This window comes from Sphingomonas sp. NPDC092440, from assembly GCF_044754985.1.
Lineage (GTDB): Bacteria > Pseudomonadota > Alphaproteobacteria > Sphingomonadales > Sphingomonadaceae > Sphingomonas.
In genome coordinates, this window is the sequence record NZ_JBIVQA010000011.1 from 57,672 (window position 1) to 115,342 (window position 57,671).

Sequence of the window (57,671 nt, forward strand, 5' to 3'; positions counted from 1 at the left end):
GTGTAGCGCCCCTCGAGCCGGGGCGCCTTGATCCGGGCGATCGCGGGATCGGTGAAGACCAGCTGGACGCCGGTCTGCTGGGCGACCTGCATCAGCGCGCTGTCGAGGGTTCCGCCCGAGAAATGGATTTCGTGGCGCACGGCCTCGCGTGCCTGCGCGGCGGCGGGAACGGCGACGAAAGCGGCAACGGTAGCGAGAAGCAGTTGGCGTGTGTTCATGGTTATCGACCCCCCTGAATCGATGCCTGGACGCGGCAATCATGGTTTATGACGCTGGGGCTCCCCGCACGCGAACCAAAGTGGACCAAATTTTTTTCGGGTGTTGCGTCCTTGCAAGGTTCGCCTTTGCCGTAACCGCGCGTCATGGCAGGAGGAATATGCGCTGGTGCGCGACAGGGAGATGCGGGCTTGGCCGCCGGACGACCAGAAATGCAGGCGGCGGAGGCGGACGACAGCGCGTTCGACGCCTATCGTGCGGCGCTGCGCGCGTTCGTCGCGCGCCGGGTCGACGATGCGTCCGAAGTCGAGGACCTGGTGCAGGAAGCCTGTGCGCGGCTTGTCGCGAGCGCGCGCGAGCGGACCGTCGATGAGCCCCAGGCCTATCTCTTCCGCATCGCCGCCAATCTGATCGCCGATCGCCATCGCCGGGTGCTGCCGGTCGTGCCGCTCGGCCCCGAAATCCACCCGCCGGTGCGGCCCGCGCAGGAGGACCGGCGCCGCGTCGCCGATCTCCAGACCGCGCTCGAGGCCGCGCTGGAGGAGCTGTCGCCCCGGTGCCGGGAAGTGTTCGTGATGCGCCGCTTCGACGAGCGCGGCACCGGCGAGATCGCCCGCGAGCTCGGCATCTCCCCGCGCATGGTGCAGAAGCACCTCAATCACGCGGTCGCGCATCTCTACGACCGGCTCGCGCATCTGATGGAGCGCGGGGCATGAGCGAACGCAATCTCGGCAAGCGCGCGCCCGCGGTGTTCGAGGCTTTCCTGGACGGGCGGGACGGCGATCTCCATCCGGCGGACCGGGCCGAGGCGGCGGCCTTCTGGAACTGGCTGGGCGAGTTCGAGCGCCCGGGTGCGGCGCCGGTGCGGCAGCGCCCCGCCTGGCTGGGCCGGGCGGCGGCGGGGATCGCCGCGCTGGCGGTGGTCGGCGGCACCCTCTGGCTGTCGCAGCCCCGGCCGACGCGCGAGGCGGTGCAGAGCGTCGCGACGGGCCATGCCGAGCGCCGCCGGATCGCGTTCAGCGACGGATCGGTGGTGACCCTGGCGGCGGACAGCCGAGTCGACGTCGCCTATGCGCCGCGCGAGCGCCGGCTGCGGCTGGTGGCCGGCGAGGCGCTGTTCAAGGTCGCGCATGACAAGAGCCGGCCCTTCGTCGTCGAGACCCGGCACGGCGAGGTCGTGGCCGTCGGCACGATGTTCGACGTGAGCGTGGGCAAGCGCGAGGCCAAGGTAACCGTGGTCGAGGGAGTGGTGCGCGTCGCTCTGTCCGAGCCCGGGCGGCCGGGCACCGCGGAACCCATCGAGAAGCTGGCGCACAAGGGCGAGCGCCTGTCGTTCGGCATCGCCAAGGGCACGGGCGGCGACACGGGCTTCATCCGGCAGGCGGCGGATATCGATGCCGACAGCGCCGTCGCCTGGACGCGCGGGCGACTGGTTTTCCGGGGCGAGCCGCTGAGCGAGGTCATCGACGAAGTGAACCGCTATGCGAAGGACCGCCTGGTTCTGACCGATCCGCGTGCCGCGTCGGTACGCGTCTACGGCATGGTCAACCAAGGGGATACGGCTGCGATCCGCGACCTCATCGCCAATCCGGGCGCGGTCGCGGTGGAATCCCGCGAGCGCTGAGCGGCCGTCAGCGCTGGAGCTTGGTCGCCAGGATGACCGAGGAAGTGGTGCGCTCCACCCCTTCCATTGCTCCGATCGCGTCGAGCAGGTCGTTCAGGCGGTTGACGTGCGGGGCCTCGACCACGGCGATCAGGTCGTACTCGCCGGAGATCGCGTAGAGCCCCGCCACCGCGGGCATCATCATCAGCTGGTCGATGGTCGCCTGGGTGGCCTTGGGATAGAGCTTGACCATCACATGAGCGCGGATGAGGCTACGGTCATAGTCCTCGCCCAGGCGCACCGTGTATCCGACGATCGTGCCCTGCCGCTCGAGCCGCTCGATGCTGCTGTAGATCGCGGTGCGGGAAACCCCCAGCACCGCGGCCAGTTCGGAGACGTTGCGCCGGGCGTCCTCGCGCAGCAGCGCGAGGATCTGGGGATCGATCTCTTCGGAGCGCAGCGTCATTTCGGCCCCGGCGCCCCGATCAGCCTGCCGCCGGCAACGCGCGCGACGCCGCCAAAGGCAGGGCGGGTGACGCGGAGCGTGCCCAGGTCGATCCCGCCATCGGGCGCGATGCCGGTGATCCGCACGCCTTCCCAGTCCAGCGGCCTGCCCGGGCGCAGGCGCGCGACGCCGCGGGGCTGGACCAGCCAGGCATGGCCGCCCGGCGGGGCGTGGAGCTTCGCGCTGCCGTCCGCCTCGACGCAGAGTGCCGCGCCTTCGTCCACGCCGAGCCCGATCGCCCGCGGATCGCGCAGCCGCGCCTTGGCGACGAACGCCACGAGCCGACCGAGCCGGTCGCGCCTGGCGAAATGCGTGTCGGTGACGATATGGGCGAGGCGCGGCATGTGGAGGAAGCCGGTGACCAGCGTCACCGCCGGCCCGCCGGGATCGGCGAGCGCGGCGGGGCTGTCGATGCTGCCGCCGTCCATCGCGCCATAGGCGGTGCCGCCCAGGATCGCGAGCCCCGCGCTGGTGCCGCCGATCGGCCGCCCCTGGCGGACATGCGCGTCGAGCGCGCGGGCGACCGGCGTGTCCTTCCAGTAGCGGACGTAGTTGGCCTGGTCGCCGCCCGCGATGAAGATCCCGTCGGCACGGGCCAGGATGTCGAGCACGCGCGCGTCGGTCGCCGCCGCCCGGCTGTGGAAGACGATCGTCTGGACCGAGGCCACGCCGCCGACCTGGCTGTAGATTTCCTCCCCCGCCTGGCCCTCGCCCGAGGCGCGCAGCACGACGATATGGCCGTGCCCGGCCCGCTCGGCGAACCAGCGAAAGGCGCCATAATCCCAGTCCCCGCCGCCGACGAGCATCAGCGCCGGAGCGGTCGGGCCGCTCCGCGCGGCGGCAAGATTGCCGATCGCGTAATAGCTGTAGCTTTCACCCGGCCGGGCGGATGCCGCCGCCGGCGCGAGCAGGGCCAGCACGGCCAGGGCAAGGCGCACCAGGGCAAGGCGCAATAGTGTCTTCACGGCCATAGTCCTTTGCAATTCGTTCGTATGGCATAGCCAAACTGCATTTTTATTGTTTCATTTTGATCGCTCTCGTTATCAATATGTCACAAACGCATCAGGGGGTCGATATATGCGATACATGAAGTTCGTGGCGGTGGCGCTGGCGGGGACCAGCATGGTCGCGCTCCCGGTCGCGGCGCTGGCGCAGGCGGCGGGCGAGCAGACCGTGCCGGCGACGGGCCAGGAAGCGGGCGAGGGCGAGGGCCAGATCACGGTGCTCGGCTCGCGCATCCCGCGCATCCAGGGCGAGGGCCCGGCGCCGGTGACGACGATCACCGCCGAGGACATCCTGCGCAGCGGCTATCAGAGCGTGCCCGACGTGCTGCGCGCGATCACCCAGAATGGCGGCGAGACGCAGAGCCAGCAGAGCTTCTCGGGCGCGGACTTCACGCCCGGCGCGCAGCAGGTCGATCTGCGCGGGCTCGGCCCCAACCATACGCTGGTGCTGGTCAATGGCCGCCGCATCGCCGATTTTCCGCTGCCTTTCAAAGGCAACGGCAATTTCACCGACATCTCGAACATTCCGGTCGGGCTGATCGAGCGCGTCGAGATCCTCAGCGGCAGCGCCTCGGCGATCTATGGTTCCGACGCCATCTCGGGCGTGGTCAACTTCCAGCTGAAGTCCAAGCCCGACGGCACCCGCATCGACTATCGCTACGGGGCGACCGAGCATGGCGGGGGATCGTCGCAGCGGCTGAGCCTCACCACCGGCTGGGACACGGGCGGCTTTCACGGCGTGGTCGGCCTCGAGCTGCTCGACCAGCGGCCGCTATGGCAATATCAGCGCAAGCTGCAGGATTCGACCGCAGACGATCCCACCGGGGCGCCGCTGGCCCGTCGCACCTTCCTGCGCGCCGACGAATATCTCTATTACATCAACCCCGGCAAGGCGACGTGCGACCGGCTGTCGTCGCTCAACCGCGGCACCACTTATTATGCCGCGCGGCCGCGGCGCGACACCATTTCGGGCGACGGCTATTTCTGCGGCAGCAACGCGTCGGTCGCCTACGGCACGATGATCTCGAAGCGGCAATCGGCCAGCGGCTTCGGCACCATGGGCTATACGCTGAGCGATCGTGCCGAGCTGTTCCTCGATTTCCAGGCCAGCTATTCCCACCTCAAGCTGTTCCGCGACGTGCTGTCCTGGTCCTATGTCGCGCCGGACGGGAACGAGGAGGGCACCTTCTACAATCCCAATTACCTGGCGCCCGGCGATACCGACAGCGGCGACCAGCTCGACAACTGGACGCGCCAGTTCACGCCCGAGGAGATGGGCGGGTTCGATGTGGGCATGACCCGCAACCGCTCGTTCAGCTACAATGTCACGCCGGGCATCAAGGGCAGCTTCGGCGGCACGTGGAACTATGAGTTCAGCCTCAACCACGCCGAGTACAGCTCGCGCGTGTCGTTCCCCCAGGTGGTGATCTCCAAGGCCAACGCCTTCTTCCTCGGCCCGCAGGTCGGTGTCGATCCCAATTCGGGCTATGCCCAGTTCAACGCCAATCCGACGCGGCTCTACACGCCGCTGACGCCGGCCGAGTATCGCTCGATCACCGCCGATTCGATCTACCGGCCCAAATCCTGGGTCAACAACGTCGCAGCCACGGTGAACAATACCGAGCTGTTCCGCCTGCCCGGCGGCCCGGTCGGCTTCGCGGTCAGTGCCGAAGTGGGGAACCAGGGCTATGACCTGAAGCCCGATCCGCTCGCGCTCACTCAATATTATGTCGGGCTGGTCGATTCGGACGGGAAGGGGACGCGCCAGCATTGGGGCGCCGGCGGCGAGCTGCGCATCCCGGCCTTCTCGTTCCTCGAGCTCGATGCCGCGGCGCGCTACGACCATTACAGCTTCGCCGGCAACGGCTTCGGCAAGTTCACCTACAATCTCGGCGCGGTGGTGCGGCCGACCAAGTCGCTCATGATCCGCAGTGCTTATGGCACCGGCTTCCGCGCGCCCGATCTCAACTATGTCTTTCGCGGGCCGGGCAACACCCATCCCTCGGGCACCGACTATTATCTGTGCCGTACGCTGGAGCCGGGCGTCGGCATCCCCGATTGCAGCTATGCCGATCAGGGCATCGTCTCGCACCGCTCAGGCAACCGGCGGCTGCGGCCGGAGACTTCGACGTCGCTCAATGCCGGCATGGTGTGGCAGCCGTCGCGGCGCTTCGACGTGTCGGTCGATTATTTCCGGGTCGCGATGAAGAACCAGGTGCTCGACATGAACATCGACAGCGTCCTGCGCGACGAGGCCGATTGCCGCATCGGCCGGACCGCGGCGGGCAGCGCGATCGACGGCAATTCGCCGACCTGCCTCGATGCCAAGGCACGGGTGCAGCGCTATGTCGGCGGCGCGCTCGATGGCCAGCTCCAGGGCGTCTACATCAATCCGATCAACGTGGCGCAGGAGACCACGGACGGCATCGATTTCGCCGCGCACCTGCGCATCCCCACGGCCGGGATCGGCACCTTCGCGCTCGCGGCGAGCTACACCTATGTGCTCAACCACACGATCCGCCAATATCCGGGCGATCCGGTGATCGACAAGCTGACCTATGACAGCGGCTACGACATCCCGCGCGACAAGGGCACGGCGAGCCTCAGCTGGGACCTCGGCAAATTCTCGACCACGCTGACCGGGCAGCGCCTGGGCAGGCTGCCCAATTACGACGAGAAGGCCTTCATCAAGGCGAGCTACCTCTTCAACCTGTCGGCCCAGTACAACATCACCGAGCGTTTCCGCCTGTCGGGCACGATCAACAATCTGTTCGATCAGAACCCGATCAAGGATCGCACCTATGGCGCCTATCCCTATTACGACATCTCGTGGTTCGACGGGGTGGGGCGCAGCTTCTACATGCAGCTGACCTACAAGATGGGCGGGGCCAAGCTGTGATCCGCGGGGCCGGGACGACGCTGCTCGCCGCCGCGCTGCTGGCGGGCGCGCCCGCCGCCGCGCAGGGGCTGTCGAAGCCCGAAAAGGCGATCGAGCGCACGGTCGATGCCGAGTTCGAGCGATCGGTGGCGCTGCTCGCCCGGCTGGTCGACCAGAACAGCGGCACGCTGAACCTGCAAGGCGTGGCGAAGGTCGGCGAGATGATGCGCGCCGAGCTCGAGCCGCTCGGCTTCGCCGTCAGCTGGAAGCCGATGGACGCCGTCCAGCGCGCGGGCCATCTGATCGCGGTGCATCGCGGGCGGCCGGGCGGCAAGCGCATCCTGCTGATCGGCCATCTCGACACCGTGTTCGAGCCGGGCTCGCCCTTCCAGAAGTTCGTCCGCACCGGCGACAAGGCGGAGGGGCCGGGCGCGGGCGACGACAAGGGCGGGATGGTCGTGATCGTCGCGGCGCTGCGGGCAATGCAGGCGGCGGGCACGCTCAGGGACGCGAACATCGAGATCGTGCTCACCGGCGACGAGGAGGATGCCGGCAGCCCGCACAGCATCGCGCGGGCCGATCTGATCGCCGCGGGCAAGCGTGCCGATGTCGCGCTCGATTTCGAGGGGCTGGTGATCGACGGCGGCAAGGACATGGGCTCGATCGCGCGCCGCTCGGTCACCGACTGGCGGATCACCGCCACCGGCAGGACCGGCCATAGCTCGCTGATCTTCGGCCCCGATTTCGGCGACGGCGCGATCAACGAGCTGGCGCGCATCCTCGCGGCCTTCCGCAAGGAGCTGCCCGAGCCCAACCTCACCTTCAACGCCGGCCTGATCGCCGGCGGCGCCAGCGCCGCGATCGACGAGAGCGGCAACGCCCGGGCGGCGGGCAAGACCAACATCATCGCCGCCACCGCCGTCGCGACCGGCGATTTCCGTACGCTGAGCGTGGAGCAGACCGCGCGGGTCCGGGCGAGGATGGAGGCGATCGTGGCGGCGCATGCGCCGGGCACCGATGCCAGGATCGCATTCGGCGAAGGCTATCCGGCAATGGCGCCGACCACGGGCAACAAGGCGCTGCTGGCGGCGCTCAACGGCGTCAACCGCGATCTCGGCCTGGCCGAGATGGCCCCGCTCGATCCGCTCAAGCGCGGCGCCGGGGACATCTCGTTCGTCGCCCATGACGTCGACAGCCTGGCCGGCCTCGGCACCTACAGCACCGGCGATCATGCGCCGGGCGAGACCGTCGATCTCGCGAGCATCCGGCGCCAGGCCAAGCGCGCGGCCATCCTGATCACGCGCCTGGGCGCCGAGCGCTCGGCCAGGCAGTGATGCCTCGGCGCCAGGGCCGAGCCTCAATCGGCAAACCCCGTCATCCCCGCGCCGGCGGGGATGACGAAGGGAGTGGCGGGGAAGGCGCAGGAATAGTGAAATAAATCAAATGACTTGCTTGGGTTCCTATCCCGGGCCGGGGACTCAGGTGAATCCTCGACCCTAGAAGCGCTTGCGAAGGGTCAGGCGTATCGTGCGCCCCAGCGGATCGACTTCGTCGCGACTATAATTGGGCGGCACGGTGCCGTCGGGGCGCCTGACCTGGCGATAGCCCCTGAACAGATTGCGGATATCGACCGACAACCGCACATTCTTCATCCAGCCGGGCCGGTCGGGTTGCCGCCAGAGATGTTCCGGCTCGGCGAAGAACGACAGGTTGAAGATGGTCGCCGGCCTGATATCCAGGGCGCCCGCCCCGCCCGGCACGGCGCGGTTCCGCAAATGGGTCGGGCTGCTCCAGGTCCCGTTCAGGCTGGTGCCGATGCCCCGTTTCCCCGCCGTGAGCTGGAGCGACAGCGAATGGCGGGATTGGCTGCCCTGATCGCCGAGCTGATCGATCGCCGGAATGCCGGAGCGCGTCAGCACTTCGTTCCGGAGCCGCCAGCGATGATTGATCGATGCGCTGAACTGCAGCGGATCGCCCCGCAGCTTCGGCGATGGCGTGCCGGAGCCCGGCCGGCGCGGCGCTGGCAGGCGCAGGGCGATCCCGGATCTCAGGTCCGCATCGGTACTCCGCTCGAGATTGATGGGACGCGCATCGACTGCGATCAGCCGCCCCGCCGGGTCGCGCGTCACCCGTTCCGGAAATGCCGCTTCGATGGCGGGAGTCAATTCGGGAAAGGGGACGACGCCGCCCGTTGCGACCTGTTCCCGATAGCCCAGGTTCAGCGTCAGCCTCTGATCGCCAAAGGGGCGCAGCTGCATGGCCAGCGAGCGGCTTTCCTGGCTTCCGCGGCCGAGGCCGGGATTGCCGCCGGTGATCCAGATGGCGTCGACGGTTTCCTGCCGGGCATAATCGAAGACCCGATTGACGCTGGAGATGATCGCGCCGTCGAGCTGATCGAAGGAAGGCGCGGTTTCGCTATGTTCCAGCGACCCGCGGAACTGAAGAATGGGAACGGGGGACCAGGTAACGCCACCGCTGAACCGGTTCTGCCGCCCGCTGCCCGATTGCACCTGGCCGCCTGCGGACAGGTCGATCGAAAGGTCGCCGAGCGGCCCGTGCCCCTTTCGCGACAACGGCGCGCCGATCCCGATCGCCCCGCTCGCCAATGCGCGCGTCGCGGCGGATTGGGCAAGGTCTCCGCTTGCCGAGCCCGTAGTGACGGAGCGGCTGGCCGTGACCGCGACGTTCAGGGTCAACGGCCCGGCCGGCAGGTTCAGGATCGCCTTGCCGGCGGTGGCCCGGGCCTCCAGATTCTCTCCGCGCGTGCGGTTGCGGCTGGCCAGCAGGAGATCGTCGCTCAGCGGGCCGAGGGGATTGAACGCCGGATCGCCGGCATCGATCAGCGCTTGCACCCTCGCCGCATCGGCTCCGCGCTCGAGCAGGCTCTTGCTCGCGGTACGCGAATAGGCGGCGGAGAAGGTGGTTTCCCAGCCGCCGACCCTGCCCGACGCCGCCAGCGTCACGCCCAGCGCAGTCGCGCTGGTATCGCTGCGCAGGGCGCGCGCGCCCGCGAAGGGACGGGTCAGGAGGACGTCGCGGGAAAAGGGCGACCAGGGACTGGTGGCGGGAAGGACGGCGGCAAGCATCGGGAGCCCGCGCAGCCCCTCGGTGCTGTTGCTGTTGGCATTGACGCTCAGCGATAGGGAGAAGTCGCCGACCGGCCGGGTCATGCCCGCGGCGAAGGTCAGGGTGCGCCGCGACGGCTGCAGCGTCTCGAAGTCGTTGGGATCGACGGGATGCGTGGTGCCCGCGGTCGCGGCGAAATCCGTCAGGACAGGCGCTTGGGACAATGTCCCGGCCGGGAGCGCGGCGATGGTCACGGGCCGTCCCGCCAACAGGCTGAGCGCGGGGTCGATCTCCAGGCCGCCCGGGCCGGTGACGAAGCCGATGCCGTCGAACGCGCCCTCGCCGGGCGGGATGTTGCGGCCGCTCTTCAGCAGCGCGCCGTCGAGCGCGACGCGCGCCTGCGCGTTCCAGCGGACCGGGCCGTTGATCGCCACTCTTCCGGCGGACAGTTCGCCGGCATATTGCCCGCCGCGCGTCGCCGCCGAGAAGGCCGTATCGGCGGTGAGGCTGGCGAACTGCTTCTTCAACGCCAGGTTCACGACCCGCCGGCCCGGCGGATAGCCATATTGCGCGGAGGCTTCGGGCTTCAGGATCTCGAGGCGGTTCAGCGCCTCGGCGGGATAGGACAGGATCGAGCGGTCGCCCTCGGCCGGGCGCCCGTTGATGAGAATGACCGGCTGTTCTCCCGAGGGGTCGATGAAGGGCGCGAGGCGGTCGAGCAGCATGCCGATGCTGTCGGCGCCCTGGCTGGCGATCTCGTCCTCGTTGAACTCGGTTTCGGCGGCGACCCTGGCTTCGCCATAGCGCTTGGCGGTGACGACGATCTCGTTGCTCGCCTGGGCCGGGGCCTTGGTGGCGGGTGCGGAATCCTGTCCTTCCGCCGTCGTTCCGGTTGCCGCGCCGGTGTCCTGGGCCCGGGCCGCGGGGCAGGGCGACAGGGGCAGGGCGGCGGAAAGCAACAGCGCGAAGCGAGCCGCAGTCATCGGAGATCTGGCGCCCTTACCCAATGCCTACCCTTACCGCATGGCATTCCGCGTCTTTCAAGTGTCATCGCTTCGAAAGGCCATATCCCGGGGCTCTGCGCCGCCACGGCGGCGGGATTTTCGGAAAAGGAAGCGGGCGCACGATTCGTGCGCCCGCCAGTTGGCTCCTCGACGTCTGATGCGGAACGTCGAAGTTCCTTCGGGTTAGGAAGCGATACCCGCGACGGTGCAGTTCGGGCCCGCGGTCGCGGCCGGCAGGAAGGTGTCGACCAGGAATTCCTGAGCGACGTCGTCCCAGGTCGCCGTGATGTCGCCCGAGCAATCGCCCGCGGTGATCGTGTTGACGAACACGCCCAGCACCTTGAAATCGCCGTTGGCGGGGTTGAAGGTGTAGCTATAGGGGTTGCCCACGAAGCTCAGCAGCGAGCAGGCCGAGGGCGTCGGCGGCGACGGCGGGGTCAGCGAGACGGTGACCGTGCTCGTGCTGGCGTCCACGACCATGTTCAGGCGGCACTTGAACGCCAGGCCCTTCTCGACATCGACAATTCCCGAATAGGTCTTGCTGGGCGGCGGAGTAACCTGCGCCATGGCAGACGTAGAGATCATCTGCGCGCCAAAAGTGGCAAGCGCGAGGGCGACAAATTTTGCAATTGCCTTCATGATCCATCTCCTCTTTTTTGTGAACTTATGCGCATTTATTATTGCGCGAATCATACATACATTATGTATTCTTATGAATCAACATGAATCAATGTTACTTTTTATTTAAAAATCAGAATCTTTTGCTGATGTTGAACCCAATGAGACGCGGGTCCAGCGTGAAGACATTTGTCGTCAAGCCGGTGTCGTCCGAGTTTGTAAAGAAATCGGTGATCGGGGATTTATTGAGCAAGTTCTTCACGTAGAGTTGGAAGGTCAAATCCGACTCTGGTCGGGTAAGTGTCACGGCAATATTGACGTTATCCCAGGCGCGAAGCCGATCATATTCGGTGTTGTAAATGCGGGCATAGCTTTTTGCCTGGCGATAATAGTCGCCGCGGAACGTGAGTTCCCAATCGCCGCCGCCCAGGAAGAAAGTATATTGTGCTCCGATATTCGCGGTCCAACGCGGTGAATTCGGGAGCTCGTTGCCGGTCAGATCGGCCGCGAAGCCGCGCCCGCCATTGGGCGCGCCGCTGCCGCCCTGATTGATATTCAGGCCGACCGTGTTGGGATTGTACGGCGCGAATGCGTCATAGGTGAACCCCAGCACGCTGTAATAGGGAAACTTGCTGGCGACCGCCGGATTATAGGTGCCGACCCGGGTCGCGCCCGGGCAGAGCGAGGCGAGGGCGCCGGTGTTGCCGAGCGTCAGGGCCCGTTCCACGAAGACCGTGGGCGCGATGCAGTTCGACGGAACCTGAATCCACGGGCGCAGCACCATCCAGTCCGGATTGCCTTGCGTCCGGTTCATCACGTCGATCGATTCCGAACCCCGCTTCAGCCGCGTCTTGAGCAGGCCGAAATTGCCGTCGACGCGAAAGGCGCGCGACGGGCGCCAGGCCGCTTCGAATTCCAGGCCCATGCTCGTGGCGCCGAAATTCTCGTTATAGGCGATGCGATCGACGATCTGCGAGATCTGGTAGTTCTTGTAGTCGTAGAAGAAGCCGGTGGCATTGAAGGTCAGCCGGCGATTGTCGAAGCTGTTCTTCGTGCCGATCTCGAAGGCGTTGACGAACTCCGGCTTGAAGGTCTGCGGCAGGAACTGGTACTGCACGATCGCCGGGTTGAAATCGACGCGGGGCGGATTGGTGCCGCCGCCCTTGTAGCCGCGCGATGCCGACAGATAGACCAGCGTATCGTCGGTGAAGCTGAGGTCCGGCTTCCAGTCGAGCACGGCTCGGCCAGTGAACTCGCCCCATTTCTGGTGGATATCGGGCAGCGCCGGATAGCCGCTGTTCACGCGCCCGCCGGTGATGTCTCCGATCAGCGCCGGTCCGAACGGATTGTCGATGCCGCCGCCCAGCAGCAGCTGGCTGGGAATCTGGGTCGAGATCTTCTCGTCCCGCGTATATCGCAGGCCCATCGTCAGCTTCAGGCTGGGGGCGAACTTCCAATATAGTTCGCCAAAGCCCGCCCAGCTTTTGATCCGCACGCCGTTCTGGCTGAGGAAATAATTGTGGCCCTGGTTGTTCAGGCTGCCGATCGGATTGCGATCGACATAGGGGCATTCCCGTCCTTCATAGCCCAGCCCGCAGGGGAGCAGCGTGCGGGCGCGCGGGGTGCCGCCGATGCTGTACCACCAGTCGGCGATGAAGGTGAACATGTTGTTGAAGACGTAATAATCGTCCTTGGATTGGAAATTCAGGTAATTGACGCCGACATTGAAGTTCAGCGGTCCGCTGAAGCTCGATTGCAGGCGGAATTCCTGCGACCATTGGCTGTTGCGCGACTTGCTGATGTCGGCCGAGATCATCCGGTTCGAGCAGCCCAGCTGGGGGTCGCAATAGATGCCGCCGGGCGTGGGCAGGTTGGACGTGTCGATCGACCTCCCCAGCGTATCGAGGAGCACCTGGGAGGAATCGCTGAATATCGGGTTGCTGACGAACCGGTTATAGTCCTGGGACGAGTAGAACCGGTCGCGGGAATAGGCGGTCTGCGATATCAGCTGCAGCCCGTCCGACGGCTGGAACTCCAGGTTGAGCTGGATCACGTCATTCCTTGCGCGGAAGACCGGATCATAGCTTGTCGAGATCTCGCGCAGGTTGCGCGACTGAGTCACGCCGCCATAGGGATCGATGGGCAGCAGCGCGTTGACGATGGGGCCGCCGCGCCCGTCGGGGCGCGCGGGATTGCGCTGCTGGCCATAGCTGATCATGGCCGGCACCTCGAGATAGACGAGGCTGTACGCATTGGGCACGCCATAGGCGGCATCGTCGTAGATCGAGCCCGGCAGGCATCCCTGGCTGAGCTTGCCGCGCAATTGCGGGCTGGACACGGTGACGGCGCCGACCTTGGCCGGGCCCGGATCGCGGGTGCACAGCTGCTTGCCGGTGCGCGCGCGGTCGTCGTCCTCGTTGAAATGCTGCCAGATCAGGCTGGCGCGAAAATCGTCGCTCGGCTTCCACTGGACGATCGCGCGCGTCGACCACAGGTTGCGGCCGTTGACGTGGCGGTTGGTGAATGTGTTGTAGTCGAAGCCTTCCCGGCTGGTCCAGGCGCCGGCCACGCGGATGCCCAGCGTTTCGCCGAGCGGCATGTTGACCATGCCCGACGCCCGCATCGTGCCATAGTTCCCGCCTTCCAGCTTGAGCTCGGCGGCGGGATCATTGTCGGGCATCGCCGGGATCACATTGACCACGCCGGCGGTCGCGTTGCGGCCATAGAGCGTGCCCTGCGGCCCGCGCAGCACCTCGACGCGGGCGAGATCGAAGAATTCGGATTCGAACAGCCGGTTGCGCACCAGCGGCGTGTTGTTGAAGCTCACCGCGACGGCCGGGTCGCTCGAAGCCGAAACCGCCTTGGTCCCGATCCCGCGGATCGAGAAATTGTACATGCTGAAGTTGCTTTTCGAGAAGGTGACGTTCGGCACCGCGCGCAGCAGTTCGGAGCCGCCTTCGATCTTCTTGTCGTCCAGCGCCTGGGCGGAGAAGGCGGAGACCGCGATCGGCACGTTGCGGATCGATTCCTCGCGCTTCTGCGCGGTGACGATGATTTCCGCCGGGCCTTCGTCCTGGATCACGCCCGGCGCCTCGCTGGTGCCGGAGACCTGGGCGGGCCGGACGGGGGCGGGCGGGGTGCTGGTGGGCGTGACCGCGCCGGCGGCCGGCAGCACGACATAGGTCTTGGCGCCCGTCTGGCGCGCGACCAGCCCCGTGCCCTGGAGCAGCGCGCCGAGCGCCTGGTCGATCGTCATCTCGCCATGCACCGAGCCGGTGCGCTTCCCGCTGGTATATTTACGGGCCGCGATGATCTGGATATCGGCCTGATGGCCCAGCGCGACGATGCCGGTTTCCGCTGCCTGGGCCGATACGTCGAAGCTGCGCTTCTGGGCCGAAGCCGTCGGTGCCGTGACTACAAAGATACAAGCGGTAGCCCCCAACAGGGCAGCACGCCCCCGCATAATCCCCATGTTTTTCCTCTCCCTTGCGGGCTTTTTTGCGCCCGTCATCCCGCAAGAGTCCCCGGCGGCGATTTTCCTTATTTTCGCGGGCGGCCGAGGCGTATTTCGTTCGGATCGCTGAGGTCGATCGGCACGCCCAGGCTTTCCTGCACGGCCATGGCGAAACCCTCGAGGTCATCGGTGCGCAGCGTGCCGTCGAAGCTTTCCCGGGCGATGCCGGGATCGACGATGACGAGCTGGCGGCGATTGTAGCGGTTGAACTCGGCCGCCGCGTCGGCGAGCGTGACGCCGGCAAGGTCGATCTTGCCCTCGCGCCAGGCGAGCGCGCGATAGACCGAGCTCGCGCTCGCGGGCGCGCGGATGATCGCGGCATCGTCCGCCAGAAAGGCGTGCTCGCCCGCGGCGATGCGGATGTGCGGAGCCGTGGCGCCATTGGCCCAGGCTTCCACCACGCCTTCGGTCACGATGATGTCCGCACCGGCCTGGCGCCGCCGGACGGCGAAGGCGGTTCCCACCGCTTGCACGCGGATCTTCCCCGCCTCCACGAGGAAGGGGCGCTTCGAATCCTTGGCGACCTGGAACCACAGCTCGCCCTGCTGGATCCGGACGAGGCGGCGCGCCTCCTCCAGATCGACCGAGGCCAGGCTGGCGGTGTTGATCACCATCGTCGAGCCGTCGGCGAGCGGCACGCGGCGGATCTCGCCGATCTGCGTGCCATATTCGGTGCCGCGATCGAGCAGGAAGGCCGCGCCCGCGAGCGAGGCCGCGATCGCCGCGCCGCCGCCGATCAGGAAGCGCCGCCGCCCGGTGCGGGAGTGGCCGGCCAGTGCCTCGGCCTCCGCGTCCTCGGCATTGGCCGGCCGCAACGGGTCGAGCGTCGCCCAGGCCGCCTGGGCCTGGAGCAGCGCGCCCCGCCGCCGTGAATCCGCGTCGAGCCAGAGCGCGAGCTCGGCTTCGTCGAGGTCGTTCCATTCGGACCCGTCTATCCGCGCGACCCAGCGCGCGGCTTCTTCCTGGATCTCGCGTGCGCTCTGGTGCGTCATGACCGGCGCCCTCCGTCCGCGCGCGGCGTACCGGCCTCGAAGCCGTTGAGCCAGGCCGTCACCCGGCGATCCTCGTCGCGCCAGACGCGCAGGATCGTCTGGACGCCCTGATGGACGTCGTTCTCGACCACGCTTTCGCTGACGCCCACGCGGCGGGCGATCTCCTTCTGGGAAATGCCTTCGATCTTGCGCATCTCGACGATGCGCCGGCAGCGCTCGGGCAGGCCGGCCATGATCGCGCGCAGCCGCGCATAGTCCAGCCGGCCGGCCGCCTCGCGCTCGGGCGAGGGGCTGTCGTCGATCGCATAGGTCTCGATCTCGGCGATCATGTCGATCGACACGATCCGGCCGCGCTTGAGCCGCTGGAGCAGCAGGTTGCGCACGATCGAGAAGAAATAGGCGCCCGGCCGCGTGATATGGTCGACCGTGTCGAGCGCGGCGAGGCGGCAATAGGCTTCCTGAACGATATCATCGATGTCCTCCTCCGAGGCGCGCGCGCGCACGAGCCATGCCCGTACCGTGCTCTCGTACGGGATCACCGTTTCCGCCACCCACGTCGCCCGCAGGCGACGTCGTTCGAAGTTCGTCCCCTTCTTCGTCGTGCCTCTCCCGCTTTTTGTTCTTTTCTACACGGCTTCTTGTCGTCCGTACTGCACAGATACCTGACCAGTGAATTTCCTTATTGCAAGCGGCGGTATTTTTACGCGGCATACGTCCCAACTCCGCCTGTCCATAACGAATGGTTATGCGGCAGCGCGGCTTTCGAACGTGGCGCCGAGCCGTGTTTCGGCAATCATAAGGGTCGAGGCATCCATCGGGGTTTTCAATGATTGCCAGTCCTTATCTCCTGTATCTTGGCCATTCGAACGATGAGGTGGGCATCAAGACCTCGCGCGGGCTGGCCGTGTTCCGCCCGGACGATTGCGTCGGCGAGTTCCGGCACGACGATTGCGGATTGACGCTCGACCTGCCGCGCATGGGCTTTGCCGAGGCGGTCGCCGCAGGTGCCAGGACCCTGGTGCTCGGCATCGCCAATGCCGGTGGCAGGATGAGCGCCGATCTGGTCGGCGATGCCATCGCGGCGATCGAGGCGGGGCTCGACGTGGCGTCCGGCCTGCATCACCGGCTGCGCGAGGAGCCGGCGATCGTCGCGGCGGCGGCGCGCCATGGGCGCAAGCTGCATGACGTGCGCGATCCCCGGCCCGGCATTCCCGTCGGCAACGGCAAGCGGCGCGCGGGCAAGCGGCTGCTCACCGTCGGCACCGATTGCTCGGTGGGCAAGATGTACGCGACGCTCTGTCTCGAGCGCGGCATGCGTGCACGCGGCATGGCCGCCGATTTCCGCGCGACCGGCCAGACCGGCATCCTGATCGCGGGCAGCGGCGTGCCGCTCGATGCGGTGATCGCGGATTTCATCTCGGGCGCGATCGAGGATATCTCGCCCGCGCGCACCGATGACGGCTGGGACCTGATCGAGGGCCAGGGCTCGCTGTTCCATCCTTCCTTCGCCGGCGTCTCCACCGGCCTGCTGCATGGCGCGCAGGCGGCGGCGCTGGTGCTCTGCCATGATCCGATGCGCGCCCATATGCGCGGCCTTCCGCATTATCCGGTGCCGGGGTTGCGGGAGACGCTGGAGGCCAATCTGGCCGTTGCGCGCCTCACCAGCCCCGATGTCCAGGCGGTGGGCGTGGCGCTCAACACGTCCAAGCTGTCGCGCGCGGAAGCGGAGCGGCTCTGCGCCGAGACCGCCGATGCGCTCGGCCTGCCCTGCACCGACCCCTTCGCCATGGGCGTGGACTCCATCATCGACAGGATCGACCAATGTTTCGAAGCCTCGCCGCGCGTAGCGACGCTTTCGCTCTAGCCACGCCCTTCCGCATCTCGCGGGGCGTGAAGACGGTTGCCGATGTGGTGACCGTTTCGATCGCGGCCGAGGGCGCGGTCGGATGGGGAGAGGGCGTGCCCTATCCGCGCTACGGCGAATCGATCGCGGGCGCACTGGCGGAGATCGCGGCGGTGCGCGGCGCGATCGAGGGCGGCGCTTCCCGCGAGGAGCTGCTCGCCCTGATGCCGGCCGGCGCGGCGCGCAACGCAGTCGATTGCGCGCTGTGGGACCTGGAGGCGAAGCTGGCCGGGCGCAGCGTGACCGAGCTGCTCGGCATGGCGCCGCTGGGGCCGACGGCGACGGCGATGACGGTCAGCCTGGACACGCCCGCGGCAATGGCGGCGGCGGCCCGGCGCCTGGCCGACGTGCCGCTGATCAAGATCAAGGTCGATCGCAGCGATCCCGAGGCGCAGATCCGCCGCGTGCGCGAGGCGGCGCCGGCGCCGCGCGTGATCGTCGACCCGAACGAGAGCTGGACGATCGCCGAGATCGAGCGGCTGCAGCCGATGCTTGCCGAGCTGCGCGTGGACCTGCTCGAGCAGCCGCTGCCGGCGGGCGAGGACGACGCGCTGGAGGGGTTCGCGCCGCTGGTTCCGATCGCGGCGGACGAATCCGCGCATATCGCCGATGATGTCGCGGCGCTCGCCGGCAAATATCAGGTGATCAACATCAAGCTGGACAAGACGGGCGGCCTCACCGGCGCGCTCGCGCTGGCGGAGGCCGCTTCGGCGGCGGGGCTCGGCGTGATGACGGGCAGCATGATCTCGACTTCGCTGTCGATCGCGCCCGCGCTGGTGATCGCCGCCGGCTCGCGCTTCGTCGATCTCGACGGGCCGCTGTGGCTGGCCGAGGACCGGCCGGGCGGCGTGCGTGGCGAGGGCGGCGTGCTGTCGCCGCCGGCGCCCGGTTTCTGGGGAGCGCCATAACCGGAAGTAATAAGCAAGAGGGGAGTCGCGTCGGATGGTTCGGGGTCGAAGGCTGAAGATTGGCGTGGCGGCGGGCATCGTGCTGGCCGCCGCTACCGGGGTTGCCATCGCACGGAGCGACGCGCCGGAACCGGCCGACGACCTGATCCTGCGCGGCGGCACCATCTATCCGGGCGATGCCGCGCCGTTCAAGGGCGATGTGGCGATCCGCGGCGATCGCATCGTCTATGTCGGACCCAGGGCGCCGGGCAGCGCCAGGCGGATCATCGACGCGACCGGCCTGATCGTCGCGCCCGGCTTCATCGACACGCACACGCATGTGAACGGCGCCCTGGCGTCCGGCGATCCCGCCGCGCGGCTGATGCTGCCGTTCCTCACCCAGGGCGTGACGACTGCCTTTATCGGCGTGGACGGCGGCGGCGATCCCGATGTCGCCCGCACCCTCGGCGGCGATGGCGGGGCGAAGGGCGGCGAAGGCGAGGCCGCGCTGGGCCAGTCGAGCCGCGACTATGGCATCAACTTCGCCACCTATGTCGGCCTGGGCGCGGTCCGGCTGAAGGTGATCGGCCCGGACGATCGCGCGCCGACCCCGGACGAGCTGGCCCGGATGCAGGGGCTGGTCTCCTCGGCGATGTGCCAGGGCGCGCTCGGCCTCTCGACCGGCCTGTTCTACGCGCCCCAGAGCTTCGCCCGGCGCGACGAAGTGGTAGCGCTGGCCAGGGCGGCGGCGGAGAAGGGCGGCATCTATGACAGCCATCTGCGCGACGAATCCTCCTATACGATCGGCCTGAAGGGCGCGGTGGCGGAGGCGATCGAGATCGGGCGCGAAGCCGGCATCCCGGTGCACATCGCCCATATCAAGGCGCTGGGCGTCGACGTGCAGGGCCAGGCGGGGGCGATCATCGCGCAGATCGAAGCCGCCCGTAAGGCGGGGCAGGTCGTCCATGCCGATCAATATCCCTGGTCCGCCTCCGGGACCGGGCTGTCGGCGGCGCTGATGCCGCGCTGGGCGCAGGACGGCGGCCGGGCGGCGATGCTCCGGCGCTTCGACGATCCCGCCGCGATGGCGCGGATGCGGCCGGAGATTGCCGACAATCTGCGCCGGCGCGGCGGCCCCGCGTCGCTGCTCCTCACCTCGGGCCCGGCCGATGCGGAGGGCAAGACGCTCGCGCAGATCGCCGCGAGCACCGGCGCCGACCCGATCGACGCGGCGATCGCGATCCTGCGGAAGCGCGAGGCGGGCGTCGCGTCGTTCAACCAGAGCGAGGCGGACATCGCCGCCTTCATGCGGCAGCCCTGGGTGGTGACGAGCTCGGACGCGTCGCAGGGGCATCCGCGCTATTATGCGTCCTTCGCCCGCAAATACGCGACCTATGTGAAGGAGAAGCAGGTTATCGACCTGCGCGCCTTCATCGATCGCAGCACCGCCGTGACGGCGGCGATGTTCGGCCTGGAAGGGCGGGGGAAGCTCGCGCCCGGCGCCTTTGCCGACGTCATCGCGTTCGATCCCGGCCGCTTCGCGCCGCGGGCCGATTACGTCCATCCCGCGCGCTTCTCCACCGGCATGCGCACGGTGATCGTCAACGGCGTGGTCGCCATCGAGAATGGCGAGCCGACCGGCGCCGCGGGCGGCCGCCCGCTGCCGCGCCGGCCCAGGCCGGGGAGCTGCCGATAAGCGACTGACAGGAACCGCAGGAAGGAGCCGATGCGGTGCAGCCGGAGCAACCGGCGCACGAGTGGCATCATCGCTCGACTACACCGAGGAAGGGGAAGAAATCATGACAAGATCGACGAGGGCCGCCTCTTTGTCCGCGCTGGCGATCGCGCTGCTCTGGACCGGCGCGGCACAGGCGCAGGACGCGCAGAATGCCGAGCCGGCAGCCGAGGCGCCGCAGACGGAGATCACCGTCACCGGCACGCGCATCCAGCGCAACGGCTATCAGGCGCCGACGCCGCTCACCGTGATCAACGCGGAGGACATGGCGGCGAGCGCGCCCGCCAATGTCGCCGACTATGTCAACGAGATCCCGTCGCTGGTCGGCAGCGTGACGCCGGCCAATTCCAACCTCAACATCTCGGCCGGCACGGCGGGCGTCAACGCGCTCAACCTGCGCGCGCTCGGCACCGCGCGCACCCTTGTGTTGCTGGACGGCCAGCGCTCGGTGGGGTCGACCGTCGGGGGCCTGGTCGACGTCAACACCTTTCCGCAGGGCCTGATCAAGAGCGTCGAGATCGTCACCGGCGGCGCCTCGGCCGCCTATGGTTCGGACGCGGTGTCGGGCGTGGTCAACTTCATCCTCGACAAGGAATATACCGGCCTCAAGGGCACGGTCGAATATGGCATCTCCACGTATGGCGATGCGCCCAACTACCGCGCGACGCTGACCGCCGGCACCGGCTTCGCCGGCGGGCGCGGCCATGTCCTGCTCAACGGCGAGATCGCGGTGAAGGAGGGGCTGCACGGCGTCCCGCGCGACTGGAACAACCGCGGCTGGTACATGATCAACAACCCCGCCTATGTGGCGGGGAACGGCCAGCCCGAGCGCCTCGTCGTGTCCGGGGCGGGCCTCAGCCAGGCGACGCGGGGCGGCATCATCCTCAACACCGCGCTGCGCGGCACCCAGTTCGGCTATGGCGGCGCGGCCAGCCAGTATAATTTCGGCACCAATCGCGATCCCTGGCAGATCGGCGGCGACTGGCAGTCGACCCAGGTCAACGGCTTCCAGTCGCTCGATCCGGAGGAGAACCGCAAGAGCCTGTTCGGGCGGGTGAGCTTCGAAGTGGCCGACTGGCTGAACCTGTTCGGCCAGGCCGCCTATGCCAAGTCGCAGAATCTCGGCTGGCTCGGCGTGCAGCTGAACCAGGCGAACGTCACGATCCGTTCGGACAATGCCTATATCCCGGCCTCGGTGCGTGCCCAGCTGGGCGGGATCACCAGCTTCACGCTCGGCACCAGCAATGCCGACCTGCCGATCCGCAAGAATGATACCGAGCGCGAGCTGCAGCGCTATGTCGTCGGCGCCAATGGCAGCTTCCCGCTGTTCGCCGGCACTGCGCGCTGGGACGTCTATTACCAGAAGGGCGTCAGCCGCACGCGCGAGATGGCGCGCGACATCACCAACAATGCCCGGCTCGCGCTGGCGCAGGACGCGGTGTTCGCGCCGGCGGGCAATGCGATCGGCGTGCCGGCGGGCACGATCGTGTGCCGCTCGACGCTGACCGCGCCCACCAATGGCTGCGTGCCGCTGAATCGCCTCGGTATCGGCGTCGCCAGCCCCGAAGCGCTCGCCTATGTCCTCGGCAATCCGTATCGCAGGCAAAAATTCGAGCAGGATGTGGTCGCCGCGAACCTGGCGTTCGACGCGTTTTCGCTGCCGGCCGGCCCGGTCTCCGTCTCGGTCGGCGGCGAGCATCGCCGCGAGAAAGTGAGCGGCTTCGTGCCGGCCGAATATCAGTCCGGCTGGTTCGTCGGGAACTTCCTGCCCAGCTTCGGCCAGTACAGCGTGACCGAAGGCTATGTCGAACTCGCGGTGCCGGTGATCAAGGGGCTCGACCTCAACGGCGCGGTGCGCGGGACCGACTATTCGACTTCGGGCTATGTCACCACCTGGAAGGCGGGCCTGACTTTCCAGCCGATCCCCGACATCCGCTTCCGCGCCACCCGCTCGCGCGACATCCGCGCGCCGAACCTGGGCGAGCTGTTCACCGCCGGATCGACCCGCATCAACGTGCTGATCGATTCCTCGCAGAACAACGCCTCGGTCACCTTTGCCGGCACCACCCGCGGCAACGCGCTGCTCCAGCCCGAAAGGGCCGATCAATGGGGCGTCGGCGTGGTGCTGCAGCCGAGCTTCCTGCGCGGCTTTGCGATGTCGGTCGACTATTACAACATCAAGATCAACGGCGCGATCGGATCGGTCGCGGCCCAGACGATCGTCGATCGCTGCAACGAAGGCATCCAGGCCTTTTGCGCGGCCGTGGTGCGCGGGCCCAATGCCTTCGGCAACAGCCTGCAAGTGTATGAGAGCCCGTTCAATTTCGCGGTGCAGAAGGCGCAGGGCATCGATCTCGAGGCTTCATACCGGACCCGCGTCGGCCCCGGCAACTTCTCGCTGCGCGGCATGGCGACGCGCTACATCAAGAATTATTTCGACAACGGCATCGACGCGCCGACCGACACGGTGGGCCAGAACGCCCCCGGCGGCACCCCGAAATGGCTCTACCGCGCCCAGGCCAGCTATGACGTGGACGACTTCAACTTCACGCTGATCGGGCGCGGAGTGAGCGACGGCGTCTATGACAACAGCTTCGTCGAATGCACCAGCGGCTGCCCGACCTCCACGGTCACCCACCGCACGATCAACGACAACCGGATCAAGGGCGCCTTCTACCTCGACACCTCGATCACCCAGGGCTTCAAGATGGGAGGCAGGGACGTGCAGCTGTTCTTCAACGTCTCCAACCTGCTCGACAAGGATCCCCCCGTGGTGGCGCCGGGGCCGGCGGGCAGCGCCTATGCGACGCCGGCGACCAACCAGTCGATCTACGACCTGCTGGGGCGGACCTTCCGCATCGGCGCCCGGTTCAAGATGTAGGGGAGGGGAAATGAAGAGATTCACTCTGTCGGCCGTCGCACTCCTCGCCACGGCCTCCCCCGCGCTCGCCCAGGAGTATGACGTGCTGATCCGCGGCGGCACCGTGTACGACGGCAGCGGTGCGCCCGGCCGGCGCGCCGATGTCGCGATCCGCGACGATCGCATCGTCGCGGTGGGGACCATTCCCGCCACGGCGACCGCGAAGACCATGGTCGATGCGCGCGGCAGGATCGTCGCGCCGGGCTTCATCGATCCGCATTCGCACGCGGCGCCCAACATCCAGACGCCCGAACTCGCCGCCGCGCTGCCGATGCTGCACCAGGGCATCACCACGCTGTTCCTCAATCCCGATGGCGGCGGCCCGGCGGACCTGGCACCGCAGATCGCCGACCTAAGGACCAATATCCCCGGCGTGAACGTCGCCCCGATGATCGGGCACAATGCGGTGCGCGCGGCCGTGATGGGCAATGTCGATCGCCTCGCCACGCCCGAGGAGCAGGCGAAGATGGAGGGCCTCGTCACCGCGGCGATGCGGCTGGGCGCCCTGGGCCTGTCCGACGGGCCCTTCTACATCCCGGCCAAATATTCGAACACCGCCGAGATCGTTGGCCTCGCCAGGGCAGCCGCTGCCTTCCCGCACGCTTTCTACGAAAGCCATATCCGCGACGAGGGCAATTACGACATCGGCGTGGTCGCGGCAGTGGAGGAAGTGATCACCGTCGCGCGGGAGGCGAGGATCCCCGGCGTCGTCACGCATATCAAGGTGCTCGGCCCCCAGGTCTGGGGCAAGTCGGCCGAAGTGATCGCGCATATCGACAAGGCGCGTGCCGAGGGTGTGCAGGTCTGGGCCGATCAATATCCCTATACCGCATCCGGCTCGAGCCTGATGGCCTCGCTCGTCCCTGGCTGGGCGCAGGAAGGCGGGGCGGAAGTGCTGGCCAAGCGGCTGGAGGATCCGGCGATGCGCGCCCGTATCCGTGCCGAGATGGTCCCCAATCTCGCCCGCCGCGCCGGGCCGCACGCGATCCAGATCCGCGCCTACAAGGCCGATCCGTCGCTCGACGGCAAGCGGCTCGACGAGGTTGGCGCGATCCTGAAGCTGGATCCGCTCGATGCCGCGATCGAGATGCTGAAGAAGGGCGGGGCGCCCACCGTGTCGTTCAACATGAGCGACAAGGACGTCGAAGCGTTCATGCGGCAGCCCTGGACGATGACCTCCACCGATGGCGGCCTGCCGCCCTTCGGCCAGACGGCGGAGCATCCCCGTGCCTATGGCGCGTTTCCGCGCAAGCTGCGCAACTATGTGATCGACAAGCCGGTGATCTCGATGGCTCAGGCGATCCACGCCGCCACCGGCCTGCCGGCGCGGGTCTTCGCGATCCCCGATCGCGGGGCGCTGCGCGAGGGCGCCTTTGCCGATGTGATCGTCTTCGATCCGGCGACGGTGCGCGACATGGCGACCTATGCGAAGCCGCACGCCTATGCCCAGGGCATGGATTATGTCTTCGTCAACGGCCGCGCCGCGCTGGTGCGGGGCAAGCCGGTGCCGGAGCGGTTCGGCAGGGTGCTGCTGCGCACGCCCTGATCCCTTGTGCAGGGGCGGGACGGGTGCCCGGCCTCAGGCGATGATCAGCTTCACGCCCGCCTGCTCGATCATCCGCGCATGCGCATCGCCGATCGCCGCATCGGTCACGATCACGTCGAGCTCGTCGAGCCCGCAGACCACCGAGCCCGAAGGCGCGGCGAATTTGGAGCTGTCCACGAGCAGCGCCACCCATTCGGCGCGGTCGATCATCTGGCGCTCGGCGGCGGCGAGCACGACATCGGCCTGCATCACGCCCTGCGCGCCGACGAACGCCGCGCCCATGAACAGGCGCGGGGCATGGACGCGCGGCATGCATTCCTCGCCGCCGATGCCCAGGATGATGTTCTGCTCGCGGAACACCGATCCGCCGGGCACGGCGATGCGGGTGCCCGGCTGGGGCAGCAGCGCGCTCACCACATGGAGCGAGTTGGTGAGGACCTGGAGGTTGAGGCCGGCCAGGTGGCGGCACATCTGCAGCGTGGTCGAGCCGCCGTCGATGATGATCGATTCACCCGGCTGGCAGAGCGCGGCGGCGGCGCGGCCGATCGCTTCCTTCTGCTTGCGGTTGCGATCGATATTCTCGTGGAAGGGCACGCCGGCCAGCGACTGGACGTCGGTGCGCTCGCCCGCCTCGTCCTCCACCAGCCGCGCGCCGCCGCGCACGCGCTGGATCACGCCCTTGCCCTCCAGCCGGTCGAGATCGCGGCGCAGCGTGGCGGGCGAGGCCGGAACGCTCGCCTCCAGGCTCTTGAACGACACGAAGCCGGTTTTCCCGATCAGATCGAGGATCAGGCTATCGCGCTCTTCGACATGCATTTGCGGTAAGGCCCCAATATTCTTGAAGCCTTTCTGCCCGGCAAATCCGCCGGAATCAATCTTTTCCGCTCAAACGATGCCAGCGCCGAGCCCCACGGCCGTCCGCTCCTGCGCCTTGCGCGCCCGCCAGCCGCTGTCGCGATAGGCGATGATCGCATCGATCGCCCCGCCGGCCTCCATTCGCGCCATCGCCAGGATCGGCGACACATCGGTGCGATAGGCCTGTCGCAGCGTGAGGAAGGCCAGCATCGTGTCATTGGCCTGCTGCGCGGCGGCAAGCGCCTCGCGATCGACCAGGCTCGCCTTGGCGAAGGCGCCAGTGATCGCCTCGGCCGACGAGATCATGCTCTCGATGGGATCGGTGACGTTATGCGACTGGTCGATCATATACGCCGGATCGAACCCGTCGCGCGGGTTCAGCTCCGCCTCGATCAGTTCGTTGAACACCAGGAACAGCTGGTGCGGGTTGATCGATCCGCTGTCGAGATCGTCGTCGCCATATTTGCTGTCGTTGAAGTGGAAACCGCCCAGCTTGCCGAAGCGGTGGAGCCGGGCGACGATCTGTTCGATGTTCACGTTCGGCGCGTGATGGCCGAGATCGACCAGGCACTTGGCCTTGGGGCCCAGTTCCTGCGCGGCGAGAATCGACGAGCCCCAGTCCGAGATCACGGTGGAGTAGAAGGCCGGCTCGAACATCTTGTGCTCGAGCAGCATGCGCCAGTCGCCGGGCAGCGCGGCATAGACCTGGGCGGCCGCCTCCAGATAGCGGTCGAGCGACCGGGCGAGGTCCTGCTGGCCGGGGAAGTTGGTGCCGTCGCCCACCCAGACGGTCAGCGCGGACGAACCGAGCTGGCGGCCGATCTCGATGCACTCGATATTATGCTCCACCGCCTGGGCGCGCACGCCCGCATCGCCGGCCGAGAGGCTGCCGTCGCGATAGCTGAGCTTCTGGCCGGGCTGGTCCTGGAAGGTGTTCGAGTTGATCGCGTCGAAGCCCAGGCCGAGCGCCGCTGCCTCCTCGCGCAGCGCCGCATAGTCGCCCACCTTGTCCCAGGGGAAATGCGGGCTGACGCGCGGCGTGACGGTGGAGAGCTGGTGGATCACCGCGCAATCCGCCAGCTTCTCATGGATGGTCGTGGGTTCGCCGGCGATCGGGAACTTGGCGAAGCGGGTGCCGCCGCGGCCGGCACCCCAGCTCGGCACCGCGACCGAGAAGCCGGCCACGCGCGCCTTCACTGCATCGATGTCGATCCCGCGGCGCCCGAGCGCGCGGCCCAGGCTGTCATATTCGTCCCGCAGCGCCTCGACACGCGCCGTATTGTGGCTTTCGATCTGGTCGACCGAAAGCGGAAGTTCCTTCGCCATTGCGCCCTCTTGTTCTTATCGGGGGAACGCCTGGGCGTTCCCGGCATCCACATTGACGATGTTGCCCGTCGATTTGGAAGAGGCTTCGGAGGCGAAGAAATGCACTGCCTCCGCCACATCCTCGGGCAGCACGTCGCGCTTGAGCATCGATCGGTTGCGGTAATGCTCCTCCAGCTCCGATCCGGGATCGATGCCGTGCGCGCCCGCGCGTTCCTTGCGCCAGTCCCCATCCCAGATCCGCGAACCCTTGATCACCGCGTCCGGATTGACCGTGTTGACGCGGATGCCGTGGGGCGCGCCCTCCAGCGCCAGGCAGCGGGCAAGGTGCAGCGACGCCGCCTTGGCCGAGGCATAGGCGGAGGCGTTGACCGCGGCGGCCAGCGCGTTCTTCGAGCCGATGAACACGATCGCGCCGCCGCCGACCGCGCGCATCAGCGGAAAGGCGGCGCGGGCGCTGAGGAAATAGCCTTCGGTCAGCACGTCATAGTTGCGGCGCCACAGCGCGACGCTGGTCGCTTCCACCGAGGCGGAAGAGGCGATGCCGGCATTGGCGACCAGGATGTCGAGCCCGCCGAACTCGCGGGTGCACGCCTCGAACGCCGCGGCGACCTGCGCCTCGTCGGTGACGTCGCAGGTCTCGGCGCGCACTACGTCCTGGCCGAAGGCCTGGGCCATCTCGGCGCGGACCCGCTCGGCGGCGTCCGCGTCGCGATCGACCAGCATCACACAGGCGCCGTCCTGGAGCAGGCGCCGCACCGTCGCCGCGCCGATGCCCCCGGCACCGCCGCTCACCAGCGCGATGCGGCCGACCAGCGGCTTGGGCTTGGGCATGCGCTGGAGCTTGGCTTCCTCGAGCGCCCAATATTCGATGCCGTACGCTTCCTTCTCGGGCAGGCCGACATAGTCGCCGATCGCCTCGGCGCCGCGCATCACGTTGATCGCATTGCCATAGAACTCGCCGGCCAGGCGCGCGGTGGTCTTGTCGGCGGCGAAGGTGATGCGGCCGATGCCGGGGATCAGCACCACCACCGGATTGGGATCGCGCATCGCCGGATCGCCGGGCTCGGCGCAGCGCTGGTAATAGGCGGCATAGCCCTGGCGATAGGCCTCGAGCGCATCCGCCAGATAGGCCTCGTCGTCGAGCCGCGCGGGATCGAGCGTGAGCGGCGCGATCTTGGTGCGCAGGAAGTGATCGGGGCACGAGGTGCCGATCGCGGCCAGCCGGGCGAAATCGCGGCTGCCGGCGAACTCCAGCGTCTCCGGATCGTCGGAGAAATGGCCGATCTTGCCGCGCGCGCCGCGCATCAGGCCGCGCAGCCGGGGCATGAGCGCGGCGGCGATGACGGCGCGGTCATCGGCGGCAAGGGGCGGGGCCACTTCACCGCCGAACGCCGGACCCTGAGCCAGGCGTTCGTTGAGATAGGCGGCGGCGTCCGCGATCAGCGCGATCGTGTTGTCGTAACAGGCTTTGGCGGTGTCGCCCCAGCAGATGATGCCATGGCCCTCCAGCATCACCCCGCGCAGGCCGGGCTGTTCGGACGCGAGCTTGCGGAGCTGCAGGCCGAGCTCGAATCCCGGGCGCTTCCAGGGCAGCCAGCCCACCGCGCCGCCCCAGATCGCATCGGTCGCCGCCTTGCCCGCGCTCGACGCGGCCAGCGCGATGATCGCGTCGGGATGGACGTGATCGACGTGCGCATAGGGCAGATAGCCGTGCAGCGGCGTATCGATCGAGGCCGCTCGCGCGTTCAGGTTGAACGTGCAGTGCGGCAGGTACGCGACCATCTCGTCCTCGAACGTCACGCCGCGATAGCGCGACTCGAGCCCGAGCAGCTTGTCGAGATAGAGCGTGGCGAAGCCGTCGAGCTTCATCGAGCCGATATCACCGCCCGAGCCCTTCACCCACAGCACCGTCGCCGGCGCGCCGGTGAGCGGATCGGCCATCTCGATCTTCGCCGAAGTGTTGCCGCCGCCGAAATTGGTGACGGTCAGATCCGAACCCAACAGGTTCGAGCGGTAGAGCAGCAGGCCCTCCGGCGACATGCCGGCAGCCTCCGCATCCGACCAGCGGTTACGCGGCACGGCGAACGGAATGGCGGTCACGCCCCGGCGCACCCTTGTCTTGTCTTCAAGCATCCGGAATTACTCTCCCCCAGCGCCCGGTACGGCGCGAGCTTCTCTATCAAGGTATCTAGCCAGATACAATCAACTTCGCTAAATATCAATCATAACAAAATGGGGAGGCAGCATTGGGTGATGGGCTGAGCGTGGTGCTCGATTTGGGTAAGACCTTGTCGAAGCTCAGTCTCTGGGACGCGTCGGGGACGATGCTGGCCCGGCGGACACGACCCAATGACCGGCCGATGGCGGTGCTGGGCGGCGAGAGCGTCCGCACGCTCGATGCGGCCGGCATCGAGGCCTGGGCAGAGGAAGGGCTGCGCGCGTTCGCGGGGATCGGGCGCGTGGCGCGGATCATTCCCGTCGGGCATGGCGCCGCGGCCGCGATCGTGCGCGACGGGATGCTGGCTGCACCGCCGCTCGATTATGAGCAGGCGATCCCGGCGGAATGCGCTGCCACCTATTGCAGCCAGCGCGATCCCTTTGCCCGCACCGGTTCGCCCGCGCTGCCGGACGGGCTCAACCTCGGGCTGCAGCTGCATTTCCTCGAGTCGCTCGATCCGGCGCTGCTGCAAGGCGACGCGACGATCCTGCCCTGGCCGCAATATTGGGCATGGCGATTCTCGGGCGTCGCGGCGTCCGAGGTGACGAGTCTGGGGTGCCATAGCGATCTCTGGTGTCCCGCCTCGGGCACGCCGTCGGCGCTGGCCGAGCGGCGTGGCTGGGCGGCCCGGCTCGCGCCGCTCCGCCATGCCGGCGAGGCGATCGGCACGATCAGCGCGGAATGGGCCCGGCGCACCGGCCTGCCCGCCGATGTCGCGGTGCATTGCGGATTGCACGATTCGAACGCAGCCCTGCTCGCGGCACGGGGCTTTGCCGATATCGCGGAACAGGAGGCCACGGTGCTGTCGACCGGCACCTGGTTCGTCGCGATGCGAACGCCGGGCAAGGGCGCGCGCGTCGACCTGGCGGGCCTGCCCGAGGCGCGCGACTGCCTGGTGAATGTCGACGCCCATGGCACTCCGATTCCTTCGGCCCGGTTCATGGGTGGGCGCGAGATCGAGCTGCTGACCGGGATCGACACGCGGCGCGTCGACATCAATCCCGATCAGCCGGCGATCATCGCGGCGCTCCCCGGTGTCGTCGCGGGCGGTGCGATGGTGCTGCCGACGCTGACTCCCGGCGTGGGGCCGTTCCCCGGCGGCGCGATGCGCTGGATCAACCGGCCGGGCGAATCGATGGGGCTGCGCGCGGCGGTGTGCCTCTATGCGGCGCTCGTGGCCGATGCGATGCTCGACCTGATCGGGACGCGCGAACGCGTGCTGGTCGAGGGACGGTTCGGCGAGGCCCAGGCCTTTGTCCGCACGCTCGCCACGCTGCGGCCGGACCTGCACGTCTTCGTCTCCAACGAGCATAACGACGTATCCTATGGAGCATTGCGCCTGATCGATCCGGCACTGGCACCGCCCTCGGCGCTCATCCGGGTGGAGCCGCTCGATTGCGATCTCGCCGGCTATGCGGCCCGCTGGCGGGCCCTGGCCGCCGGCAGCAGCGAGGCGGCATGAAGGCGGCGTCGATCTCCGATTATCGCGAGCTGGCGCGGCGCCGGCTGCCGCGCTTCCTGTTCGAATATATCGATGGCGGTTCCTATGCCGAAGTGACGCTGGGCCGGAACGTCGCCGATCTCGAGGCCGTGGCGCTGCGGCAGCGGGTGCTGCGCGACATTTCGGACATCGACCTGTCGACGAGCCTGTTCGGGCAAAGGCTGGCGATGCCGGTGGCGCTCGGGCCGGTGGGGTTGGCGGGGCTCAACGCGCGGCGCGGCGAAGTGCAGGCGGCGCGGGCGGCGGAGGCGGCCGGGGTGCCCTTCACGCTGTCGACCGTCTCGGCCTGCCCGCTCGCCGAAGTGGCGGGGGCGGTGGGTACGCCACCCTGGTTCCAGCTCTACATGATTCGCGACCGCGGCTTCATGATCGACCTGATGCAGCAGGCGGGCGCGGCGGGCTGCCCGGTGCTGGTCTTCACCGTCGACATGCCGGTGCCGGGCACGCGCTATCGCGACTATCGCTCCGGGCTGGCCGGCGCGCCGGGCCTGGGCGGATCGCTGCGACGATTCGGCCAGGCGCTGGCGCATCCGCGCTGGGCCTGGGACGTGGGCCTGTGGGGGCGGCCGCACCATCTCGGCAATGTCGCGCCGGTGCTGGCGGGCAAGACCGGGCTCAACGACTTCTTCGCCTGGATGCGCGACAATTTCGACCCCGCGATCGGCTGGGACGAGCTGGATTTCGTGCGCAAGCACTGGAACGGGCCGATCCTGCTCAAGGGGATCCTGGATCCCGAAGACGCCCGCGAGGCGGCGGCGCGGGGGGTGGATGGCGTGATCGTCTCCAACCATGGCGGCCGCCAGCTCGACGGGGTGCCCTCGACCGCCCGCGCGCTGCCGGCGATCGCCGATGCGGTGGGCGACCGGCTGACGCTGCTGGCGGACGGCGGGGTCCGATCGGGGCTCGACGTGGTGCGGATGCTCGCGCTGGGCGCCCGGGGCGTGCTGCTCGGCCGCGCCTGGGCCTGGGCGCTGGGTGGCGGGGGGCAGGCCGGCGTGGCGCATGTGCTGGCGCTGCTGGCCGCCGAGATGCGCGTCGCCATGGGGCTGACCGGCGTGACGCGCATCGACCAGATCAACGAAAAGATACTCGCGGGGAGGGAATGAGCATGGGCGGAAATCCGCTGATTGGCGTTTTGTTTCACTGGCTTGGCGGGCTTTCCTCCGCCAGTTTCTATGTTCCCTATCGCCGTATTCGGGCCTGGTCCTGGGAGATATTCTGGCTGGTCGGCGGCGTATTCTCCTGGCTGATCGCGCCCTGGCTGTTCGCTTCGATCCAGACGCACGACCTGCTCGGCGTGCTGGCGCGGACGCCGAGCAGCACCTGGTTCTGGTGCTGGTTCTGGGGCGCGATGTGGGGCTTTGGCGGGCTCACCTTCGGGCTGACCATGCGCTATCTCGGCCTGTCGCTCGGCATGGCCGTCGCCCTTGGGCTGACCACCGTGATCGGGACGATGGGGCCGCCGATCTTCCACGGCACGCTGGGGCAACTCGCGGAGACCTCGAGCGGGCAGATGACCTTTTTCGGCATCGTCATCACGCTTGCCGGCATCCTGGTGGTCGCCGCCGCCGGGCGCCGCAAGGAGCGCGAGATGGCGGGCGCGGCGGCGCGCCAGAGCGTGAGCGAGTTCAATCTGCCCAAGGGGCTCGCCATCGCGGTGTTCTCCGGCATCATGTCGGGCTGCTTCGCCTGGGGGCTCGACGCCGGCGCGCCGATCCGTGCGGCCACGGTGGCGGCGGGGACCGATCCGTTGTGGCAGGGCCTGCCGGTGCTGTGCGTCGTGCTGCTCGGCGGCTTCACCACCAATTTCGTCTGGTGCGGCTGGCTGATCCTGCGCAACCGGTCGGCCGGGCAGATCGTCGGCGCTGCCGTTTCGGGCGAGAAGCCGCCGCTGCTGCGCAACTATCTCCTGGCCGCGCTGGGGGGCACGCTCTGGTACTTCCAGTTCTTCTTCTACACGATGGGCGAGAGCCAGATGGGGAAATATGGCTTCTCCTCCTGGACGCTGCACATGGCGAGCATCATCCTGTTCTCCACGCTCTGGGGCTTCGCGCTCAAGGAATGGGCGGGGGTGCGGCTGGGCACGCGCGCGCTGGTGTGGACCGGCATCGGCGCGCTGCTGCTGTCCACCGTGGTGATCGGCGTCGGCAACTATCTCGCGGCATGACCAGCGTGACGGGGCGCCCGCTGATCCTGGGCAATTGGAAGATGCACGGCACGGGCTCCGACCTGGCCGAGATCGCGCGAATCGACGCCGCCGTGCATGCGCTCGGCGTCGAGGCCGGGCTGATGCTGCCGACGACGCTGATCGAGCGCGCGGCACGCCGGGTGCGGGCCGTCGCGATCGGTGGGCAGGATTGCCACGCCGTGGCCGAAGGCGCGCATACCGGCGGCGTCTCGGCGGCGATGCTGCGCGACAGCGGTGCGACAACGGTGCTGGTCGGGCACAGCGAGACTCGTGCCGACGATACCACCAGCGTGGCGGCCAAGGCGCATGCCGCGCAGGCGGCCGGGCTGGCGGTGGTGATCTGCGTCGGCGAATGGGAGCGTTCGGCCGATGCGCGGGCGCTGGTGGCGGCGCAGCTCCGCGCCTCGCTGCCGCCTGGGCTCGACTGGTCGCGTGCCGCCATCGCCTATGAGCCGGTCTGGTGCATCGGCGGGAGCGCAGTGCCGGACGCGGCGCATCTCGCCCGCATCTTCGAGATGCTGCGCATCGAGGCGGGCGCGGCGCGGCTGCTCTATGGCGGCGCGGTCGACGGCGGCAATGCGGCGGAACTGCTGGCCCTGCCCGGGATCGACGGGCTGCTCGTCGGCCGGGCCAGCCGATCGGCCGCCGACTTCGTGCCGGTGCTGGCGGCGGCGGCGGGGGTTCTCCCTCCGGGGGAGGAATGTGGGCAGCGTCTGTGACGGAGTAGCTGCCCTTCGCCTGGAAGCTCGCATCTCCTCCGTCACCCACGCTTTCGCAGGGATAACGGGGTAGGTTGATTGAGGCGCGACCCCAGATCGCCGACGGAGCAGCGGAAGCGACACCAAACATCGCAAGAACCGCACGACACCAAAATAGCCGTCACCCCGGCCCCTTCGACCGCCCGGCTCGCGGACGACCGAAGGGGCCGGGGTGACGAAGTTGGTGGGTCAATCGATCGGCTTGGTCGCAGTGACGCGGATGTCCTTCTTCAGCCGGATATCGTCCGAGGCGCTGCCGACGAGCAGCTGATAGGCCCCGGCGCGCGCCACCCAGTGATGGGTCGCCGCATCCCAATAGCCGAACGCCCGCGGATCGAGGCTCAGCTCGACCGTGCGGCTCTCGCCCGGCGCCAAGGCCAGCTTGGCGAAGGCGGCGAGCTGCTTGATCGGCTCCTCGGGCGTGCGATCGGCCCGCGCGACATAGAGCTGGACGACTTCCTTGCCGGCCAGCTTGCCCGTGTTGCGGAGCGACAGGCGGACCTTGGCCGCCGCACCGGGCGCGATCGTCGCGGGAGCGGAGAGGCCGGCATAGCCGAAGCTGGTATAGGACAGGCCATGGCCGAAGGCGAAGAGCGGCGCCACGCCGCGCGCCTCATAGCCGCGATAGCCGACCAGCAGCCCTTCGGCATATTGGGTCTTCATGTCGGTCAGCCGCACCGGATCATCGGCGCTGCGCAGCGGGAAGGTCACCGGCAGCTTGCCCGATGGATTGACCTTGCCGGTCAGGACACCGGCAAGCGCCGCCGCGCCTTCCTGGCCGGGCAGCCACATGCCGACGATTCCCGGCACGTCCTTCGCCCAGGGCATGGTCATCGCCGCGCCCGCATTGATCACCACCACGGTCGACGGATTGGCCGCCGCCACCGCCGCGATCAGCTTGTTCTGGTCGCCGGGCAGGTCGAAATCGGCGCGGTCATAGCCTTCGCCCTCGGTGAGCGAGGCGGAGCCGCCGACCACGATCGCCGCATCGGCGCGCTTCGCCGCGGCGATTGCCGCGTCGAAATCGGGCCGGGGCAGGCGCACGCCGAACTTGAGCGCCTCATAGGGCGTCTGGCCGGTCACATAGTCGAGCTGGATCGGATAGGCCCTGCCGCCCTCGAGCTGGACCTGGACGGTCCGCTGGGGAACGGGGAAGCCGATCACGTCGCGATTGTCGGGCTTTGCCGGCGTCGCCTTGTCGAGGATCGTCTTGCCGTCGAGCGTCAGCACGCCCGTGCCGGTGCCGCGCACGCTGAACTCATAGGTGCCGGTGGCCGGCGCGCGCAGCACGCCCGCCCAGCGCATCGACGCATAGCCGATCACCTTGGCGCTCGCGATATTGGCGCTGATCCGCTTGGTGAAATCGGTGGCGCGCTCGCGCTTCACCGGATCGCCGCTGAAATCGGCGCTGGCGTAGTAGGTCGCGGCCAGGCCGGTCTCGCTGCTGTCCGCCGCGGGGCTGAACAGCGCGGGTGCGGCGGTGGGCGGCGTCTCCTCGCTGTCGACGCCCTTCTCGTGGATCACCTCGACGCCAGGCAGCGCGGCGCGGATCGCCTCGAGCGGCGTCACCAGCTTGTCGAACGGTGCCACCGCCGAGCTGCCGCCACCCTGGATGCGGGCGATATCGGCATTGGGGCCGATCACCGCCAGCGTCTTGATGCCGGGTTTCAGCGGCAGCACGCCGGCATTCTTGAGCAGCACGATCGCTTCCTCGGCCGCCGCGCGGGCAGCCGCCCGGTGGCGCTCGCCGCCGATCTCGCCCTTGGGCTGCGGCCCGTCGAGCGCGCCGCTGCGGACGATCAGGCGCACGATGCGCCGGGCATTGTCGTCGAGCTGCGCCTCGCTCACTTCGCCCGCGTGGACCGCGGCGAGCAGCTTGGCACCGAAATGCTGGGCGGGGCCGGGCATCTCCAGGTCGAGCCCGGCATTGGCCGCGGGCGCGGTGCTGTGCGTCGCGCCCCAGTCGGAGACGACGAAGCCCTTGTAGTTCCATTCCTTCTTGAGCAGATCGGTGAGCAGCCAGCGATTCTCGCTCGCATAGGTGCCGTTGACCTTGTTGTACGAAGCCATGACCGACCAGGGATCGGCCCGCTTCACCACCGTCTCGAAGGCGGGAAGATAGATTTCGTGCAACGTCCGCTCGTCGATGACGGAATCGACGAAGAAGCGGTTGGTCTCGTGGTTGTTCACCGCGAAATGCTTGATCGAGACGCCGATGCCCTTGCCCTGGACGCCGGCGACATAGCCGAGCCCCAGCTTGCCGGCGAGGAGCGGGTCTTCCGAATAGGTCTCGAAATTGCGGCCCCAGCGCGGGGTGCGGACGATGTTCACCGTCGGCGCGAGCAGCACCGCGGCGCCATAGCCGCGCGATTCCTCCGCGATCGCGGCGCCCACGGCCTTGGCGATCTCCGGATTCCAGGTCGCGGCGATGGCGACGCCGACCGGGAAGACAGTGGCGGGCTTGCCCTCGGGCGAGCGCACGCCGGTGGGGCCGTCGGTCACCTTGATCGCGGGGATGCCCAGCCGCGGGATCGCATGCAGCGTCATCGAGCTTTCGCCCGCGAGCAGCGACACCTTCTCCTCCAGTGTCAGCCGGTGCATCAGGTCTTCGACGCGCTGCTCGAGCGGCGCGCTCTTCTCACGATAGGTCATGCGTTCGTTCTGGGCCTGGGCGAGAGCGGGTGCGCTCGCAATCAACGCCGTCGCGGCGACGCAGGCAAGGAAATTGGCGCGAGTCATCATTTGATCGCGGCGAGATCGGTAGCGGTCTTGGCGAGGATCTCGTCGGTGAGCTTGCCGTCCGAATAGGCCTTGAGCTGGTTGAGGCTCAGCCCCTTGAACATGTCGTACTGCGGCAGGCCGATCAGGCCGGGCAGGTTCTTGTCGATCGCGGCCTTGCCCTGCGCGTCGGCCACGATCTCCTGGATCGGCGTGTCGAGCGTGAACTTCGGCGCGGCAGCCGGAGCGGCGGGCACGGGCGCCGGCGCGGTCTGGGCGAGGGCGGTGCCCGGCAGGGCGAGCAGCGCGGCGAGCAGCAGCTTGTTCATCATCATCTTCATCCTTGGCTGGTGGTTTCGAGATCCAGTTCGGCGATCATCGCCTCGCGGATCAGATATTTCTGGACCTTGCCGGTCACGGTGGTGGGGAAGGCGTCGACGAAGCGGACGTAGCGGGGCACCTTGTAATGGGCGATCCGGCCGCGGCAGAAGGCGCGGACCTCCTCCGCGTCGCCCGAGGCGCCGGCGCGCAGCCGGATCCAGGCGCAGAGCTCTTCCCCCATGCGCGCGTCGGGCACGCCGACCACCGCCACATCCTCCACCGCCGGATGACCGTAGAGGAACTCCTCGATCTCGCGCGGATAGATGTTCTCACCGCCGCGGATCACCATATCCTTCAATCGGCCGACGACATTGCCATAGCCCTCCGCGTCGATCACCGCGAGGTCGCCGGAATGCATCCAGCCCTCGGCATCGAGCACCGCCGCGGTCTTCTCCGGCTCGTCCCAATAGCCGAGCATCACCGAATAGCCGCGGGTGCACAGCTCGCCCGGCGTGCCGGTGGGCACGATGTCGCCGTCCTCGTCGACGATCTTGCATTCGAGATGCGGCTGGACCCGGCCGATCGAGCCGATGCGGCGCTCGAAGGGATCGTCCACTGCCGTCTGGAAGCTGACCGGGCTGGTCTCGGTCATGCCATAGGCGATGGTGACCTGGGGCATGTGCAGCCGTTCGTTCACGGCGCGCATCAGCGGCTCGGGGCAGACCGCGCCCGCCATCACGCCGGTGCGCAGCGAGGCGATGTCGAACCGTTCGAACTCCGGATGGGCGAGCACAGCGATGAACATGGTCGGCACGCCGTAGAGCGCCGTGCAGCGCTCGCGCGCGATCGCTGCCAGGGTCGCGCCCGGATCGAAGCCGGCGGCGGGATAGACCATCGTCGCGCCGTGGGTGAGCGCGGCGAGATTGCCCATCACCATGCCGAAGCAATGATAGAGCGGCACCGGGATGCAGACGCGGTCGCCGGGCTGGAGGCGCTGGGCCAGGCCGACGAAATAGCCGTTGTTGAGGATGTTGCGGTGGCTGAGCGTCGCGCCCTTGGGCTGGCCGGTGGTGCCGCTGGTGAACTGGATGTTGATCGCGTCGGTAGCGCGCAGCTCCGGGCCGATCGCCGCGAGCATCTGGCGGCTGGCATCGTCCGCATGGCCGGCGACCTGGTCGAAGGCGATCCAGCCGGGCCCGGTCGCGGCGCCGATGCAGAGGATGCGGCGGAGCGCGGGCAGGCCGGGCGCGATCTCGGCGACCATCGCGGCATAGTCGCTGGTCTTGAAGCGATCCATGAAGACCAGCGCGGCCAGGCCGACCTTGGCCATGGTGAAGCTGGCCTCGCTGGTGCGATAGGCGGGGTTGATCGTGACCAGGATCAGCCCGGCGCGCGCGGCGGCGAACTGGGTGAGCGTCCATTCGATGCAATTGGGCGCCCAGATGCCGATCCGCTCGCCCGGCTCCAGCCCGAGCGCGAGCAGCCCGGCGGCGACGGCATCGGCCCGCTCCAGCAGTTCGGCGAAGGTCCAGCGGATATCCTGCTCGACCGAGACCAGCGCTTCGCGCTCGCCCCAGCGGGCGGCGGCCAGCGCCAGCGCCGCGCCGATCGTATGCTCGATCAGCGGCGGCGCGTCGGCACCCCGGACGAGGCTGGCGGCCGGGCTCATCGCTTCGCGCCGGGCGCGACGCAGACGAAGTTAGCCGCTTCATCGGTCGAGCCCTTGCCCGTCCAGCGCGCGACCTTGGGATAGGCGCACAGGGGGCGGGTGCGGACCGGCTTGGCCGGGAAGCCGAGATAGCCGAACAGGTCATTGTCGTACTTGGTGGCGATCATCGTCTCGGGCGCGGGGCCGCCCTGGCGCCATTTGTCGATCGTGCCGAGCGTATCGAGCACATTCGGGCCGGGACCGGCCAGGCAGTGCGACATGCCGGGGACCATGAACAGGCGCACCGAATCCTTCGCTGCGGCGCCGGTGCGCTTCTGCACGGCCTGATAATAATCGATCGTGTTCTCGGGCGCGATCGCGGCGTCGTTCCAGCCATGATAGAGGATCAGCTTGCCGCCGCGCTTCAGGAACGGGCCGATGTCCGGATTGTCGCTGTCGAGCACCGGGGCGAGGCGCCGGGCCGCCGCATAGTCGCGCGCCAGGTCGAACGACGCGGGCTGCCATTCGGGATCCGAATAGACCATGTTGCGGAAGAACTCGCTGGCGAAGATGCCGTGCTGCGCCTTGGGGCCGGTGAGCCACAGGTCCCAGGCGCCGGGAACGGCTTCGGCCCCGGGCATATAGCCGGGGAAGAACTTCCTGCCCTTGGCGTCGACGGTGCCGCGATAGAGCGAGCGCGCCGCGCGCACCTGGCCGGCGGTGAGGCAGGAGGGGCCGTCGCCGGCCTTGCACTGGAGCGCGGCCGGATCGAAGCCGCACTGGCGCGGATCGTCGAGCACGCCGTCCTTCACGCCGTCCTTCGCATCGCACTGGGCGAGCGCGGCGTCCTGGAGCAGCTTGAGCTTCTCGTTGGGGATCAGCGTCTCGGGGCGGGCGAACACCGCGCGATCGGTGGCCATGAACGACGTCATCAGCCGGCTCCAGGCATTGGCCGGCGCGCCCGCGACGATCGCGTCATAATCCTCGGGATAGCGCTGCGCCTCCATCAGCGCCTCGCGGCCGCCGTCCGAACAGCCCTGGAAATAGGACGCCTTGGGCGCATTGCCGTAATAGGCGGCGATGACGGCCTTGCCGGTGCCGGAGGCGAGGTGGTTGGCGCGGTGGCCGAAATCCACGATCCGCTCAGGCTGGTGCAGCGCCCATTTGGCGTCGGTGTCGGCGGTGCCGACATGGCCCATGTCGGTGCCCACCGTGGCATAGCCCTTGCCCAGCGCGCCCTGCATGGTGAGCTGGGGGAGCAGCATCGAGCCGCCATAGCCGCCATTGCCGGCGCCGAGCAGCTTGCCGTTCCAGGCGGCGGGGGCGGGCAGCCACACCTCCACCTTGATCTCGGAGCGCGGCGTGGGCGCCAGCACCGCATAGACGCGGCAAAAGGCCGCCTGGGCGGGGAGGCCGGGCGTCCCCTCCTTGGTGTTGACCATGCCGCCCTTGGCGACTTCCTCGGCCTTCACGACCTTGCCGTCGGCCAGCGCCAGGCCGGCGAGCGCGGTGCAGGCGCCGCTGGGCGTGGTCGCGGCGAGGGGCTCGGGCGCGCCGCCCGAGACGAGCAGCGCGGTGGCGACGGCGCCCAGCGCGCCGAGATGGGCTATCCGGTTCATTTGTTGAGCAACCCCTTGGCCTGGAACCATTTCTGCGCATGCTCGGGCCAGGCGTCCGATGCCTTGCCGCTCTTGGTGATGCCGAAGCCATGGCCACCCTTGGGGAAGGTCACCAGCGTTGCGTCGGCACCCGCCGCCTTCCAGGCATCGACCAGCCGGCCGGCCTCGGGTCGCACGATGGGATCGTCCTCGGCGACCATCGCGAGCAGGGGTGGGGCCTTGGCCGGGACGGTCAGCGGATTGCCGACCAGGCCGGGATACATGGCGACGATGAAGTCCGGCCGGCTGGCGGGCTTGTTGCCCAGTACCGTCCACATCGTCACCGCGCCGCCGGCCGAGAAGCCCATCATGCCGACGCGGCCGGGCTTCACGCCATATTTCGCCGCATGGGCGCGGACATAGCGCATCGCTTCCTCGCCATCGGCGGTGGCGAGCGGGCGGAGCGGGACGATCGCAGCCTCGAGCGATTTGAAGTTCATCAGCCGGCGGAGCATCACCATGCCGAAATCGTCGCCGGTGGGCAGCAGGCGGTAGCGCAGCACAAAGGCAGTGATGCCCTGGCTGTTGAGCCACCGGGCGACGCCGTCGCCTTCATTGCCGATCGAGAGCAGATGGAAGCCGCCGCCCGGTGCGACGATCACCGCGGTGCCGTTGGCGATCTTCGGATCGGGCCGGAACACGGTGAGCGTCGGCTCGGAGACGTTGCGGGTGATCAGCCCATAGGGCTTCTTGTCGGCGGTAGTCTCCGCCTGCATCGGGCCCATCGAGCCCGGTGCACCATTCGGCCAGAGCCGGATCGTCTCCTGGGCATGGGCAGTGACGCTGCCGGCGAACAGCGCGAGCGGCGCCAGGATCCGGAAGAGGGTACGCATGGACTTCCTCATTTCTGCTTGGCCGCATCACGGGCGGCGGCGATTGCCGTTATCTCGGGCGTACCGGCGGTCGCGGTGGCGCTCCCGTCATTGCTAATCACTAGCATCCGTGCCCCGGGCAGGAACCGTGCCCAGCCCGGGTCACCAGTCCTGGCGAATTTCACCCAATGGTCCGCGACCAGGCTAGCGGTGGCCATGTCGGCGGGGCTGGGCTTGCCGCCGGCCGCGGCGAGATTGTCGAACTGATAGGGCACGTCGGTGGCGTGCGAGGCGCCGGCCAGCGTCGCGCGCTTCTCCTCGGCGACATAGCCGAAGCGATAGAGCCAGGTCGGGGCGTGCGCGGCCTGGCGCCTGGCGAGCGAGAAGGCGGGCTCGGTGAAGGTATAGTCGCTCGGGATGTGGCGGTCATAGGCCTCGGCCGAGCCATAGGCGGCGCGCACCGCATCGGCGCCGCTGCCCAGCTTCTCGGTCGCCTTGGCGACGAAGCCCTTCATGAACGGCGCGGGGATGAAGCCCAGCTCGTCGCTGTTCGAGCCGATGATCATGCGAATGCCCTGCGCCTTGCCGGCGGCGAGCAGCGCGTCGGTGTCGCCGGTGACGATCCGGCCGTCGGTCATCGGGCCGGAATAATGGGCCTCGTCGCCGTTGAGCAGGTTGATGCCGCCCTGCACCGTGTCGGCGGGCAGCGCGCGGAGTGCGGCGAGATCCCCGGCGCCCGCCCGGTTCGCGAAGGCCACGCCCTTGGCCTCTCCGGCCGCGAGATCGGGCCAGCTGTCGCGGCCGCCGCCCGAAGCGGCGATGGCCTTGGCGAACAGGCCCTTCGCGGCCGGCGAGACCATCAGCCGGCCGACCGACTCTCCGCCCGCGGACTCGCCGAAGAGCGTGACGTTCGCCGGATCGCCGCCGAACGCGGCGATGTTGCGCTTCACCCATTGCAGCGCGGCGAGCTGGTCCATCAGCGCCCAGTTGCCGGTGGGGCCGGCGCCGGCCTCCCCGGTCAACGCGGGATGGGCGAAGAAGCCGAACCGGCCGAGGCGATAGTTGAAGGTGACGACCACCACGCCGCGCGCGGCCAGGCGGGTGCCGTCGAGGATCGCGGCGCTGCCCGATCCCGTGGAGAAGCCGCCGCCATGGATATAGACCATCACCGGCAGCTTCGCCCCGGCGCGGGGCCGGGGTGTCCAGACGTTGAGGAACAGGCAGTCCTCGTTCATCGGCAGCGTGGTGTTGGCGAGGTCGCCGGGCATGCGCGCCTGGACGCAGTCATTGCCATAGCCGGTCGCGGCGCGGGCACCGGTCCAGGTCGGCGCCGGCATCGGCGCGTGCCAGCGCAGCGGGCCGACCGGGGCGGTGGCATAGGGGATGCCCTTGAAGCTGGTCACGCCTTCGGCGGTCGCGCCGCGCAGCGTGCCGGCCGGCGCGCGGACCTGCTGGGCCCGGGCGGCGCCGGCAAGCGTCAGGGACAGGGGGAGCAGGGACAGGGCGATCAGGCTAGTCTTCATTTCCGGCCCTCGGTGACGAAGGTGAAGCTGCCGGCGCCGGTGGTATAGACGGTCGCGGCATCGGTCTTGCGGAGCAGGGTCGCGCCTTCGGGCAGGGTGGTAGGCGCGCCGAAGCGAGTGGGCACCCAGATCTCGCCCACGGCGTTCATCGGCACGGTGGCGTTGAGAGTCAGGCGGCCATTCTCCACCTTCCATTCCGCCCGTGCCTCGCCCTGGGGCGTCGCCATGGTCGCCGCGGCCGCGGCCAGGCCCTGGGGAATCTCCGGGCGGATCAGCACGGTGCGATAGCCCGGCGCGCCGGGGCGCAGGCCGGCGAGGCGCTGGCGCATCCAGTCCGCGATCGAGCCGAAATAATGATGGTCGCGCGAGCGGGCGTTGAGGCCCCAGGATTCGAACATGGTCTTGTGGCCGCTCTTCAGCCAGAAGCCCCAGCTCGGCTCGTCGGTGCGCGTCGCCAGGCGATAGGCGAGGTCGGCATGGCCATAGTCGCTGAGGATCTCGAGCAGGTAGCGCGTGCCGAACACCCCGGCGCGCAAGCCGCGGGCGTCGACATCCTTCGCGATCGTGTCGGCAACCTTCTGTTCCATTCCTGCGGGCGCCATGCCGAAGGCGAGCGGCAGGATGTTCTGCGACTGGGTGGGGCCCTTGGTCACGCCCTTGTCGTCCAGGGTGCGGTACCAGCCGTTCGCCGCGTCCCAGTAGCGGGCGTTATAGGCGCGGCGGATATCGGCGGCGAGCGCGGCATAGCGGTCCGCATCCGCCCGGTTGCCGATCACCGCCGAGGATCTGGCCAGCAGGTCCGCCTCGTGAAAGAAATAGGCAGTGGTGATCGCGTCGATCCCGCCATTGTTGGTGGCGAAGATGTCGAGCGGGCCCGGGGCGCTCCACTCGCTCAGGCCGCGGTCGTGGCGATAGTCGGGCGCCTTGAAGACAGTGGCGGTATAATCGACCAGCCGCTTCTGCATGGCGTGCATGCGCGCCAGGATGCGGGTGTCGCCCTCGGTCTGGTAAAGTTCCCAGGGCAGGATCATCGCGGCGACGTCCCAGGGCGTGGACGGCCCCCAGACGAACGACCAGCCCGGCGTGCCCTCATAGCCGTAGAAGGGCGTCGCCGGCACGATCTCGGGCAGTTCGCCGCTGGGCGCCTGCGCATCGGGATAGTCGTTCAGCCATTTGGTCCAGACGCGGGCGATGCCCAGGCTGCGCGCGGCGGCGCCGGCCGAGGCCTGGGCGTCGCCGGTCCAGCCGTTCTTCTCATAGGTCGGCGTATCGGTCTGATAGCCGTGCATGTTGTTCAGGATGGTGCGGATCGCGGCCTGGTCGATCTCGTTCAGCAGCGGATCGGCGCTGGCGAAGCTGCCGGTGCGGGCGACGGCGCTATGGGCGACCTTGCCGGTGAGCGTCGCCAGGGTCGGCGTGCCGGGATAGCCGCGCAGCTCGACATAGCGGAAGCCGCGATAGCCGAAGCTCGGCTCCCAGTGCTCGGCTCCCGAGCCGGCGAGCGTGTAGCGATCGGTCTGCAGTTGCGCGTCGATCAGGCCCGAGGCGGGGACGACGATCCCGTCGTCGCCGATCCGTTCGCTGGCGACGAGGGAGATGGTGGTGCCGCGCGGTCCGCGGACGTCGAGCGCGGTCCAGCCGGAGAAAATGCGGCCGAAATCATAGACCCAGACTCCCGGCTTCACCTGGGTGAGCGAGGCAGGCGCGATTTGCTCGACCGGAGCGATCGGCTCGACATTGGCGGCCTGGAGGAAACCGCTGGGACCGTTCACTTGCCGGGCGGCGGTCCAGCCCTTGCCGGCGAAGCCCGGCTTGTCCCAGCCGGTGGGAAGCAGGCGCGCGTCATAGCGCTCGCCGCGATGGACGGAATCGTTGCGCGTGGGGCCGGAAACGGTCCGCCAGCTCGCGTCGGTGGCGACCGACTGGCGCGATCCGTCCGCGAAGGTGACTTCGAGCTGGGCCTTGAGCGCGGGCTCGCCATGCCAGGGGGCCTGATCGAAATACCATTCATTGGGATCGGTCAGCCCATACCAGCCGCGCCCGAGCTCGGCACCGAGGACATTCTGCCCGGTGCGGACGCGATCGGTCACGTCATAGGTCTGGTAGAGGACGCGCTTGTCATAGGCGGTGAAGCCGCTGGCCATCGCGCTGGCGCCGACCGTACCGCCATTGAGATGCAGCTTCGGCCAGCCCGCGCCCGCGACATAGAGGCGCGCCGCCGCGATCTTCCTGGCGGGCAGGACAAAGGCCTTGCGGACCAGCGGGGCGGGCGCTTCGATCGGCAGGACGATGTCGATGTTCGGAACGCCGGCGGCGACGGTGAGGCCGTCCGCTTCGACGGTGCCGCCGACAAAGGGATTGTCGTTGGCGGGAAAGCGCGTGGCGAAGGCCGGGCTGCCGGTGCCGGTGACGCTGACGGCGTGGATCGTCGCCGCCGCGGCTTCCCGCGACGAGAAGCCGATCGTGCCATGCGGCTGGCCGGTATCGGTGAGCAGGTCGACCTGCCTGCCGTCGATCGCGGTGGCGATGCTGTTGCCCTGTGCGGTGATCGTGACTCTGTGGCGCACGCCCTTCAGCGTGATGCCGGTGAGCGGCACGCGCTTGAGCTCGGTGAGCTTGACGCCCGAGCTGCTGCCGCCGGGATAATGGCGGACGCGGGCGATCAGCACCGGGCCGGCCTTTTCCTCGGCCAGGGTCCAGACATAGGCCTCGCCATAGGTCTTGCCCGCCGCGCGGGCGCGGAAGAGCAGGTCGACCGAGCTGCCGGTGAGCGTCAGGTCGCTCTCGAAGCGAAGGTCGCTCCAGTCATGATCGCGGCGTGCCGGGCCGGCGATCCAGCCGGCCGACCAGTCGGCCGGGGCGAGCAGGCCCATCTCCCACCAGCCGGGCCGGCTCCAGCCGCTCTCGCGGCCATCGGCATCCCAGGTCCTGACCTGCCACGCATAGCGGGTACGCGCGGCAAGGGCGGGGCCGGCATAGGGGATCTGCGCATTGTCGGGCGAAGCCACCTTGCCGCTGTCCCAGACGGGCTTGCCCGCGGCGGTGACACGGATCTGATAGGCCGCCTGGCGCTTCGCCGGGGAATGCCAGGCGAGGCGCGGGGCGGGTTCGTCGATGCCGAGCGCGGCATCGGCATATTCGACGGTAAGCCGGGTGGGTGCCGGACCGTCCTCCTGGGCGGACGCGGCCATGGCGGCGAGAAGCGCCATGGCCGCCGTACCTGAGACCAACAGGGTACGCATGGTCAGGACGGAAGACGGAAGCGACACCCGATCCCCTTTCCTCAGAACTTGGTCCGGATGCCGAAGGTGACCAGCCGTCCCAGGGTGCTGCCATTGGTATAGGCGGCGGCGCTGTTCAGCCAGGGCGGATCCTGGTCGAAGATGTTGTCGACGTTCAGCGTGAGCATCGCGTTCTTGATGAAGCCGTGCGCGCCCAGATCATAGGCGAGGAAGGCGTCCACCGTCTGGAACGCGCCCACCCGGGTCTGCGGCGAAACGCCGAGGATCGGGAAACCGCCCTTGTAGTTGTACGAGGCCGAGGCGATGAAGCCGCCCGACTTGCCGCCCAGCGTAGCGACGAAGGCAGTGCGGCCGACGCCGTTCTTCAGATCGTCGGTGAACGGCCCGCCGGAGACCGCCTGCGACTTGCGGCTGAGCGTATAGGTGCCAGCGATGCTGGCGTTGATCGCGCCGAAGCCGGTCAGGCGGGTATAGGCCAGGTTGAAATCGAGCCCGTCGGTGTTGACCGCGCCCAGATTGTTGCGGCGCGCATCGATCAGCACATAGGGGGTGAGCGGACCGGTATAGAGGCTGGCGATGCTCGGCGCACCGACCACGTTGAGGTTGCCCACCGCCGCCTGGGCCTGGGCCAGCGTCGGCCGCAGGATATAGAAGTTGGCGTAGTTGGTGTTGGTGAACAGCGTCGGCGAGAGGAACGGCGCCAGGCCGATCGCGTCCTTGAACTTCACATTGTAGTAAGTGAGGTTCGCCACCAGGCCCGGAACCGCCTTCGGCGTCCAGTCGAAGCCGGCGGACCAGGTGTCCGCGCGCTCGGGCTTCAGGTTCGGGTTGCCGCCCGCCAGCACGATCGTCGCACGCGCCGGGTCGACGGGAGTGGCGCCCGGCGCGAGGAACGGGCTGTAGGGCAGCACGGTCGCGCGCGAGTCCGAGGTGTTCGTCGTGTCGGCAAGGCTCGGGGCGTGGAACGAAGTGCCCCAATTGCCCCGGATCGTCAGGTCGGTGAACGGCTTGTAGTTCACGCCGATCTTCGGATTGGTGGTGCCGCCCTGGTCGCTATAGTCGTCATAGCGGACCGACGCCGAGAGCTGCAGCCCGCGCAGGCCGGGGCTGCCATTGCCGGCGCCGACGATCGGGATCATCAGCTCGCCAAAGGCCGAGCGCACGTCGCGCGCGGCGCGCGAGGTCTTCGCATTGGCATAGGAGCCGACCGCGCCCTGGGCGATGCGCGACGAGATGTTCTCGTAATGATATTCCGCGCCGACCGCGAGGCGGACATCGCCGCCCGCCAGATGCGCCAGCGAACCGTCGAGGATCAGCCGGCCCTCGGCCAGTTCCTGGGTGGCATCGCCGTAATTCTCATAATTCCGGATGGCGGCGAGGGCCGCGGGGCTGCTGGCCGCGAGGTCATAGGGATTGAGCGCCATGCCGGGGATCAGGCCGGCGAGCGCGAGCGATGCCGTGGTGGTGTCGAGTGCGGCTTCGCGCACCAGATTGGTGCTGCGCCCGAAATTGCTCTCCGCCCGCAGCTGCCACTTGTCGCCGATCGCGAAGGAGAAGCTGGGAGTGACGCCATAGGATTCGAAGCGCTGGCGGCTGGTCAGGCTGTTCCCATAGACGCTGGCGAAGGAGAAGCTGGCCGTCTGCGATGTCAGGCCCGAGATCGGGCGGAAGAAGGGGTTGAGCGCGGTGATCGTGCTGGAAAGCATGCCCTGGGCCTGGTTCACCACCGTGTCGCGGCGCGACCAATAGGCAGTCACCCCGAAGGCGACATTGTCGTCGAGCTGCTGGGTCAGCGAGCCGAAGACCGAGTTGCGCTCCTCGCGCGGGAACAGGTCGGCATAGGCGTTCTGGTCGCACTTGTTGACCGTGCCCGGCGTGAGGGCGGGCAGGGCATAGGTGACGGGGTTGACCGTGCCGATCTGGATGTTGCCCGGCGCGCAGGTGGTGACGCGGAAATCGCCGCCGCCCTTCGACCGGCGATCGGCCGAGGCATAGTCGCGATCGATGCCGAGGACATTGTCGTGCCAGACATGGGCATAGGAAAGGAACAGCGAGCCGCTGCCCCAGTCCTTGCCGATGGTCAGGTTGCCGTCGACCGTCTTGTACTTGTCGGCAAAGCCGTAGCGCAGATTGGCCGAGACCCCGTCGAAGCGCTTGCGGGTGATGAAGTTCACCACGCCGCCGATCGCGTCGGAGCCGTAGATGGCGGAGCCGCCGTCCGGCACCACTTCGACCCGCTCCAGCACGTCAGGCGGCAGGATCGAGGGATCGACGGTGGTCTGAAGAATGCCCGCGCCGACGCCGCGATGGCCGTTGATCAGCACCAGCGTGGTGCTGCCGCCCGAGGCGCCGAGGTTGCGGATGTTGGGGCGGAGGACCGGCAGGCCGAACGACGCCGAGCCCACCGGGATCGTGCCGAAATTGCCGACCTGCGGGATCTTCGCGAGCAGATCGTTCGAGGAAGCGACCCCGCGTGCGGTGATCGTGTCGCGAGTGACGCCGATCACGTTGGTGCCGGTGGGCGCGACGCCGCGCAGCAGCGTGCCGGTGACGACGATATCGCCCTGGGGCTCTTGCGTGCCGTCATCGGCCGCCTGGGCATCGGCCTGGGCGGCTTCGGGACTTGCCGGAGCGGTCTGCGCATGTGCTGCGCCGGCACAAGCCAGCATGGTGGCGAGGGCCAGCATCGAAAGCCCCGCCTGCTTCGCGAACCCGCGGACGCGCGGCTCCATGATCTCGGTGTTCATATTCCCTCCCCAATTGGTCCTTCGGACTCTCGTTTCCCGCGGGGGCATTGCCTTCCGCCGGATGGAATCACCCGCTCGGGCTATTTTCCACAATCATTCAATCTCGATCTTTTTCGATCATGTCAATGATCAAATTAGATTGTGAACGGGGAGTTTGGGTCGGGGAAACCGGCCGGTATCGCGCGTCTTCCCCGTCGGCAAGGCAGGGCGCGATGCGCGCGGCCATCGCGCGGGACGGCGCCACGCGTCGGCGTCCGGTCGTTCATGCGCGAAGGGCAGGGCGAAAATGGCTCGGGGGCGCACGTCCGGTGCGCCCCCGCTTGCCCGGTGGTTGCCGCGCGCCGCCGCGATCAGCGCGGCACGTCCGACAATGGGACATGCCGCCAGAACCCGCGGATCTCGTCGTCATTGCCGGTCAGGTCGTAGCGCAGCAGCGACACCGGCAGGCGGCCGGTGTTCATCAGATAGTCGTGATAGTCGCGGATCGAGAACCTGTCGCCGAGCTGGCGGCGGCGATCGACCAGCAGCTTCTGGAGCTGCATCGCGCCGATCGTATAGGTCATGCCATAGCCCGGCGGCCGGCGGATATAGATGCCGGCGTCGGTGCGCGCGACATTGTCGTCCAGCCAGGGCGTCCATTGCTTCCAGAACCGCATGGTCTCGCCGACGGTCATCTCGTTGCGCTGCATCTTCACGTCGCCGATCGTGCGGGCCGCGCGGAACAGGCCGAAGATATAGATCAACTCGCGCGTGCGGGGCCGGTCGTCGAACAGGCCCAGCTGGAGCGCGGTCTCCTCGAGATAGAAGCCCCAGCCTTCGGTACGCCCGCTGTCGCTCACCCGGCCGCGGATCGGATCGGTGACGCGCTTTCCGGTCATCCCGTCGAAGCGATGGCCGGGGAAGGTGGCGTGGAGATGGTCCGGCGAGGCGTCGCGGAACTGGATCTGCTCCCAGAACATCGGCCCGGTTGGGCGCACGATCCAGGGCGCGTTGAAGCCGACCTCCCGATAGCTGCCCGGAATATAGTCCGGGATGGTGAGGATCTCCTCATCCTTCAGCCATTTGCGGATCTTGGCATCGGTGCCGGCGAGCTGCGCCTCATATTCCTCGGCCGACTTGGGCAGCTGTAGTTCGGGGAGCTTCCGGTTGCGGTGCCGCTCGGTGGCATAATCGGCCCAGAAGCGCGTGAGCTCGCGTTCGGCCAGCGTCACCACTTCGTCCGACGTGAAGGGCATCAGCCGGACATTGGCGAGGAACCAGTCATAGGCCGGCTTGCCGACCCCGGCGCGGGCAGTCATCGCGGGGCGGGCGGCGGCGAGCCAGTCGCGAAAGCCGCCGATCGCGCCCTCTGCTGCCACGATGTCCGCGAGCAGCGCTGGTTGCTGCGTCCGCGCGCGGACGCGCAGGTCGGCGAACCAGCCGATCAACCCCTCGGGCTCCACCGCGCGATAGGGCATGCCATGGCCCACGCCGTCGCCGTGCGAAAGGCCGTGGAGCGCGAGATCGGCATAATCCGCCGCCACCGAATCGAGGTTGGCCCGCGCCTGGGCCAGATAGGCGGGGATCGCCTTCAGCCGGGCGCGGAAGCCGGCGAGCGCCTCGCCCTTCAACGGCAGCTCGGTATAGGCCAGCCGCTGCAGGGTATCGACATACATGCCCGGATCGCGTGCCCAGGGCTTGAGGATGTTCAGGTTGAAATCCTCCAGGTCCATCTGCGCGCGGACGGCGAGGTAATCGACCTGCTGGTGGCGATCCCAGCGCGCCACGGCGAAATCGGGGAGCTGCGCCTGGAAGCCGCGCAGCTCGGCGCGGCGCTTGTCGACGGCGGCGGCCCTGTAGTCGACGACGCCGTCGGCTGTGGGCGGCGTGCGCCAGGCATCGAAGGCCGTGAACAGCGTGACGAGATCGGCATGGCCGCGCGTTCCCTGGGGCGGCCCGTCGGGCTGGGCGGTGGCCTGCCTCGCGCTTGCCGGAGCGATGCCGAACGCCGCCGGCGCGGCGCTCCCGGCCAGGAGCATCGCGATCACCAGTCCTCCTGCACGCATGTCGATCTCCCCTCGGTCTCCGGCCGCCAGATGCTCGGGCGCCGCATCATTCAGAATAAAACGAAAAACATGTGATTTGTAATGTGATGATCTCATGGGTGGCACTGGTCAAGAGGCACCGAATCGGTGTTATCTCGGAGGCATGCGGGGTGCCTCAGACCAGTCCAAAACGGTGCGAATCGGCGGAAAACCGAGAGTTTCCGACCTTTGTCCCGAGGTTTGGAGAGGGCGCGCCCCGGCTCGCCGGCCCTGTCGGGGTGATCCTCCGGCCTGGAAAAAACCGTGCGCAATCGTGGGTTTCCCGGCAGCTTTGTTACCAAGAAGCGACACTTTTCACATTTTTTCGTTACCCCGAATTGACCCTTCGTGCTTGATATGCTCAAAATCACGCACTTGTTCACGGAAATGGCGCAACCGACGACGCCGGAGCGGAACGAGGCAGGTGGGCGTATCCATTCGGGGAGACACGGACATGGGCAGTAAGCGGGTTGCGGTGATGCGGGCGGGATTGCGGGGCGGCTCCGCGCTGTTCGCCACGATGATGATGATGGGCACGGCGATGGCGCAGACCGCCGAGCCGGAAGCGCAGGAAGCCGAGGCGATCGTCGTCACCGGCTCGCGCATCCCCCGTCCGGACGTCGACTCGAACAGCCCGGTCAACGTGATCGGCAGCGAGGAAATCCGCCAGACCGGCACGGCCGAGACCGAGCAGCTGCTCAACGCGCTGCCCCAGGCGGTCGCCGGTTCGGGTGCCCAGTCCAATGCGGGCAACGGCTCGGCCACGGTCAATCTGCGCAACCTCGGCGCGGCCCGCACCCTGGTGCTGCAGAACGGCCGCCGCATCGTCGGCGCCAGCCAGGACGGCGTGGTCGACATCAACATGATCCCGCCCTCGCTGATCGAGCGGGTGGAAGTCGTCACCGGCGGTGCCTCGGCCGTCTATGGCTCGGATGCGATGGCCGGCGTGGTCAACTTTGTCACCAAGACCAATTTCCAGGGCCTGGAAGTCAGCGGCCAGTACGGCATCAGCGAGCGGGGCGATGCCGAGCGCTACAATATCGACTTCACCGTCGGCGGCAATTTCGGCGATGGCCGCGGCAACATCGTGTTCAACGGCAGCTATTACGACCGTTCGATGGTGAAGGGCGCCGCGCGCGACCATGCCTCGCTCTATCTGGTCGATGCCGTACAGAACGGTAAGGGCGTGCTCGTCCCCGGCGGCAACGGCGTCACGCCGCAGGGCACGATCTTCACGCCGGCGCTGGTCGGCAAGCTCGACCAGTTCGGCAACACCATCGGCACCGCCGGCATCTTCTTCGCGCCCGAAGGCTGGCGCGCCTACAAGACCAGCGACGGCTTCAACGACCGTCCCTATACCAACCTCCAGATGCCGATGAAGCGCTGGTCGGGGGCGATCACCGGCCATTACGACGTGACCGACAACGTCACGGCCTTCTGGGAAGGCAATTACGTCCGCAGCGAGATCAACTCGACGCTGGGCGCGGTGCCGATGAGCAGCTCGGGCTTCCTGCCCAACTTCCAGTTCGACTTGCGCAATCCCTATCTGTCGTCGTCGCTGCGCGAGTTCCTGCGCACCAATCTCGATGGTGACGGCGACAATCTGGTTTCGCTCAACATCAATCGTCGCCTGCTTGACTTCGGCTCTCGCACCGACGACCAGACTCGCGAATTCTCGCGCTTCGTCGTCGGGCTGAAGGGTGCGCTGACCGACAAGCTGAACTGGGAAGCCTTCTACAATCAGGGCCATGTCCGGATCACCGAGGTCCAGGGCGGCGGCGTGCTGATCGACAATTTCGCCAATGCCTTCCTGACCAACCCCAACAATCCCTATGCTTGCAAGGTGGCCGATCCGCGCTGCGTCACGATCAACCCGTTCGGGCTGATGTCGATGACCAAGCCGATGATCGACTATATCTACACCAACCTCACCAACATCACCGTCGTCGACCAGAAACAGGCCGGCGCCAGCATCACCGGCACGCTGTTCAAGCTGCCGGCCGGCAATGTCGGCATCTCGGTGGGCGCGGAATATCGCAAGGAAAGCTCGACCTTCACGCCCGACCAGCTCTACATTCAGGGCAAGGCGCTCTCGCGCTCGGCGGGCATCCAGGCGACCGGCGGCAGCTTCGACGTCAAGGAAGTCTATGGCGAGCTCGTCGTGCCGATCCTGGCCGATCTGCCCTTCGTCCACCTCCTCGCGTTCGAAGGCGGCATCCGCTACTCGGACTATTCCACCGCGGGCGGAGTGACCTCGTGGAAGGCGGGCGGCGAGTTCTCGCCGGTGAAGAGCTTCAAGATCCGCGGCCTCTATCAGCGGGCGGTGCGCGCGCCGAACGTGATCGAGCTCTATTCGGGCGCGACCAACACCGCGCCGCAGGCGACCGACTTCTGCAACGCCACCGGCGCCAACCGCACCGCGGCGGAGCGGGCCTTCTGCATCAGCTCGCTGGGCGTGCCGGCGAGCGTGATCGACGTGTTCCAGCAGGAGAATGTCCAGATCCGCGCGATCACCGGCGGCAATCCCAATCTGAAGGAGGAGACTTCGGACACCTGGTCGCTCGGCGCGGTATTCCGGCCGGAGTTCGTGCCGAACCTCCAGCTCACCGTCGACTATTACAACATCAAGATCGACGGCGCGATCGCGGCGTTCGGCGGCGGTCTCCAGTCGGTGATCACTGCCTGTCGCGCCAATCTGTCGATGAGCAACATCTTCTGCCAGCCGCTCAACCACCGCTCGTCGGACGGGCAGCTCTATGACGTGCCGCTGCTCAACGCGAACATCGCGTCGATGAAGACCGCGGGCGTCGATTTCCGCCTCGACTATCGCCACGACATCGGTTCGCTCGGTCGGCTGAGCTATTATCTGGCCGGCAGCTATCTGATCAACAGCATCGTGCAGAGCAGCCCGATCGTCGCGGCGGTCGATTGCGCGGGCTATATCGGTGGCGGCACCTGCGGCAACGCCAACCCCAAATGGCGCTTCACCCAGCGCGTGACCTGGGACGTGTCCGATGCCTTCCAGGTCTCGCTGCGGCACCGGTTCATCGGCTCGGCGAAGGACGGGCGGATCGCCGCCGCCAAGGCCTCGGGCGGAGCGATGCCGCTGCTCGCGGTGCCGGAGACGGGCCAGATCAGCTATTTCGACCTCAGCGCGTCCTACGACATCGACAAGAGCTTCAGCATCTACGGCATGATCGACAATCTGGGCGATCACAACCCGCCGTTCCAGCTCTACGAACGCGATACCTATGACGCGATCGGCCGCCGGTTCACGATCGGTTTCCGCAAGCGGTTCTGAGGCCCCAAGTCCGGCGGCGGCGGTGATCCCCCGCCGTCGCCGGCAACCGGCCCGGGGGCCGGGAGCGTCGACAGATGGTGAAGGTGTTGGGAAGATGATCAAGTTCAGCGTTTCCGTCCGCGCGATGTCGGCGGCTCTCATGATCGCCTCGCCGGGGGCGGCGGCTCCCGCCTTTGCCCAGCAGGCCCAGGGGCCGGTCCGGGGCACCGCCGGCGTGCCCGGCACCAGCTTCTCGATCGACGAACTCTATCGCTACAAGAGCCTCGTGGGCATCGATCCCCAGGGCTATAGCTGGGCTGCGGACGGCAGCGCGGTGCTCTTCCTGTGGAACGACGAAGGCTATTCGTTCCGCGACATCTGGTCCTGGTCGCCCCGGACCGGGCAGAAGACCCGGCTGACCTTCCTGGGCAAGGACAGCAAGCCGGAGGCGGAAGCGAAGGGCATCGCCCAGGCGGTGTTCCTGGCCAACGGCCGCGTTGCCTTCACCCTGGGCGGCCAGCTCCATATCCGCGAGGCGGACGGCAGGATCGTGAAGGCGGAGGCCGACAAGCGCGGCATCCGCAAGCTCGCCGTCGCGCCTGACGGCTCGAAGCTCGCCTTCATCGCCGCTGCGCCCGCCGCATCGCCGGTCGCCCCCGGCGGCCAGCTCTGGGTCCGCGATATTGCGGCGGGGGAGGGAGCCGTCGCCACGCGCCTTGCCGGCAGCGACGATCCCAAGGTCTATATCGAAGATTTCAAATGGGCCGATAGCGGCAAGGCGATAGCCTTCCAGCAGGCCGACGACCGCGCCATGCCCGAGCGCGATATCTATTACGACGCCAAGGGCAAGCTGCAGAACAACCGCGTGATCCGCGCCTTCCCCGGCGAGGAGACCAGCAGGACGGCGATCGGCATGGTCGACCTCGCCACGGGCAAGTCCCGTCTGTTCGAGCGCCCCGATGCCAAGCATGACGTCTGGGGCTATGGCCTGTCGCATGACGGCAAGCGGCTGTTCGTCAGCAGCGCCGACATGGAGGCCAAGGAGCACAGCATCTATCTCTACGACGCCGCCACCGGCGCGCGCGAGACCTTCTACCAGCTGCGCGAGCCCAAGCATCTCCGCCCCGATTGGCAAGTCGCCTGGGCGCCGGGCGATGACGGCCTGATCATCCTCACCGATCGCGACGGCTGGCTTCAGCTCTACCACCAGAAAAAGGCCGGCGAGGCGCCCCGCCAGATCACCAGCGGCAAATGGGAAATCGCTTCGTTCGCGGTCGATGCGAAGAACAGGCAGCTCTATTTCACTGCCAACAAGTCCGCGCTCCAGGACCGCCAGCTCTACCGGGTGCCGGTCGCCGGCGGAAAGATCGAGCAGCTCAGCGGGCCGGCAGGCGGCACGCACGAGCCGGTCTATTCCCCCGATTTCAGCCGCATCGCCGACTGGTACAGCAATGACGACCTGCCGCCCGAGCTGTTCGTCATCGACACGGCGAAGCCCGGCAAGGCGGTGCAGGTCACCAAGTCGCCCCAGCCCGATTTCTACGGCCAGACCTGGGCGAAGACCAGCTATGTCCAGTTCCCCAGCCATGTCGACGGGATCAACCTGCTCGGCCGGGTGAGCGTCCCCGCCGATTTCGACCCGGGCAAGAAATACCCGGTCATCGTCGGCTCGGTCTATTCGGATGCGGTCCACAACCAGTGGGGCGGCCGCCGTGCCCACCCGACCTGGGGGCTCGACCAGTATCTGGTTTCGCAAGGCTATATCGTCCTGACCGTCAACATCCGCGGCTCCTGGGGGCAGGGACGCGACCACAACCAGACGCAATATGAGAGCTATGGCGAGACCGACATCAACGATCTCGAGAGCGGCGTCCGCTATCTGATCGCCCAGGGCCATGCCGATCCGAAGCGCATCGGCATCTGGGGCTCGAGCTATGGCGGGCTGATGACGATCATGTCGCTGTCGAAGAAGCCCGGCCTCTATGCCGCAGGCATCGCCGGCGCGCCCGCCACCAATGTCTGGCACGCCTTCCCGGCGCAGATGTGGATCATGGGCCCGCCCGACGGACCGGACATGCCCAAGCGCTACGAGGCGCAGTCGGCACTCTATCAGGCCAAGGGCATCAGGGACCCGCTGATGATCATCCACGGCACCCGCGATTCCGTCGTGCTCTATTCGGACACGATGGCGCTGGCCGAGCAGATGATCCAGCGCGAGCAGCTGTTCGAGCTGGTGACGCTGCCGGGTGCCAACCATCCCTGGGACGCGGAGAACATTCCGCAGACCCGCTTCTCGTTCAAGAAGATGGTCGAGTTCTTCGATCGCAATGTGAAGAACCGGAAGTAACATGCTGCGTCGGGGTATCGCGGTTCTGTTGGGAGGCGCCACTTTGCTGGTCGCGCAGGCGGCGGCCGCGCAGCCGGCCGTCCAGCAGCTCGGCGCCGATTTCTGGGCCTGGCGCGGCACCACCCAGCCCGCGAGCAGCGACGACATCCCGCGCATCGTCCGCCCCGCCGGCTGGCTGCCCGACTGGTCCCCCGCCGGCGTCGCCGCCCAGCGCCGGCAGCTTGCCGCGTTCGAGGCGCGCTGGAAGGCGTTGGAAGGGGCCCCGCAAGGCATCAGCGAGAAGGTCGATTACCGGCTGGTCGGCTCGGCGCTGGCCCGCGTCCATTGGGAAATGGATCACATCGCCGCCTGGCGCCGCCAGCCGCATTTCTACACCGCCCAGGCGCTCAACCCGGTGTTCGAGGTTCTGCTGCCCAAGCCGCCGGTCTCGCATGCGCGGCTGGATGAAGTGATCCACCTGCTCGGCAACGCACCCGCGATCCTCGCCGCCGGCCGTGCCAATCTCGACGACATGCGCGGGCCGTTCGTCGACGTCGCGCTCGGCCAGCTCGCCGAAGTACCCGAAAGCCTGCGCGGCATGGCTGCCGGCCTCGCGCCCTATGCCGATGCGGCGCGGAAGAAGCGGCTCGGTGCCGTGGTCGAGAAGGCGATCGCGGCGTTCGCGGGCTACACCGAGTTCCTCAAGGCGAAGCGCGCCGGCCTGCCCGAGCAGACCGCGGTGGGCCGCGATAGCTACCTCTATTTCCTCGGCAATGTCGGCATCTATCCCTATTCGCCCGAGCAGCTTGTCGCGATGGGCCGGCAGGAATGGGCGCGCTCGGTGCTGTTCGAGACGCTCGAGCGCAATCGCAATGCCGGCATTCCCGAGCTGCCGCTCGGTGCCTCGATCGGCGCCGTCACTGCCCGGCTCGATGCCGAGGAGCTCAAGGTCCGTCAGTTCCTGACCGAGAAGAACCTGCTGACGGTCCCGGACTGGGTGGGGCATTACAAGGCCCAGCCTTTCCCCGCCTATCTCGCGCCGATCGGCTGGCTGGGGCGCACCTTCGATTTCACCAGCATCGACCGGACCGGGCAGGACGCGACCGTCTATCTCCCCGATCCTTCGCCCAAGCTCGGCTATTTCAACCTTTCGATCGCGCGCGATCCGCGGCCGATCATCGTCCATGAAGGCGTGCCCGGCCATTTCTTCCAGCTCAGCCTCAGCTGGCGGAACCCCGATCCGCTGCGCCGCCGCTATTATGACAGCGGCGCCAATGAAGGCACCGGCTTCTATGCCGAGGAGATGATGCTCCAGGCCGGCTTCTGGGCCGATGCGCCCAAGACGCGCGAGATCATCTACAATTTCGCGAGATTGCGTGCCCTTCGGGTCGAAGTGGACGTGAAGCTGGCGCTAGGTGAATTCACCATCGCCCAGGCTGCCGACTATCTGGAGAGGATGGTCCCGATGGACCGGGCGACGGCGCGCGAGGAAGCGACGTTCTTCGCCGCCGCGCCCGGCCAGGCGATCAGCTACCAGATCGGCAAGATGCAGACGACCGAGTTCCTCGCGGAGGCCCGGGTGCGCGAAGGCAAGTCCTTCGATCTCAAGCGCTTCCACGATTATCTCTGGGCCAACGGCAATGTGCCGATCGCGCTGCAGAAGGAAGAATATCTGTCGATGGCGACGGGCGGATAGGGGGATGCTTTCGATGGATCTGGTACGTTTCACGGAGCCGAAATCGGGACTGTCGGCGCGCTGCCGCCTGCTCCCGCAAGCGGCGCCGTTGTCCTGCGAATTCCTGCGCGATCTCGCCGCGCGGCGCGCCTCGTTCGAGGCGATGCACGCGATCTGGACCGGGCCCGAGATCTCGGTGCCGATGCCCTCGGCATCCCTTCCCGAAGGCATGGCCCGGCCGCCGATCCCGGCCGAGAACGCCACCTCCTATCCGGGCGCCGGCGACATCGTGCTGGCCTATCTCGCGCCGGGCAGCACCCAGGGCCTGCCGCCCGGGCCCTTCTACGACATCGGCATCTTCTACGGTGCCGGCGGCCGGCTGCTGATGCCGTTCGGCTGGATCCAGGCCAATGTCTGCGCC

37 protein-coding genes (2 of these 37 cut by a window edge) are annotated in these 57,671 nt (G+C 68.0%); 17 read left to right on the forward strand and 20 right to left on the reverse strand.

Annotation, left to right across the window (positions count from 1 at the left end; all coding sequences use genetic code 11):
* Positions 1–218, reverse strand: partial view of a TonB-dependent receptor gene (locus tag ACIQCS_RS17865; protein ID WP_345847349.1) — the 5' portion only. The gene continues 3,196 nt to the left of window position 1, outside the view; 218 of the gene's 3,414 nt are visible here — the first part of the coding sequence; it begins with the start codon at positions 216–218; its stop codon lies beyond the left edge, outside the window.
* 189 nt (positions 219–407) lie between these two features.
* On the opposite strand from ACIQCS_RS17865, the gene ACIQCS_RS17870 reads away from it, so the two are divergent.
* Together ACIQCS_RS17870 and ACIQCS_RS17875 are read left to right on the forward strand one after the other, a co-directional pair.
* On the forward strand, positions 408–932 hold the full coding sequence (locus tag ACIQCS_RS17870; protein WP_345847346.1) for an RNA polymerase sigma factor: 525 nt from the start codon (positions 408–410) through the stop codon (positions 930–932).
* Positions 929–1,840 carry a FecR domain-containing protein gene (locus ACIQCS_RS17875; RefSeq protein WP_345847344.1) on the forward strand — a complete coding sequence of 304 codons (912 nt, stop codon included), beginning with the start codon at positions 929–931 and terminating at the stop codon, positions 1,838–1,840. Before ACIQCS_RS17870 ends, ACIQCS_RS17875 begins: the two co-directional genes overlap by 4 nt.
* A 7-nt stretch (positions 1,841–1,847) precedes the next feature.
* On the opposite strand, the gene ACIQCS_RS17880 is transcribed toward ACIQCS_RS17875, so the two are convergent.
* Together ACIQCS_RS17880 and ACIQCS_RS17885 are read right to left on the reverse strand one after the other, a co-directional pair.
* A complete protein-coding gene (locus ACIQCS_RS17880; protein ID WP_345847343.1) occupies positions 1,848–2,285 on the reverse strand; it encodes an Lrp/AsnC family transcriptional regulator in 438 nt (145 codons plus the stop codon).
* Positions 2,282–3,289 carry a cyanophycinase gene (locus tag ACIQCS_RS17885; protein WP_345847342.1) on the reverse strand — a complete coding sequence of 336 codons (1,008 nt, stop codon included), beginning with the start codon at positions 3,287–3,289 and terminating at the stop codon, positions 2,282–2,284. Before ACIQCS_RS17885 ends, ACIQCS_RS17880 begins: the two co-directional genes overlap by 4 nt.
* A 112-nt stretch (positions 3,290–3,401) precedes the next feature.
* Here ACIQCS_RS17885 and ACIQCS_RS17890 point away from each other — a divergent pair, with 112 nt between their 5' ends.
* Both ACIQCS_RS17890 and ACIQCS_RS17895 read left to right on the forward strand, forming a co-directional pair.
* The gene (locus ACIQCS_RS17890; RefSeq protein WP_401531422.1) at positions 3,402–6,227 is read left to right on the forward strand and encodes a TonB-dependent receptor plug domain-containing protein; all 2,826 of its coding nucleotides are present in this window, start codon (positions 3,402–3,404) and stop codon (positions 6,225–6,227) included.
* Positions 6,224–7,540: a M20/M25/M40 family metallo-hydrolase gene (locus tag ACIQCS_RS17895; protein WP_345847337.1), complete on the forward strand. Its 1,317-nt coding sequence runs from the start codon at positions 6,224–6,226 to the stop codon at positions 7,538–7,540. The genes ACIQCS_RS17890 and ACIQCS_RS17895 overlap by 4 nt, the downstream gene beginning before the upstream one ends.
* A 162-nt stretch (positions 7,541–7,702) precedes the next feature.
* Here the strand turns inward: ACIQCS_RS17895 and ACIQCS_RS17900 are convergent, their stop codons facing one another.
* The 5 genes from ACIQCS_RS17900 to ACIQCS_RS17920 form a co-directional block, all read right to left on the reverse strand.
* The gene (locus ACIQCS_RS17900) at positions 7,703–10,255 is read right to left on the reverse strand and encodes a hypothetical protein (protein WP_345847336.1); all 2,553 of its coding nucleotides are present in this window, start codon (positions 10,253–10,255) and stop codon (positions 7,703–7,705) included.
* A 204-nt stretch (positions 10,256–10,459) separates the two neighbouring features.
* On the reverse strand, positions 10,460–10,843 hold the full coding sequence (locus ACIQCS_RS17905) for a hypothetical protein (RefSeq protein WP_401531424.1): 384 nt from the start codon (positions 10,841–10,843) through the stop codon (positions 10,460–10,462).
* 184 nt (positions 10,844–11,027) lie between these two features.
* Positions 11,028–14,336, reverse strand: a complete 3,309-nt coding sequence (locus tag ACIQCS_RS17910; RefSeq protein WP_345847333.1) for a TonB-dependent receptor domain-containing protein — start codon at positions 14,334–14,336, stop codon at positions 11,028–11,030.
* Positions 14,337–14,434: 98 nt separating this feature from the next.
* Positions 14,435–15,400, reverse strand: coding sequence for a FecR domain-containing protein (locus ACIQCS_RS17915; RefSeq protein WP_345847331.1), 966 nt, complete (start codon positions 15,398–15,400; stop codon positions 14,435–14,437).
* A complete protein-coding gene (locus ACIQCS_RS17920) occupies positions 15,397–15,951 on the reverse strand; it encodes an RNA polymerase sigma factor (RefSeq protein WP_280281586.1) in 555 nt (184 codons plus the stop codon). The genes ACIQCS_RS17915 and ACIQCS_RS17920 overlap by 4 nt, the downstream gene beginning before the upstream one ends.
* 275 nt (positions 15,952–16,226) lie before the next feature.
* Here ACIQCS_RS17920 and dgcN point away from each other — a divergent pair, with 275 nt between their 5' ends.
* From dgcN to ACIQCS_RS17945, 5 genes are all read left to right on the forward strand, one after another.
* The gene (dgcN, locus tag ACIQCS_RS17925) at positions 16,227–17,264 is read left to right on the forward strand and encodes an N-acetyltransferase DgcN (RefSeq protein WP_345847330.1); all 1,038 of its coding nucleotides are present in this window, start codon (positions 16,227–16,229) and stop codon (positions 17,262–17,264) included.
* Positions 17,222–18,211 carry an N-acetyl-D-Glu racemase DgcA gene (gene dgcA, locus ACIQCS_RS17930; RefSeq protein WP_345847329.1) on the forward strand — a complete coding sequence of 330 codons (990 nt, stop codon included), beginning with the start codon at positions 17,222–17,224 and terminating at the stop codon, positions 18,209–18,211. Before dgcN ends, dgcA begins: the two co-directional genes overlap by 43 nt.
* A 34-nt stretch (positions 18,212–18,245) precedes the next feature.
* On the forward strand, positions 18,246–19,886 hold the full coding sequence (locus ACIQCS_RS17935) for an amidohydrolase family protein (protein WP_345847328.1): 1,641 nt from the start codon (positions 18,246–18,248) through the stop codon (positions 19,884–19,886).
* Between the two features lie 103 nt (positions 19,887–19,989).
* Positions 19,990–22,806, forward strand: a complete 2,817-nt coding sequence (locus tag ACIQCS_RS17940; RefSeq protein ID WP_345847326.1) for a TonB-dependent receptor domain-containing protein — start codon at positions 19,990–19,992, stop codon at positions 22,804–22,806.
* A gap of 10 nt (positions 22,807–22,816) precedes the next feature.
* The gene (locus ACIQCS_RS17945; protein ID WP_345847325.1) at positions 22,817–24,391 is read left to right on the forward strand and encodes an amidohydrolase family protein; all 1,575 of its coding nucleotides are present in this window, start codon (positions 22,817–22,819) and stop codon (positions 24,389–24,391) included.
* 33 nt (positions 24,392–24,424) lie between these two features.
* Here ACIQCS_RS17945 and ACIQCS_RS17950 read toward each other — a convergent pair whose 3' ends face one another.
* The 3 genes from ACIQCS_RS17950 to ACIQCS_RS17960 all read right to left on the reverse strand — a co-directional run bounded on the left by ACIQCS_RS17950 (position 24,425) and on the right by ACIQCS_RS17960 (position 28,705).
* A complete protein-coding gene (locus tag ACIQCS_RS17950; RefSeq protein WP_345847323.1) occupies positions 24,425–25,207 on the reverse strand; it encodes a DeoR/GlpR family DNA-binding transcription regulator in 783 nt (260 codons plus the stop codon).
* Positions 25,208–25,276: 69 nt separating this feature from the next.
* Positions 25,277–26,572, reverse strand: coding sequence for an L-rhamnose catabolism isomerase (gene rhaI / locus ACIQCS_RS17955; protein ID WP_345847321.1), 1,296 nt, complete (start codon positions 26,570–26,572; stop codon positions 25,277–25,279).
* A gap of 15 nt (positions 26,573–26,587) precedes the next feature.
* Positions 26,588–28,705 carry a bifunctional rhamnulose-1-phosphate aldolase/short-chain dehydrogenase gene (locus ACIQCS_RS17960; RefSeq protein ID WP_401531429.1) on the reverse strand — a complete coding sequence of 706 codons (2,118 nt, stop codon included), beginning with the start codon at positions 28,703–28,705 and terminating at the stop codon, positions 26,588–26,590.
* Between the two features lie 113 nt (positions 28,706–28,818).
* Here ACIQCS_RS17960 and ACIQCS_RS17965 point away from each other — a divergent pair, with 113 nt between their 5' ends.
* Genes ACIQCS_RS17965 through ACIQCS_RS17980 form a run of 4 tightly spaced genes read left to right on the forward strand, consistent with a single transcriptional unit; the run spans position 28,819 to position 33,198 of the window.
* Positions 28,819–30,252, forward strand: coding sequence for a carbohydrate kinase (locus ACIQCS_RS17965; RefSeq protein ID WP_345847317.1), 1,434 nt, complete (start codon positions 28,819–28,821; stop codon positions 30,250–30,252).
* Complete coding sequence (gene lldD, locus ACIQCS_RS17970) at positions 30,249–31,397, forward strand: FMN-dependent L-lactate dehydrogenase LldD (RefSeq protein WP_345847316.1); 1,149 nt, start codon at positions 30,249–30,251, stop codon at positions 31,395–31,397. Before ACIQCS_RS17965 ends, lldD begins: the two co-directional genes overlap by 4 nt.
* Before the next feature lie 2 nt (positions 31,398–31,399).
* Positions 31,400–32,458 carry an L-rhamnose/proton symporter RhaT gene (gene rhaT / locus ACIQCS_RS17975; RefSeq protein ID WP_345847315.1) on the forward strand — a complete coding sequence of 353 codons (1,059 nt, stop codon included), beginning with the start codon at positions 31,400–31,402 and terminating at the stop codon, positions 32,456–32,458.
* The gene (locus tag ACIQCS_RS17980) at positions 32,455–33,198 is read left to right on the forward strand and encodes a triose-phosphate isomerase family protein (RefSeq protein WP_345847313.1); all 744 of its coding nucleotides are present in this window, start codon (positions 32,455–32,457) and stop codon (positions 33,196–33,198) included. The genes rhaT and ACIQCS_RS17980 overlap by 4 nt, the downstream gene beginning before the upstream one ends.
* A 228-nt stretch (positions 33,199–33,426) precedes the next feature.
* Here ACIQCS_RS17980 and ACIQCS_RS17985 read toward each other — a convergent pair whose 3' ends face one another.
* From ACIQCS_RS17985 to ACIQCS_RS18025, 9 genes are all read right to left on the reverse strand, one after another.
* Positions 33,427–35,976, reverse strand: a complete 2,550-nt coding sequence (locus tag ACIQCS_RS17985) for a glycoside hydrolase family 3 protein (RefSeq protein WP_345847312.1) — start codon at positions 35,974–35,976, stop codon at positions 33,427–33,429.
* Positions 35,976–36,287 carry a hypothetical protein gene (locus tag ACIQCS_RS17990; protein ID WP_345847310.1) on the reverse strand — a complete coding sequence of 104 codons (312 nt, stop codon included), beginning with the start codon at positions 36,285–36,287 and terminating at the stop codon, positions 35,976–35,978. The genes ACIQCS_RS17985 and ACIQCS_RS17990 overlap by 1 nt, the downstream gene beginning before the upstream one ends.
* Before the next feature lie 5 nt (positions 36,288–36,292).
* A complete protein-coding gene (locus ACIQCS_RS17995) occupies positions 36,293–37,945 on the reverse strand; it encodes an AMP-binding protein (protein WP_345847309.1) in 1,653 nt (550 codons plus the stop codon).
* Positions 37,942–39,543: a tannase/feruloyl esterase family alpha/beta hydrolase gene (locus ACIQCS_RS18000; RefSeq protein ID WP_345847308.1), complete on the reverse strand. Its 1,602-nt coding sequence runs from the start codon at positions 39,541–39,543 to the stop codon at positions 37,942–37,944. The genes ACIQCS_RS17995 and ACIQCS_RS18000 overlap by 4 nt, the downstream gene beginning before the upstream one ends.
* Positions 39,540–40,415: an alpha/beta hydrolase gene (locus tag ACIQCS_RS18005; protein WP_345847307.1), complete on the reverse strand. Its 876-nt coding sequence runs from the start codon at positions 40,413–40,415 to the stop codon at positions 39,540–39,542. The genes ACIQCS_RS18000 and ACIQCS_RS18005 overlap by 4 nt, the downstream gene beginning before the upstream one ends.
* Before the next feature lie 8 nt (positions 40,416–40,423).
* Positions 40,424–41,917 (reverse strand): carboxylesterase family protein, encoded by a 1,494-nt coding sequence (locus tag ACIQCS_RS18010; protein WP_345847305.1) that lies wholly within the window; start codon positions 41,915–41,917, stop codon positions 40,424–40,426.
* Positions 41,914–45,159, reverse strand: a complete 3,246-nt coding sequence (locus ACIQCS_RS18015; protein ID WP_345847303.1) for a family 78 glycoside hydrolase catalytic domain — start codon at positions 45,157–45,159, stop codon at positions 41,914–41,916. Before ACIQCS_RS18015 ends, ACIQCS_RS18010 begins: the two co-directional genes overlap by 4 nt.
* A gap of 41 nt (positions 45,160–45,200) precedes the next feature.
* On the reverse strand, positions 45,201–47,906 hold the full coding sequence (locus ACIQCS_RS18020) for a TonB-dependent receptor domain-containing protein (RefSeq protein ID WP_345847302.1): 2,706 nt from the start codon (positions 47,904–47,906) through the stop codon (positions 45,201–45,203).
* Positions 47,907–48,256: 350 nt separating this feature from the next.
* The gene (locus ACIQCS_RS18025; protein WP_345847300.1) at positions 48,257–49,951 is read right to left on the reverse strand and encodes a DUF885 family protein; all 1,695 of its coding nucleotides are present in this window, start codon (positions 49,949–49,951) and stop codon (positions 48,257–48,259) included.
* 472 nt (positions 49,952–50,423) lie between these two features.
* Between ACIQCS_RS18025 and ACIQCS_RS18030 the strand changes: the two genes are divergently transcribed.
* From ACIQCS_RS18030 to ACIQCS_RS18045, 4 genes are all read left to right on the forward strand, one after another.
* Positions 50,424–53,270: a TonB-dependent receptor domain-containing protein gene (locus tag ACIQCS_RS18030; RefSeq protein WP_345847299.1), complete on the forward strand. Its 2,847-nt coding sequence runs from the start codon at positions 50,424–50,426 to the stop codon at positions 53,268–53,270.
* A 94-nt stretch (positions 53,271–53,364) separates the two neighbouring features.
* A complete protein-coding gene (locus tag ACIQCS_RS18035) occupies positions 53,365–55,596 on the forward strand; it encodes a prolyl oligopeptidase family serine peptidase (protein WP_345847298.1) in 2,232 nt (743 codons plus the stop codon).
* A 1-nt stretch (position 55,597) separates the two neighbouring features.
* Positions 55,598–57,271, forward strand: coding sequence for a DUF885 family protein (locus tag ACIQCS_RS18040; RefSeq protein WP_345847297.1), 1,674 nt, complete (start codon positions 55,598–55,600; stop codon positions 57,269–57,271).
* 13 nt (positions 57,272–57,284) lie between these two features.
* A protein-coding gene (locus tag ACIQCS_RS18045; RefSeq protein WP_345847296.1) for a DUF3830 family protein crosses the window boundary here: on the forward strand, positions 57,285–57,671 show its 5' portion. 93 nt of this gene lie beyond the right edge of the window; only the first 387 of its 480 coding nucleotides appear in the window; its start codon is at positions 57,285–57,287; its stop codon lies beyond the right edge, outside the window.

What these genes read in the sequence shown, in the direction of transcription:
- lldD (WP_345847316.1), top strand. Translation starts at nt 30,249, where the DNA reads ATGAAGGCGGCGTCGATCTCCGATTATCGCGAGCTGGCGCGGCGCCGG.
- ACIQCS_RS17935 (WP_345847328.1), top strand. Translation starts at nt 18,246, where the DNA reads ATGGTTCGGGGTCGAAGGCTGAAGATTGGCGTGGCGGCGGGCATCGTG.
- ACIQCS_RS17880 (WP_345847343.1), bottom strand. Translation starts at nt 2,285, where the DNA reads ATGACGCTGCGCTCCGAAGAGATCGATCCCCAGATCCTCGCGCTGCTG.
- ACIQCS_RS18020 (WP_345847302.1), bottom strand. Translation starts at nt 47,906, where the DNA reads ATGAACACCGAGATCATGGAGCCGCGCGTCCGCGGGTTCGCGAAGCAG.
- ACIQCS_RS18035 (WP_345847298.1), top strand. Translation starts at nt 53,365, where the DNA reads ATGATCAAGTTCAGCGTTTCCGTCCGCGCGATGTCGGCGGCTCTCATG.
- ACIQCS_RS17985 (WP_345847312.1), bottom strand. Translation starts at nt 35,976, where the DNA reads ATGACTCGCGCCAATTTCCTTGCCTGCGTCGCCGCGACGGCGTTGATT.
- ACIQCS_RS17995 (WP_345847309.1), bottom strand. Translation starts at nt 37,945, where the DNA reads ATGAGCCCGGCCGCCAGCCTCGTCCGGGGTGCCGACGCGCCGCCGCTG.
- ACIQCS_RS17950 (WP_345847323.1), bottom strand. Translation starts at nt 25,207, where the DNA reads ATGCATGTCGAAGAGCGCGATAGCCTGATCCTCGATCTGATCGGGAAA.
- ACIQCS_RS17980 (WP_345847313.1), top strand. Translation starts at nt 32,455, where the DNA reads ATGACCAGCGTGACGGGGCGCCCGCTGATCCTGGGCAATTGGAAGATG.
- ACIQCS_RS18000 (WP_345847308.1), bottom strand. Translation starts at nt 39,543, where the DNA reads ATGAACCGGATAGCCCATCTCGGCGCGCTGGGCGCCGTCGCCACCGCG.
- ACIQCS_RS17915 (WP_345847331.1), bottom strand. Translation starts at nt 15,400, where the DNA reads ATGACGCACCAGAGCGCACGCGAGATCCAGGAAGAAGCCGCGCGCTGG.
- ACIQCS_RS18030 (WP_345847299.1), top strand. Translation starts at nt 50,424, where the DNA reads ATGGGCAGTAAGCGGGTTGCGGTGATGCGGGCGGGATTGCGGGGCGGC.
- ACIQCS_RS18005 (WP_345847307.1), bottom strand. Translation starts at nt 40,415, where the DNA reads ATGCGTACCCTCTTCCGGATCCTGGCGCCGCTCGCGCTGTTCGCCGGC.
- ACIQCS_RS18040 (WP_345847297.1), top strand. Translation starts at nt 55,598, where the DNA reads ATGCTGCGTCGGGGTATCGCGGTTCTGTTGGGAGGCGCCACTTTGCTG.
- ACIQCS_RS17940 (WP_345847326.1), top strand. Translation starts at nt 19,990, where the DNA reads ATGACAAGATCGACGAGGGCCGCCTCTTTGTCCGCGCTGGCGATCGCG.
- dgcN (WP_345847330.1), top strand. Translation starts at nt 16,227, where the DNA reads ATGATTGCCAGTCCTTATCTCCTGTATCTTGGCCATTCGAACGATGAG.
- rhaI (WP_345847321.1), bottom strand. Translation starts at nt 26,572, where the DNA reads ATGGCGAAGGAACTTCCGCTTTCGGTCGACCAGATCGAAAGCCACAAT.
- ACIQCS_RS17875 (WP_345847344.1), top strand. Translation starts at nt 929, where the DNA reads ATGAGCGAACGCAATCTCGGCAAGCGCGCGCCCGCGGTGTTCGAGGCT.
- ACIQCS_RS17990 (WP_345847310.1), bottom strand. Translation starts at nt 36,287, where the DNA reads ATGATGAACAAGCTGCTGCTCGCCGCGCTGCTCGCCCTGCCGGGCACC.
- ACIQCS_RS18010 (WP_345847305.1), bottom strand. Translation starts at nt 41,917, where the DNA reads ATGAAGACTAGCCTGATCGCCCTGTCCCTGCTCCCCCTGTCCCTGACG.
- dgcA (WP_345847329.1), top strand. Translation starts at nt 17,222, where the DNA reads ATGTTTCGAAGCCTCGCCGCGCGTAGCGACGCTTTCGCTCTAGCCACG.
- ACIQCS_RS17890 (WP_401531422.1), top strand. Translation starts at nt 3,402, where the DNA reads ATGCGATACATGAAGTTCGTGGCGGTGGCGCTGGCGGGGACCAGCATG.
- rhaT (WP_345847315.1), top strand. Translation starts at nt 31,400, where the DNA reads ATGGGCGGAAATCCGCTGATTGGCGTTTTGTTTCACTGGCTTGGCGGG.
- ACIQCS_RS18015 (WP_345847303.1), bottom strand. Translation starts at nt 45,159, where the DNA reads ATGCGTACCCTGTTGGTCTCAGGTACGGCGGCCATGGCGCTTCTCGCC.
- ACIQCS_RS17905 (WP_401531424.1), bottom strand. Translation starts at nt 10,843, where the DNA reads ATGGCGCAGGTTACTCCGCCGCCCAGCAAGACCTATTCGGGAATTGTC.
- ACIQCS_RS17900 (WP_345847336.1), bottom strand. Translation starts at nt 10,255, where the DNA reads ATGACTGCGGCTCGCTTCGCGCTGTTGCTTTCCGCCGCCCTGCCCCTG.
- ACIQCS_RS17945 (WP_345847325.1), top strand. Translation starts at nt 22,817, where the DNA reads ATGAAGAGATTCACTCTGTCGGCCGTCGCACTCCTCGCCACGGCCTCC.
- ACIQCS_RS17960 (WP_401531429.1), bottom strand. Translation starts at nt 28,705, where the DNA reads ATGCTTGAAGACAAGACAAGGGTGCGCCGGGGCGTGACCGCCATTCCG.
- ACIQCS_RS18025 (WP_345847300.1), bottom strand. Translation starts at nt 49,951, where the DNA reads ATGCGTGCAGGAGGACTGGTGATCGCGATGCTCCTGGCCGGGAGCGCC.